At 70.4% G+C, this 55,979-nt stretch carries 50 protein-coding genes and 1 riboswitch (1 of these 51 cut by a window edge); of the genes, 25 read left to right on the forward strand and 25 right to left on the reverse strand.

Going from position 1 to position 55,979, the window contains the following annotated elements; genetic code table 11:
* Positions 1-151: 151 nt before the first annotated feature.
* A complete protein-coding gene (locus tag ACFXDJ_RS00525) occupies positions 152-1,612 on the forward strand; it encodes a glycosyltransferase family 87 protein (RefSeq protein WP_384847422.1) in 1,461 nt (486 codons plus the stop codon).
* Between the two features lies 1 nt (position 1,613).
* Here the strand turns inward: ACFXDJ_RS00525 and ACFXDJ_RS00530 are convergent, their stop codons facing one another.
* From ACFXDJ_RS00530 to ACFXDJ_RS00540, 3 genes are all read right to left on the reverse strand, one after another.
* On the reverse strand, positions 1,614-2,645 hold the full coding sequence (locus ACFXDJ_RS00530; RefSeq protein ID WP_384654705.1) for an alanine racemase: 1,032 nt from the start codon (positions 2,643-2,645) through the stop codon (positions 1,614-1,616).
* 69 nt (positions 2,646-2,714) lie between these two features.
* Positions 2,715-3,833: a peptidoglycan bridge formation glycyltransferase FemA/FemB family protein gene (locus tag ACFXDJ_RS00535; protein ID WP_330297423.1), complete on the reverse strand. Its 1,119-nt coding sequence runs from the start codon at positions 3,831-3,833 to the stop codon at positions 2,715-2,717.
* A gap of 131 nt (positions 3,834-3,964) precedes the next feature.
* The gene (locus tag ACFXDJ_RS00540; RefSeq protein ID WP_384654708.1) at positions 3,965-4,288 is read right to left on the reverse strand and encodes a hypothetical protein; all 324 of its coding nucleotides are present in this window, start codon (positions 4,286-4,288) and stop codon (positions 3,965-3,967) included.
* Between the two features lie 249 nt (positions 4,289-4,537).
* On the opposite strand from ACFXDJ_RS00540, the gene rpsF reads away from it, so the two are divergent.
* The 4 genes from rpsF to rplI all read left to right on the forward strand — a co-directional run bounded on the left by rpsF (position 4,538) and on the right by rplI (position 6,249).
* Positions 4,538-4,828, forward strand: a complete 291-nt coding sequence (gene rpsF, locus ACFXDJ_RS00545; RefSeq protein ID WP_004950685.1) for a 30S ribosomal protein S6 — start codon at positions 4,538-4,540, stop codon at positions 4,826-4,828.
* A gap of 73 nt (positions 4,829-4,901) precedes the next feature.
* Entirely contained in the window at positions 4,902-5,504 is a 603-nt protein-coding gene (locus tag ACFXDJ_RS00550) for a single-stranded DNA-binding protein (RefSeq protein ID WP_384654711.1), read from the forward strand.
* 43 nt (positions 5,505-5,547) lie between these two features.
* Entirely contained in the window at positions 5,548-5,784 is a 237-nt protein-coding gene (gene rpsR, locus ACFXDJ_RS00555; protein ID WP_005315025.1) for a 30S ribosomal protein S18, read from the forward strand.
* An 18-nt stretch (positions 5,785-5,802) separates the two neighbouring features.
* A complete protein-coding gene (gene rplI, locus ACFXDJ_RS00560) occupies positions 5,803-6,249 on the forward strand; it encodes a 50S ribosomal protein L9 (protein ID WP_330297420.1) in 447 nt (148 codons plus the stop codon).
* Positions 6,250-6,326: 77 nt separating this feature from the next.
* Here rplI and ACFXDJ_RS00565 read toward each other — a convergent pair whose 3' ends face one another.
* The gene (locus ACFXDJ_RS00565) at positions 6,327-7,664 is read right to left on the reverse strand and encodes an MATE family efflux transporter (RefSeq protein WP_384654715.1); all 1,338 of its coding nucleotides are present in this window, start codon (positions 7,662-7,664) and stop codon (positions 6,327-6,329) included.
* 452 nt (positions 7,665-8,116) lie between these two features.
* On the opposite strand from ACFXDJ_RS00565, the gene dnaB reads away from it, so the two are divergent.
* Positions 8,117-9,580, forward strand: coding sequence for a replicative DNA helicase (gene dnaB, locus ACFXDJ_RS00570; RefSeq protein ID WP_384654742.1), 1,464 nt, complete (start codon positions 8,117-8,119; stop codon positions 9,578-9,580).
* 10 nt (positions 9,581-9,590) lie between these two features.
* Positions 9,591-10,976, forward strand: a complete 1,386-nt coding sequence (locus tag ACFXDJ_RS00575; protein WP_384654718.1) for a serine hydrolase domain-containing protein — start codon at positions 9,591-9,593, stop codon at positions 10,974-10,976.
* A gap of 58 nt (positions 10,977-11,034) precedes the next feature.
* Here the strand turns inward: ACFXDJ_RS00575 and ACFXDJ_RS00580 are convergent, their stop codons facing one another.
* A complete protein-coding gene (locus ACFXDJ_RS00580; protein WP_384654721.1) occupies positions 11,035-11,511 on the reverse strand; it encodes a GNAT family N-acetyltransferase in 477 nt (158 codons plus the stop codon).
* A gap of 17 nt (positions 11,512-11,528) precedes the next feature.
* On the reverse strand, positions 11,529-12,425 hold the full coding sequence (locus ACFXDJ_RS00585; protein ID WP_384654724.1) for a GNAT family N-acetyltransferase: 897 nt from the start codon (positions 12,423-12,425) through the stop codon (positions 11,529-11,531).
* Positions 12,426-12,577: 152 nt separating this feature from the next.
* Between ACFXDJ_RS00585 and ACFXDJ_RS00590 the strand changes: the two genes are divergently transcribed.
* Both ACFXDJ_RS00590 and ACFXDJ_RS00595 read left to right on the forward strand, forming a co-directional pair.
* Entirely contained in the window at positions 12,578-13,228 is a 651-nt protein-coding gene (locus ACFXDJ_RS00590; RefSeq protein ID WP_384654745.1) for an HAD family hydrolase, read from the forward strand.
* Positions 13,215-14,573: a globin domain-containing protein gene (locus ACFXDJ_RS00595; protein ID WP_384654727.1), complete on the forward strand. Its 1,359-nt coding sequence runs from the start codon at positions 13,215-13,217 to the stop codon at positions 14,571-14,573. The genes ACFXDJ_RS00590 and ACFXDJ_RS00595 overlap by 14 nt, the downstream gene beginning before the upstream one ends.
* A 32-nt stretch (positions 14,574-14,605) precedes the next feature.
* Here ACFXDJ_RS00595 and ACFXDJ_RS00600 read toward each other — a convergent pair whose 3' ends face one another.
* The 4 genes from ACFXDJ_RS00600 to ACFXDJ_RS00615 all read right to left on the reverse strand — a co-directional run bounded on the left by ACFXDJ_RS00600 (position 14,606) and on the right by ACFXDJ_RS00615 (position 17,248).
* Entirely contained in the window at positions 14,606-15,085 is a 480-nt protein-coding gene (locus ACFXDJ_RS00600; protein ID WP_214947426.1) for an NUDIX domain-containing protein, read from the reverse strand.
* 119 nt (positions 15,086-15,204) lie between these two features.
* Positions 15,205-16,368: a cystathionine gamma-lyase gene (locus ACFXDJ_RS00605; RefSeq protein ID WP_384654730.1), complete on the reverse strand. Its 1,164-nt coding sequence runs from the start codon at positions 16,366-16,368 to the stop codon at positions 15,205-15,207.
* The gene (locus ACFXDJ_RS00610) at positions 16,365-16,856 is read right to left on the reverse strand and encodes a low molecular weight protein-tyrosine-phosphatase (RefSeq protein WP_384654733.1); all 492 of its coding nucleotides are present in this window, start codon (positions 16,854-16,856) and stop codon (positions 16,365-16,367) included. The genes ACFXDJ_RS00605 and ACFXDJ_RS00610 overlap by 4 nt, the downstream gene beginning before the upstream one ends.
* Before the next feature lie 11 nt (positions 16,857-16,867).
* Entirely contained in the window at positions 16,868-17,248 is a 381-nt protein-coding gene (locus ACFXDJ_RS00615; protein WP_384654735.1) for a phage holin family protein, read from the reverse strand.
* Positions 17,249-17,338: 90 nt separating this feature from the next.
* On the opposite strand from ACFXDJ_RS00615, the gene ACFXDJ_RS00620 reads away from it, so the two are divergent.
* The 4 genes from ACFXDJ_RS00620 (at position 17,339) to ACFXDJ_RS00635 (ending at position 19,602) form a co-directional block, all read left to right on the forward strand.
* On the forward strand, positions 17,339-17,656 hold the full coding sequence (locus ACFXDJ_RS00620; RefSeq protein WP_384654748.1) for a cupin domain-containing protein: 318 nt from the start codon (positions 17,339-17,341) through the stop codon (positions 17,654-17,656).
* A gap of 152 nt (positions 17,657-17,808) precedes the next feature.
* The gene (locus ACFXDJ_RS00625) at positions 17,809-18,027 is read left to right on the forward strand and encodes a DUF5326 family protein (RefSeq protein ID WP_384654751.1); all 219 of its coding nucleotides are present in this window, start codon (positions 17,809-17,811) and stop codon (positions 18,025-18,027) included.
* Between the two features lie 290 nt (positions 18,028-18,317).
* Positions 18,318-19,055 (forward strand): IclR family transcriptional regulator, encoded by a 738-nt coding sequence (locus tag ACFXDJ_RS00630; protein ID WP_384654753.1) that lies wholly within the window; start codon positions 18,318-18,320, stop codon positions 19,053-19,055.
* Between the two features lie 97 nt (positions 19,056-19,152).
* Complete coding sequence (locus tag ACFXDJ_RS00635) at positions 19,153-19,602, forward strand: SsgA family sporulation/cell division regulator (RefSeq protein ID WP_330297406.1); 450 nt, start codon at positions 19,153-19,155, stop codon at positions 19,600-19,602.
* Positions 19,603-19,787: 185 nt separating this feature from the next.
* Here ACFXDJ_RS00635 and ACFXDJ_RS00640 read toward each other — a convergent pair whose 3' ends face one another.
* Entirely contained in the window at positions 19,788-21,215 is a 1,428-nt protein-coding gene (locus tag ACFXDJ_RS00640; RefSeq protein ID WP_384654738.1) for a YibE/F family protein, read from the reverse strand.
* Between the two features lie 72 nt (positions 21,216-21,287).
* Positions 21,288-21,432, forward strand: a riboswitch (TPP riboswitch).
* On the opposite strand from ACFXDJ_RS00640, the gene thiC reads away from it, so the two are divergent.
* Positions 21,427-23,214: a phosphomethylpyrimidine synthase ThiC gene (gene thiC, locus ACFXDJ_RS00645; RefSeq protein ID WP_384654740.1), complete on the forward strand. Its 1,788-nt coding sequence runs from the start codon at positions 21,427-21,429 to the stop codon at positions 23,212-23,214. Its footprint overlaps the riboswitch before it by 6 nt.
* 92 nt (positions 23,215-23,306) lie before the next feature.
* Here thiC and ACFXDJ_RS00650 read toward each other — a convergent pair whose 3' ends face one another.
* The gene (locus tag ACFXDJ_RS00650) at positions 23,307-24,185 is read right to left on the reverse strand and encodes an FkbM family methyltransferase (protein WP_384651100.1); all 879 of its coding nucleotides are present in this window, start codon (positions 24,183-24,185) and stop codon (positions 23,307-23,309) included.
* 19 nt (positions 24,186-24,204) lie between these two features.
* Positions 24,205-25,317, reverse strand: coding sequence for a glycosyltransferase (locus ACFXDJ_RS00655; RefSeq protein ID WP_384651098.1), 1,113 nt, complete (start codon positions 25,315-25,317; stop codon positions 24,205-24,207).
* A gap of 399 nt (positions 25,318-25,716) precedes the next feature.
* On the opposite strand from ACFXDJ_RS00655, the gene ACFXDJ_RS00660 reads away from it, so the two are divergent.
* Complete coding sequence (locus tag ACFXDJ_RS00660; RefSeq protein ID WP_384651096.1) at positions 25,717-26,742, forward strand: hypothetical protein; 1,026 nt, start codon at positions 25,717-25,719, stop codon at positions 26,740-26,742.
* 15 nt (positions 26,743-26,757) lie between these two features.
* Here the strand turns inward: ACFXDJ_RS00660 and ACFXDJ_RS00665 are convergent, their stop codons facing one another.
* The 3 genes from ACFXDJ_RS00665 to ACFXDJ_RS00675 all read right to left on the reverse strand — a co-directional run bounded on the left by ACFXDJ_RS00665 (position 26,758) and on the right by ACFXDJ_RS00675 (position 30,319).
* Complete coding sequence (locus tag ACFXDJ_RS00665; RefSeq protein ID WP_384651094.1) at positions 26,758-27,576, reverse strand: hypothetical protein; 819 nt, start codon at positions 27,574-27,576, stop codon at positions 26,758-26,760.
* 148 nt (positions 27,577-27,724) lie between these two features.
* Complete coding sequence (locus ACFXDJ_RS00670; protein ID WP_384651102.1) at positions 27,725-28,987, reverse strand: metallophosphoesterase; 1,263 nt, start codon at positions 28,985-28,987, stop codon at positions 27,725-27,727.
* Between the two features lie 216 nt (positions 28,988-29,203).
* Entirely contained in the window at positions 29,204-30,319 is a 1,116-nt protein-coding gene (locus ACFXDJ_RS00675; RefSeq protein WP_215021268.1) for a LacI family DNA-binding transcriptional regulator, read from the reverse strand.
* Between the two features lie 362 nt (positions 30,320-30,681).
* On the opposite strand from ACFXDJ_RS00675, the gene hisC reads away from it, so the two are divergent.
* Positions 30,682-31,764 (forward strand): histidinol-phosphate transaminase, encoded by a 1,083-nt coding sequence (hisC, locus tag ACFXDJ_RS00680; RefSeq protein WP_384651092.1) that lies wholly within the window; start codon positions 30,682-30,684, stop codon positions 31,762-31,764.
* Positions 31,765-31,787: 23 nt separating this feature from the next.
* Here hisC and ACFXDJ_RS00685 read toward each other — a convergent pair whose 3' ends face one another.
* A complete protein-coding gene (locus tag ACFXDJ_RS00685; protein ID WP_384651090.1) occupies positions 31,788-32,156 on the reverse strand; it encodes a cyclophilin-like fold protein in 369 nt (122 codons plus the stop codon).
* Between the two features lie 190 nt (positions 32,157-32,346).
* Here ACFXDJ_RS00685 and ACFXDJ_RS00690 point away from each other — a divergent pair, with 190 nt between their 5' ends.
* From ACFXDJ_RS00690 to ACFXDJ_RS00705, 4 genes are all read left to right on the forward strand, one after another.
* Positions 32,347-33,852 (forward strand): cytochrome ubiquinol oxidase subunit I, encoded by a 1,506-nt coding sequence (locus tag ACFXDJ_RS00690; RefSeq protein ID WP_384651088.1) that lies wholly within the window; start codon positions 32,347-32,349, stop codon positions 33,850-33,852.
* A gap of 18 nt (positions 33,853-33,870) precedes the next feature.
* On the forward strand, positions 33,871-34,872 hold the full coding sequence (gene cydB / locus ACFXDJ_RS00695; RefSeq protein WP_384651086.1) for a cytochrome d ubiquinol oxidase subunit II: 1,002 nt from the start codon (positions 33,871-33,873) through the stop codon (positions 34,870-34,872).
* Positions 34,873-34,953: 81 nt separating this feature from the next.
* A complete protein-coding gene (gene cydD, locus ACFXDJ_RS00700) occupies positions 34,954-38,580 on the forward strand; it encodes a thiol reductant ABC exporter subunit CydD (protein ID WP_384847426.1) in 3,627 nt (1,208 codons plus the stop codon).
* Between the two features lie 14 nt (positions 38,581-38,594).
* Positions 38,595-40,355, forward strand: a complete 1,761-nt coding sequence (locus ACFXDJ_RS00705) for a GAF domain-containing sensor histidine kinase (protein ID WP_384847429.1) — start codon at positions 38,595-38,597, stop codon at positions 40,353-40,355.
* Between the two features lie 22 nt (positions 40,356-40,377).
* Here ACFXDJ_RS00705 and ACFXDJ_RS00710 read toward each other — a convergent pair whose 3' ends face one another.
* A complete protein-coding gene (locus ACFXDJ_RS00710; RefSeq protein WP_384651080.1) occupies positions 40,378-41,304 on the reverse strand; it encodes a Cof-type HAD-IIB family hydrolase in 927 nt (308 codons plus the stop codon).
* 204 nt (positions 41,305-41,508) lie between these two features.
* Here ACFXDJ_RS00710 and ACFXDJ_RS00715 point away from each other — a divergent pair, with 204 nt between their 5' ends.
* Both ACFXDJ_RS00715 and ACFXDJ_RS00720 read left to right on the forward strand, forming a co-directional pair.
* Positions 41,509-41,958: a DUF6083 domain-containing protein gene (locus ACFXDJ_RS00715; protein WP_384651078.1), complete on the forward strand. Its 450-nt coding sequence runs from the start codon at positions 41,509-41,511 to the stop codon at positions 41,956-41,958.
* A gap of 40 nt (positions 41,959-41,998) precedes the next feature.
* Entirely contained in the window at positions 41,999-42,901 is a 903-nt protein-coding gene (locus ACFXDJ_RS00720) for an LLM class flavin-dependent oxidoreductase (protein WP_384651076.1), read from the forward strand.
* A 99-nt stretch (positions 42,902-43,000) separates the two neighbouring features.
* On the opposite strand, the gene ACFXDJ_RS00725 is transcribed toward ACFXDJ_RS00720, so the two are convergent.
* The 3 genes from ACFXDJ_RS00725 to ACFXDJ_RS00735 form a co-directional block, all read right to left on the reverse strand.
* On the reverse strand, positions 43,001-46,021 hold the full coding sequence (locus ACFXDJ_RS00725) for a tetratricopeptide repeat protein (RefSeq protein WP_384651074.1): 3,021 nt from the start codon (positions 46,019-46,021) through the stop codon (positions 43,001-43,003).
* Positions 46,018-47,892 carry an HSP90 family protein gene (locus tag ACFXDJ_RS00730; protein WP_384651072.1) on the reverse strand — a complete coding sequence of 625 codons (1,875 nt, stop codon included), beginning with the start codon at positions 47,890-47,892 and terminating at the stop codon, positions 46,018-46,020. The genes ACFXDJ_RS00725 and ACFXDJ_RS00730 overlap by 4 nt, the downstream gene beginning before the upstream one ends.
* Positions 47,893-48,042: 150 nt before the next feature.
* Positions 48,043-48,582, reverse strand: coding sequence for an RNA 2'-phosphotransferase (locus tag ACFXDJ_RS00735; protein WP_384651070.1), 540 nt, complete (start codon positions 48,580-48,582; stop codon positions 48,043-48,045).
* Positions 48,583-48,717: 135 nt separating this feature from the next.
* Here ACFXDJ_RS00735 and ACFXDJ_RS00740 point away from each other — a divergent pair, with 135 nt between their 5' ends.
* Entirely contained in the window at positions 48,718-49,569 is an 852-nt protein-coding gene (locus tag ACFXDJ_RS00740) for an aquaporin (protein WP_384651068.1), read from the forward strand.
* 104 nt (positions 49,570-49,673) lie between these two features.
* On the opposite strand, the gene ACFXDJ_RS00745 is transcribed toward ACFXDJ_RS00740, so the two are convergent.
* From ACFXDJ_RS00745 to ACFXDJ_RS00760, 4 genes are read right to left on the reverse strand one after another with little or no spacing between them, the layout of a single operon-like run.
* Positions 49,674-50,588 (reverse strand): MerR family transcriptional regulator, encoded by a 915-nt coding sequence (locus ACFXDJ_RS00745; protein WP_384651066.1) that lies wholly within the window; start codon positions 50,586-50,588, stop codon positions 49,674-49,676.
* A gap of 10 nt (positions 50,589-50,598) precedes the next feature.
* Positions 50,599-51,504, reverse strand: a complete 906-nt coding sequence (locus ACFXDJ_RS00750; RefSeq protein WP_384651064.1) for a metal-dependent hydrolase — start codon at positions 51,502-51,504, stop codon at positions 50,599-50,601.
* Positions 51,501-53,297: an SDR family oxidoreductase gene (locus ACFXDJ_RS00755; protein ID WP_384651062.1), complete on the reverse strand. Its 1,797-nt coding sequence runs from the start codon at positions 53,295-53,297 to the stop codon at positions 51,501-51,503. The genes ACFXDJ_RS00750 and ACFXDJ_RS00755 overlap by 4 nt, the downstream gene beginning before the upstream one ends.
* Positions 53,294-54,151, reverse strand: a complete 858-nt coding sequence (locus ACFXDJ_RS00760; RefSeq protein WP_384651060.1) for a M24 family metallopeptidase — start codon at positions 54,149-54,151, stop codon at positions 53,294-53,296. The genes ACFXDJ_RS00755 and ACFXDJ_RS00760 overlap by 4 nt, the downstream gene beginning before the upstream one ends.
* Positions 54,152-54,378: 227 nt before the next feature.
* Between ACFXDJ_RS00760 and ACFXDJ_RS00765 the strand changes: the two genes are divergently transcribed.
* The gene (locus tag ACFXDJ_RS00765) at positions 54,379-55,422 is read left to right on the forward strand and encodes an ABC transporter ATP-binding protein (RefSeq protein ID WP_384651058.1); all 1,044 of its coding nucleotides are present in this window, start codon (positions 54,379-54,381) and stop codon (positions 55,420-55,422) included.
* On the forward strand, positions 55,412-55,979 hold the 5' portion of the coding sequence (locus ACFXDJ_RS00770; RefSeq protein WP_384651056.1) for an ABC transporter permease subunit. Its footprint extends 320 nt past the window's final position; only the first 568 of its 888 coding nucleotides appear in the window; its start codon is at positions 55,412-55,414; its stop codon lies off the right edge, out of view. Before ACFXDJ_RS00765 ends, ACFXDJ_RS00770 begins: the two co-directional genes overlap by 11 nt.

Consider the following 55,979-nt stretch of genomic DNA (forward strand, 5'->3'; position numbering starts at 1 on the left):
GCTGCGCCGGGGGCACGGGGGGGGCGGGGGGGGCGGGGGGCGCGCGGGGGGCGCGCCCCCCCCCCCCCCCCCGCCCCCCGCGGGGCGGGGGCGGCCCCCGCGGCCCCCCCCCCCCTCTCCCATGTCCGGCGCCGTACGGCAGGATGTGCGCATGACGAAGGTGCACGAGGACAGCCCCGTACTGCCCACCCAGCAGGACGAGGTGGCCGCCGCCGGGAGCGAGCTGATCGGCGGTCCGCTGGGCCGCTACGCCCGGCTGGGCGGCCATTGGCTGACCCCGGTGCGCGTCGTGGTGCTCGTGGCCCTGGGGATGTTCGCGCTGGGCATGGTGCAGAAGCTGCCCTGCTACGACTGGGCGTGGTTCCGCGGGGCCGGGTCCCAGTACACCCACGCCTGCTACTCGGACATCCCGCACCTCTACGTCGTACGCGGCTTCGCCGACGGGCTCACGCCGTACTTCGACCGGCTCCCCGGCGACATGCAGTTCCTGGAGTACCCGGTGCTGACCGGGGTCTTCATGGAGGTCGCCTCCTGGCTGACCCCGGGCAGCGGCTCGATGCAGCACCGGGAGCAGATGTACTGGATGGCCAACGCGGGCATGCTGATGGCCTGCGCCGCCGTGATCGCCGTATGCGTGGCCCGCACCCACCGCCGGCGGCCGTGGGACGCCCTGCTCTTCGCCCTCGCGCCCGCCTTCGCGCTCACCGCGACCATCAACTGGGACCTGCTGGCCATCGCCCTGACGGCGGCCGCGATGCTCATGTGGTCGCGGGGCCGGTCACTGGCCTTCGGCATCCTGATCGGACTGGCCACCGCGGCCAAGCTCTACCCCGTACTGCTGCTCGGGGCCGTGTTCGTGCTCTGCTGGCGGGCCGGGAAATGGCGCGCGTTCGGTGCGGCGGTCGGCGGCGCGGTCGCCTCGTGGCTCGTGGTGAACCTGCCCGTCATGCTCTTCGCGTGGGAAGGCTGGACGAAGTTCTACACCTTCAGCCAGGAGCGGCCCATCGACTTCGGCTCAGTGTGGCTGCTGATCTCCCAGCGCTCCGGGAACCCGCTGACGGACGCCAACACCTACGCGACGGGCCTGACGCTGCTGCTGTGCGCGGGCATCGGCCTGCTCACGCTGACCGCACCCCGCCGCCCCCGGTTCGCACAGCTGGCCTTCCTGCTCGTCGCCGCCTTCATCCTGGTCAACAAGGTCTACTCGCCGCAGTACGTGCTGTGGCTGATCCCGCTCGCAGCGCTGGCCAGGCCGCGCTGGCGGGACTTCCTCGTCTGGCAGGCCGGCGAGGTCGTCTACTTCCTGGGGATCTGGTTCTACCTGGCCTACACGACCAGTGGTGAAAAGCACCAGGGCCTGCCCCTGGAGGGCTACCAGCTGGCGATCGCGGCCCATTTGCTGTGCACGCTCTACCTCTGTGCCGTCGTCGTGCGCGACATCCTGATGCCCGAGCGCGACGTGGTGCGGCGCGACGGTTCGGACGACCCTTCCGGCGGCGTCCTGGACGGCGCGGAGGACGTGTTCACCCTGTCGCAAACGGCGAAGGCGCCGCAGTACGCGGCGCCTTCGGACGGACGGCGGGTCGAATGGGGCGCGGGCCCCAAGGACTGACTCAGGCGTCGAGCACCCGGTCGAACTGCGTCGTGGTGTGACGCAGGTGCGCCACCAGTTCGTCGCCGACCTTCGGCTCGGGAGAGTCCGAGGGCACGAACAGGATGGACACCTGCATGTGCGGCGGCTCGGCGAACCAGCGCTGCTTGCCCGCCCACACGAACGGCGACAGGTTCCGGTTGACGGTGGCCAGCCCGGCCCGGGCCACGCCCTTGGCGCGCGGCATCACCCCGTGCAGGGCCTTGGGGGCCTCCAGGCCCACGCCGTGCGAGGTGCCGCCGGCGACCACGACCAGCCAGCCGTCGGAGGCGGCCTTCTGCTGGCGGTAGCCGAACCGGTCGCCCTTGGCGACGCGGGTGACGTCGAGGACCGCACCGCGGTACTCGGTCGCCTCGTGGTCGCCCAGCCACAGCCGGGTGCCGATCCGGGCCCGGAAGCGGGTCTGCGGGAACTGCTGCTGGAGGCGCGCCAGCTCCGCGGACTTCAGGTGGCTGACGAACATGGTGTGCAGCGGCAGCCGGGCCGCGCGCAGCCGGTCCATCCAGCCGATGACCTCCTCGACGGCGTCCGAGCCGTCCGGGCGGTCCAGCGGCAGGTGAAGGGCGAAGCCCTCCAGCCGGACGTCCTCGATCGCCGAGTGCAGCTGGCCGAGGTCCTGCTCGGAGATGCCGTGCCGGCGCATGGAGCTCATGCATTCGATGACCACGCGGGCGCCGACGAGACCCCGGACCCCGTCCAGCGAGGACACCGAGCGGATGACCCGGTCCGGCAGTGGCACCGGCTCCTCACCGCGCCGGAACGGGGTGAGGACGAGCAGGTCCCCGCCGAACCAGTCCTTGATGCTGGCGGCCTCGTACGTCGTCCCGACGGCCAGGACGTCGGCGCCCAGCCGAGTCGCTTCCTCGCAGAGCCGCTCGTGGCCGAAGCCGTAGCCGTTGCCCTTGCAGACCGGGATCATCCCGGGGAACTGGTCCTGGATCTGCTTCTGGTGCGCACGCCAGCGCGCGGTGTCGACGTAGAGCGTGAGCGCCATGCCCGTCCGGAGCCTCTCTCGAAAAGCTGCGTGGTGCAGCGGTGCGGTGTGTGGATGGGGCGGTGTGGATCAGCGGCGGGACATGTAGATGTCGAGCGCCTTGTGGAGCAGCTTGTTGAGCGGGAAGTCCCACTCGCCGACGTACTCGACGGCCTCGCCGCCCGTGCCGACCTTGAACTGGATCAGACCGAACAGGTGGTCGTTCTCGTCCAGGGTGTCACTGATGCCGCGCAGGTCGTAGACGCTTGCGCCGAGCGCGTACGAATCGCGCAGCATGCGCCACTGCATCGCGTTCGAGGGGCGGACCTCGCGCTTGTGGTTGGCGGAGGCGCCGTACGAGTACCAGACGTGCTGGCCGACGGTGAGCATCGTGGCGGCGGCCAGCGGCTCCCCCTCGTGCTTGGCGATGTACAGCCGCATGCGGTTGGGGTCCTCGGCGTTGAGGGCCTTCCACTGGCGCTGGAAGTAGACCAGCGGACGCGGGCGGAACTTGTCGCGCTCGGCCGTGATCTCGTACAGGTGCTGCCAGGTCGCCAGGTCCTCGTAGCCGCCCTGGACGACCTCGACACCGGCCTTCTCGGCCTTCTTGATGTTGCGGCGCCACAGCTGGTTGAAGCCCTTGAGGACGTCGTCCAGCGAACGGTTGGCCAGCGGCACCTGGAAGACGTAGCGGGGCTGGACGTCGCCGAAGCCGGCGCCGCCGTCCTCGCCCTGCTGCCAGCCCATGCGGCGCAGCTTGTCGGAGACCTCGAAGGCGCGGGGCTCGATGTGCGAAGCCTCCACGTCACGCAGGCGCTTGACCTCCGGGTCCTGGATTCCGGCCTTGATGGCGGCGGAGTTCCAGCGCCGGATGACGACGGGCGGGCCCATCTTCACGGTGAAGGCGCCCTGCTGCTTGAGGTGGGCCAGCATCGGCTGGAGCCACTCCTCCAGATTGGGGGCGTACCAGTTGATGACGGGGCCCTCGGGAAGGTACGCGAGGTACCGCTTCACCTTGGGGAGCTGGCGGTACAACACGAGGGCGGCGCCGACGAGTTCGCCGGACGAGTCGAACCATCCGAGGTTCTCGGAACGCCACTCGTTCTTCACGTCGGCCCACGCCGGGACCTGGCAGTGGCTAGCCGAGGGCAGACTCTGGAGGTACCCCAGATGCTGCTCTCGGCTGATGGTCCTCAGGGACAGGCTCATGCGGGGCGTCTCCTCCGGCGGCTTCGCTGGCTATGGCGCGAAGCCTACTGCGACAAGGGCACCACCCATCTGGGGGACAGGCCGGGCCTGGGCCGGTGGGAGGCCGGCGCCCCGTCGCGGAGGTACGCCGGTCAGCCCAGCCAGCCGCCGAAGAGCCCGCCGTGCGCCATGCCGAGGAAGAAGCCGATGGCCGACGCGCCAAGGCCGATGATCAGTGCGAAGCGCTCGCGTGTCGTCTCCGAGATGAACTGTCCGTAGGCGCCGGTGAGGATCCCGACCAGCCCGGTCCACGAGCTGAGCAGGTGCAGATTGTGGAAGAACGCCGTGATGAACGCCACGGCGCCGAGGATCAGAGTGACCGCCACCAGGGTGTCCTGGAGCGGATGGGGCTTCCCGTCCGTCGCGAAGAGCGAGATCGACGGGCGCGTGGACTGGGGTCGCATTGCCTGTGCCATCGGAAGGCACCTCCTGGCTGCAGCTGAGCGGTGCTGCGGGCCTGCTCCGGCAGGGGCCGGGGCATAGCACCGAGCACACCCGATGGATACAGATTGTGGCCTCCTGGTGCCGGATTTCAACCGGAAGGAGTCGACCAGGTAGTCTGTACGGTCTGCGCGGTGTCTGCTTGCGGACGCCGTGCGTACGCATCACGACCCTCCTGCCACGGAACGACCGTGGCCGCTGAGTCCAAAGGAGGTGGGTTCCACATGCGTCACTACGAAGTGATGGTCATCCTCGACCCCGATCTCGAGGAGCGCGCTGTCTCCCCGCTGATCGAGAACTTCCTTTCTGTCGTCCGTGAGGGCAACGGAAAGGTCGAGAAGGTCGACACCTGGGGCCGTCGTCGTCTCGCTTACGAGATCAAGAAGAAGCCCGAGGGCATCTACTCGGTCATCGACCTTCAGGCCGAGCCTGCGGTCGTCAAGGAGCTTGACCGACAGATGAACCTGAACGAGTCGGTTCTCCGGACCAAGGTCCTTCGCCCCGAGACCCACTGAACTTCGGTTCAGCGGTAATCGGGACCGAGTAGCAACAGCAGCCCAGCAGCAATCCCCGCCGAGAGGTTCATCCATGGCAGGCGAGACCGTCATCACGGTCGTCGGCAATCTCGTCGACGACCCCGAGCTGCGCTTCACCCCCTCGGGTGCGGCGGTCGCGAAGTTCCGTGTCGCGTCCACTCCCCGCACCTTCGACAAGCAGACCAATGAGTGGAAGGACGGCGAGAGCCTGTTCCTGACCTGCTCGGTCTGGCGGCAGGCGGCTGAGAACGTCGCCGAGTCTCTTCAGCGAGGCATGCGCGTCATCGTGCAGGGCCGGCTGAAGCAGCGGTCGTACGAAGACCGTGAGGGTGTCAAGCGCACGGTCTACGAGCTGGACGTCGAGGAAGTCGGCCCCAGCCTGAAGAACGCCACGGCCAAGGTCGCCAAGACCACCGGTCGCGGCGGTCAGGGTGGATACGGCGGCGGCGGTCAGCAGCAGGGTGGCGGCGGTGGCAACTGGGGCGGAGCCCCCAGTGGCGGCGGTCCCCAGGGCGGCGGAGCTCCCTCCGACGACCCGTGGGCGTCCAGCGCGCCTGCCGGCGGCTCGCAGCAGGGTGGCGGCGGTGGCTGGGGCGGAAGCTCTGGCAACACCGGCGGCTCCGGCGGCGGCTACTCGGACGAGCCTCCCTTCTAGGGCAGCTCGAACCCCCACTTCTTGATTTCACAGGAGAGACACAATGGCGAAGCCGCCTGTGCGCAAGCCTAAGAAGAAGGTCTGCGCGTTCTGCAAGGACAAGACCGCGTACGTGGACTACAAGGACACGAACATGCTGCGGAAGTTCATTTCCGACCGTGGCAAGATCCGTGCCCGCCGCGTCACCGGCAACTGCACGCAGCACCAGCGTGACGTCGCCACGGCTGTCAAGAACAGCCGTGAGATGGCGCTGCTGCCCTACACGTCCACCGCGCGATAAGGAAAGGGTGACCGAATAATGAAGATCATCCTGACCCACGAGGTCTCTGGCCTCGGCACCGCCGGCGATGTCGTCGACGTCAAGGACGGTTACGCTCGCAACTACCTGGTCCCGCGTGGTTTCGCGATCCGCTGGACCAAGGGTGGCGAGAAGGACGTGGCGCAGATCCGCCGCGCCCGCAAGATCCACGAGATCGCGACCATCGAGCAGGCCAACGAGTTCAAGGCCAAGCTTGAGGCCGTGAAGGTCCGTCTGGCCACCCGTGCGGGTGACGCCGGCCGTCTCTTCGGTTCCGTCACGCCGGCCGACATCGCCACGGCGGTCGAGGCTTCCGGTGGCCCGAAGGTCGACAAGCGTCGCGTCGAGCTGGGCTCCCCGATCAAGACCCTCGGTTCCTACCAGGTCTCCGTGCGTCTGCACGCCGACGTGGTCGCGAACGTGGGCGTCGAGGTCGTCGCCGCCTAAGGGCTGCGCATGAAGGGCCGCACCCCCACGGGGGTGCGGCCCTTCGTCGTTCTCGCGATGTTTCACGTGAAACATCGCTAGCGAGTCGCCCCCGCGATCAGCCAGCGGCCCGAGCGGGTGCGCAGCTGGAGGGTGACCATCCGGACCAGCATCATCAGGGTCATGGCGCACCAGAGGGCCGTCAGGCCCCCTCCCAGGGCCGGTACGAGCAGGGCGGCCGGGGTGAACACGGCGAGGGTCAGCAGCATGGCCCAGGCCAGGTAGCGGCCGTCGCCGGCGCCCATGAGGACCCCGTCGAGGATGAAGACGATGCCGGAGACGGGCTGGGAGAGGGCCACCACGAGCAGGGCGGGCAGCAGGGCGTCCTCGACGGCGGGGTCGCTGGTGAAGAGCGGGATGAACACCGGACGGGCCGCGATCACCAGGACGCCCAGGACGATGCCGGAGACGATCCCCCACTGCACCATCCGGCGGCAGGCGGCCTTGGCCCCCTCGGTGTCCCCCGCGCCGAGGTAGCGGCCGATGATGGCCTGCCCGGCGATCGCGATCGCGTCGAGGGCGAAGGCGAGCAGGCTCCACAGGGAGAGCAGGATCTGGTGGGCGGCGATGTCGGCGTCGCCGAGGCGCGCGGCGACGGCGGTGGCGATCAGCAGGACGGCGCGCAGGGACAGCGTCCGGACCAGCAGCGGGACACCGGCCTGGGCGCAGGCCCGGATCCCCGCGGCATCGGGGCGCAGGGAGGCGCCGTGCCGGCGGGCGCCGCGGACGACCACGGTCAGGTAGGCGGCGGCCATGGCGCACTGGGCGATCACAGTGCCCCAGGCGGAGCCGGCGATGCCGAGGCCCGCGCCGTAGACGAGGGCGGCGTTCAGGCCCGCGTTGAGGGTGAAGCCGCCGATGGCGACGTAGAGCGGGGTCCGGGTGTCCTGGAGGCCGCGGATGACTCCGGTGGCGGCGAGCACCATGAGCATCGCCGGAATGCCGAGGGCGGAGATCCGCAGATAGGTGATGGCGTACGGGGCGACGGTGTCGGAGGCGCCGAAGAAGGAGATCAGGGAGGGCGCCGTGGGCAGCACCACGGCGATGACGGCCGCGCCGAGCAGGAGGGCGAGCCAGATGCCGTCCATGCCCTGGCGGATGGCGGCCTGGAGGTCGCCGGCGCCGACGCGGCGGGCCACGGCCGCGGTGGTGGCGTAGGCGAGGAAGACGAAGACGCTCACGGCGGTGGTGAGCAGGGCCGCCGCGATGCCGAGACCGGCCAGCTGGGGGGTGCCGAGGTGCCCCACGATGGCGCTGTCGGCCATCACGAAGAGGGGTTCGGCGACGAGCGCGCCGAAGGCGGGGAGGGCGAGCGCGAAGATCTCGCGGTCGTGCCGCCCGGGGGCAGCCTTCGGTGCTGTGGGGGCCTGTCTCATGTGCTCAACCTAATCTTCCACAGGTAATGGATGCAACCCTCTTTGGATCCTTACCGTTGCGTCGATTCGCGCACTCGTCGCGCCTCATTGGAGGCGATCTTGAAACAGTGGCGAAGAATTTTCTCACCCACAGTCAGTGGAAGGAGAAATTGCAGGTCAGGTGGGATGGCAGGGTGGGTCTGGTGATTTTGTCCACAGCGCCGTCCCCCGGTCCGTGCACAGCTTCGGGGGAGTTACCCACAGCATTGGCGCCGTCATCCACATCTCATCCACACAGCCTGTGGATAACAAGATTGGCTGACGCCGCTCTCGGCCCTACCGTGGTTCGATGTCCGACTCGCCGACAGCCGATTCGGGTGCCCCAAATGTCAGAGCCGTGTCGTAGAAAGAGTGGCACGGCAATGTCCGCCTTGCGGACGGGAGGAGGTGGCCCGGTGAGCATGCCCGAGCCCATGGACGACCCCTGGGCCGACAGCGGTCCAGGTGACCGTCTGCCCGCCCGTTCGCGCCGTAACGGCGAAGGCCGCGGCCGCGGGGACGAAGAGCAGGGCCGAGGCCGCGAGGGAGGCTCCTGGGACGGTGGAGGCGGCGGCTTCGAGCGCGTCCCGCCACAGGACCTCGACGCCGAGCAGTCCGTCCTGGGCGGCATGCTGCTGTCCAAGGACGCCATCGCCGATGTGGTCGAGGTGCTCAAGGGCCACGACTTCTACCGCCCGTCGCACGAGACGATCTACCAGGCCATCCTCGACCTGTACGCCAAGGGCGAGCCGGCCGACCCGATCACCGTCAGCGCCGAACTGACCCGGCGCGGTGAGATCAGCAAGGTCGGCGGGGCTCCGTACCTGCACACGCTGGTGCAGTCCGTCCCGACGGCGGCGAACGCCGAGTACTACGCCGAGATCGTCCACGAGCGGGCCGTCCTGCGAAGGCTGGTCGCGGCCGGTACGAAGATCACGCAGATGGGCTACGCCGCCGACGGAGACGTCGACGAGATCGTCAACAGTGCCCAGGCCGAGATCTACGCCGTCACCGAGCAGCGGACCTCCGAGGACTACCTGCCGCTGGGCGACATCATGGAAGGCGCCCTCGACGAGATCGAGGCGATCGGCTCGCGCAGCGGCCAGATGTCGGGCGTTCCGACCGGCTTCACGGACCTGGACTCGCTGACCAACGGTCTGCACCCCGGTCAGATGATCGTCATCGCGGCCCGTCCCGCCATGGGCAAGTCCACCCTCGCGCTGGACTTCGCCCGTGCCTGCTCCATCAAGGCCAACCTGCCCAGCGTGATCTTCTCCCTCGAAATGGGGCGCAACGAGATCGCGATGCGCCTGCTTTCGGCGGAGGCCCGGGTGGCCCTGCACCACATGCGCTCGGGCACCATGACGGACGACGACTGGACCCGGCTGGCCCGTCGGATGCCGGACGTCTCCGCGGCCCCCCTCTACATCGACGACTCCCCGAACCTGTCGATGATGGAGATCCGCGCCAAGTGCCGCCGGCTCAAGCAGCGCAACGACCTCTCGCTCGTCGTCATCGACTACCTCCAGCTGATGCAGTCGGGCGGCTCGCGCCGCCCCGAGAGCCGTCAGCAGGAGGTTTCGGACATGTCCCGAAACCTCAAGCTGCTGGCCAAGGAGCTGGAGGTGCCGGTGATCGCGCTGTCCCAGCTGAACCGTGGTCCCGAACAGCGCACCGACAAGAAGCCGATGGTCTCCGACCTGCGTGAATCCGGCTCGATCGAGCAGGACGCCGACATGGTGATCCTGCTGCACCGCGAGGACGCGTACGAGAAGGAGTCCCCCCGCGCGGGCGAGGCGGACCTGATCGTGGCGAAGCACCGTAACGGTCCGACGGCGACCATCACCGTGGCCTTCCAGGGTCACTATTCGCGGTTCGTGGACATGGCCAACACGTAGCATCCGCCCCATGGATGCCACATCTGAAGATCTTGTCCTCCTCCCCGAGACCCGGCGTGCGCTCCTGCGCCGGATCGCCGTCGCGCAGCGCGAAGGCCGGGCGCCGTCCCTGGTGGCGGCAGTGGTGCGGGGCGCGGAAGTGGTCTGGGAGGGTGCCCGGACCATGGTCCCGGGGCACGGACCCGACGGGAACGTCCAGTACCGGATCGGGTCGATCACCAAGACGTTCACCGCCGTTCTGGTGATGCGCCTGCGCGACGAGGGGCTGCTGGCGCTCGGTGATCCGGTGGAGAAGTTCCTGCCGGGCACGGGCGTCGGAGAGGTGACCATCGGCCAGCTGCTCTCCCACACCGGCGGGTTGGCGGCGGAGACGCCCGGCGAGTGGTGGGAGCGGACGCCGGGCGCGACGCGGCCGGAGCTCTCGGACGTGCTGGGCGAGCAGCCCTTCCGTTCCGAGCCGGGCCGGCGCCACCACTACTCCAACCCGGGCTACACGCTTCTGGGTTCGGTCGTCGAAGCGGTGCGCGGCAAGTCGTGGGAAGAGGTGCTCCGGGCCGAGGTGCTGGAACCGCTGGGGCTGGCGCGCACGACGGCGCGGCCGCAGGCACCCGCGGCGGGCGGCTGGGCGGTGCACCCGTGGGCGGACGTGATGATGCCCGAACCGGCAGAAGACCTGGGGCTCATGGCCCCGGCCGGTCAGCTGTGGTCCACCACCGGTGACCTGGCGCGGTTCGCGGCCTTCCTCGTACGGGGCGACGCGCGCGTGCTGAGCGCCGAGTCGGTCCGGGAGATGCGGACGTCGGCCACTCCCCCGGAGCCGGGTCTCGCCGACCTCGGCTACGGGCTCGGGATGCAGCTGACGCAGCACGGCGAGCACAAGCTCGCGGGGCACACCGGCTCCCTCCCGGGCTTCGTGGCCTGCCTGTGGCTGAGCGAGGCCCAGGACGTGGCCGCGGTGGTGCTGGCCAACTGCACCTCGGGGTTGCCCGTCTCCACGCTGGCCGCCGATCTGGTGGCGATCGTCGCGGAGGCCGAGCCGCGCATTCCCGAGCCGTGGCGGCCGCTCCGGGAGGCCGATCCGGTCGCGCTGGAGCTGTGCGGCCCTTGGTACTGGGGCACGTCGGCGCAGGCCGTGCGGCTGACCTACGACGGGTTCCTGGAGCTCGGCCCGGTAGGAGCCAACGGGCGCTCCGCGCGCTTCCGGGCGGAGCCGGACGGCAGTTGGACGGGGCTGAACGGCTACTACGCGGGCGAGTCGCTGCGGGCCGTGCGGCGGCCGGACGGGTCGGTGAGCCACCTCGACCTCGGCTCGTTCGTGTTCACCCGCGAGCCGTACGACACACAGGCTCCGGTCCCCGGCGGGGTCGACCCGCAGGGCTGGCGGGGCATCGGCTAGCGCGCCCGGGGCCGGCAGGCCGGGCCGCCTACGCGGGCCCGGCCTACGCGGCTCGGTTTCAGAGCTGGAGCTTGAACCCGAGATGGGAGCCGGTGAAGCCGAGTCGTTCGTAGAAGCGGTGGGCGTCGGTGCGGGCCATGTCCGAGGTGAGCTGGACGAGGTGGCAGTTCTCGGCACGGGACTTTTCGATCGCCCATTCGATGAACCGGGTGCCGAGGCCGCTGCCGCGCTCGTCCGCATGGACGCGTACGCCTTCGATGATCGAACGCGTGGCCCCCTTGCGGGAGAGTCCGGGGACGATGGTCAGCTGGAGGGTGCCGACGACACGGCCCGCTCGGACGGCGACGACCACGTGCTGGTGCGGGTCGCCCGCCAGCCGCTCGAACGCCGCCACGTAGGGCGAGAGGTCGTCCGGGGACTCCCGGGTCATGCCGAGCGGATCGTCGGCGAGCATCGCGACGATCGCGGGCAGATCCTCCTCGAAGGCCGGGCGAATGATCAGGTCGGAGTGTTCTTCGGAGTGTTCTCCGGTCATGGCTTGGCGCTCCTCGCTCACCCTGCCGCCACGGTGAGCGGGGCCCATCGGCGGGTCCAGTCACCGGGCAGGCCGGGGATGTTCCGGGTCATGACGGCATTGAAGGCTACGGAGGCGAGGCCCCGGTCCTTGAGCCAGCCGAGCAGCTCCTCGTGGCGGACGTCGACATCGGTGCGCAGGGGCCGGTCGGTGGCGGCGGCGAGTGCGGTGACCAGAGCCTGGGCCGTGGCGGTGTCCCGGGCCACCAGCGGCCCGATGACATGGGTCTCCATGTTCGGCCAGATGGCGCCGTAGCCGATCAGCTCGCCGGCGGGGTCCTCGGCGACGAGCAGCCGGTCCGTGAAGGCGGGCAGCCGGAGGATCAGATGCGTCCGGTCGGTGCCGAAGACCTCGCCGTCCAGCCGCAGGATCCGCTGGATGTCCTCGGCGGTGGCCGGCCGGACCGGGACGCTGCCCGGCGCGGGCACGCCGGCATCCGGGCGGAAAGCGCCCCGGAGCATCTCGGCACGCCCCGTGGTGTCGAAGCCGAGCTCCTCGTAGAGGGGGCGGCCGTACGGGGTGGCGTGCAGGGTGAGAGGAACACCCTTGAGGACGTCGTCACAGACGTAGGTCATCAGGTGTCTGCCCAGACCCCGGCGGGCATAGCGGTCGGCGACGAGGACCATGCCGATGGCGGCGAGTTCGGGATTTCCCTGGTCGGGGCCGTACCGGGTGACCACGCAGACCGCGGCGAGCCCCCGGCCGTCCGGGGCTTCGATGCCGTAGCCGTGGCCGGAGGCGAGCAGGAGCCCCCACTTGTGATCCTCGCGGGGCCAGCCGCGGTCTTCGGAGAGATCGGCGCAGTGGCGGAGGTCGTCCACGGTCAGTGCGCGGATCGGCAGGGAGGCGAGATGCGTGAGATGGGGTGGTGTCACAGCCCCAGACTGGTTCATCGACTGGGGCTCGGTCCAGGGGATTTGGGCTGGATGTTTCACGTGAAACATCCAGGTGGGGGCGGTGGAACCGGCCGATGTTTCACGTGAAACACGCTGTTTCACGTGAAACGGAGCCACTAGCCTCGATGACTATGACCCTCCTGCACCTCTTCGACCTCGACGGAACGCTGATGTACGGATCGGCGGCACCCGTCGAGATCTCCCGTCAGCTCGGGCTGACCGACGAGATCGGCCGGCTGGAGCGGGCCTTCGCGGCGCAGGAGATCGGACCGCACGAGTTCTCGTTGGCCGCCCAGAAGCTCTGGAAGGACCTGACCCCGGCACACGTCCGGGCCGCGTTCGACGGGGCGCCCTGGATATCGGGCATCCGTGAGGTGTGGCAGGAGATCCGGGAACGCGGGGACTACTGCGCGGTGATCTCGCTGTCGCCCTCGTTCTTCGTGGAGCTCCTGCTGGAGTGGGGCGCGCACGCCGCGCACGGTTCGGTCTTCCCGGAGGTTCCGTTCACGCGGCCGGTGGACATGGCCGGAATCCTGACGCCGGAGGGCAAGGTGACCGTCGCCGACCGGCTGTGCGCGCGGTTCGGGGTGGAGCGGAGCGACTGCGTCGCGTACGGGGACTCCGGTACCGACGTGGCGCTCTTCGAGGCCGTCCCGCGCTCGGTCGCGGTCAACGCCCGGCCGTATCTCGCGGAGAAGGCCACGCACGTCTACGAAGGCCGCGATCTGCGGGAGGCATACCAGCTGGCAGGGGTGGAGCGCACGGGAGTTGAGGCATCTTAAGGGGAAAGTGGGTTCGAAACGCGGATTTCCCGCATTTCCCCGCAAGCTCTGGGGCGGACTGGCACGCTGTGAAACCCGGAACCACGGATTCGAAGGCCGTGGCGTGTGCAGACCTACCGAGATGCTCGAAGCGAGGCACCGCATGGACGCTCCGCCCACCGGATCGGCAAGACGGAGGACCGCCCGGATACCGTCCGGGGGCAGTGCGCCAGAGGCCTCTCCCGCACCCTCCCCCGATGCCGTGCTCATCCGCCGGACCCTTGAGGAAATCGCACCCGTCGCCGACAAGGTGACTTCTTATTTCTACGCCCTGGTGTTCACGGCCCACCCGGACCTGCGGGGGATGTTCCCCGCCGCCATGGATGCCCAGCGGGACCGGCTGCTCAAGGCGCTGCTGACCGCCGCCGAGCACATCGACCATCCCGAGGTGCTCACCGCGTACCTGAGCCGGCTCGGCAGCGGGCACCGCAAGTACGGCACCCAGCCCGGCCACTATCCGCCGGTGGGCGAGGCCCTGATCGGGGCACTGGCCCGGTACGCCCAGGACACCTGGGGGCCGGAGACGGAAGCCGCCTGGGCGCGGGCGTACACCGCGATCTCCCAGATCATGATCGACGCGGCGGCCGAGGCCGGGACCAAGGCGCCGCCGTGGTGGCACGCCGAAGTGGTCTCCCACGATCTGCGCACCTCGGACATCGCGGTGCTCACCGTCCGCCCCGACCAGCCGTACCCGTTTCTCGCGGGCCAGTACACGAGCCTGGAGACACCGTGGTGGCCACGGGTCTGGCGGCACTACTCCTTCGCCTCGGCCCCCCGTGCGGACGGGCTGCTGTCCTTCCACGTCAAGGCGGTCCCGGCGGGATGGGTCTCCAACGCGCTGGTGCGGCACGCCCGGCCCGGCGACGTACTGCGGCTCGGACCGCCGGCCGGTTCCATGGTGGTCGACCACAGCACCGACAACGGCATGCTGTGCCTGGGCGGCGGCACGGGCATAGCCCCGATCAAGGCGCTGATCGAGGACGTCGCCGAGCACGGGGAGCGGCGCCCGGTAGAAGTGTTCTTCGGAGCGCGCAGCGACAACGACCTCTACGACAAGGACACCCTGCTGGGCCTGCAGCGCTCGCATCCGTGGCTGTCGGTGCGCCCGGTGGTGTGCGCGGACGGACTGGCGGGGCAGCTGCCGGAGGCCGTCGGTGCGCACGGGCCCTGGAGTTCGTACGACGCGTTCGTCTCGGGACCGGCCGCGATGATCCGCAGCGGGGTGGACGAACTGAAGAGGATCGGGATTCCCATGGAGCGCATCCGCCACGACGAGGTGGAGGAACTGGCGGGCGTCGCCGGCTGATTCCGGCCGGCGCCCGCCATCGGTCCGGAAGGTCAGCCCAGGTCGGGGGCGTGCATCGCGCGCACGCCCTCGATGTTGCCGTCGAGGTAGTGGCGCAGGGACAGCGGGACGAGGTGGACGGCGGCGATGCCGACGCGGCTGAAGGGCACGCGGACGATCTCGTACTCGCCCTCCGGCTCGTCGATCTCGGGTCCGTGGCGCTGGCTGGGATCCATGGATTCGAGGTGGCAGACGAAGAAGTGCTGCACCTTGACGCCGGTCACTCCCCGGTCGGCGATGTGCTCCACGGTGTCGACGAAGCAGGGCACCACATCGGTGATCTTCGCGCCGAGTTCCTCGTGGAGCTCTCGGTGGAGGGCGTCGACGACGGTCAGGTCCGAGGGCTCCACTCCCCCGCCGGGGGTGAGCCAGTACGGGTCGACGCCGGGCTTGGTGCGCTTGATGAGGATCAGGTCGTCACCGTCGAGCAGGATCGCGCGGGCGGTGCGTTTGACCACGGGACGTTCGGTCATGGGAGAAGAGTGGCCCAGACTTCCGCTTCTGAAACGCATGCCGGGGAAATGCGCCGGGGCGCGAGCCGGGCGGTCCGGGTCACCGGGCGGGAGACCCGGACCGCCTCGCGGAAGGCCGCTCAGGCCGTGGAGCCCGCCACGTCGAGGGCCCGCAGCACGTCCGCGACCAGGTCCGCGGTGTCCTCGGCACCGGCGGAGAAGCGGATGAACCCCTCCGGCACGGCGTCGCCGCCCCACCGCCCCCGCCGCTCCGCGGTGGACCGCACCCCGCCGAAACTCGTGGCGTCCTCGACGAGGCGCAGGGCGGCCATGAACCGTTCCGCATGCGCGCGGTCGGCCAGGGTGAAGGAGACCACCGATCCGAAGCCCCGCATCTGGCCCGCGGCCGTCTTGTGGGACGGATCCGAGGCCAGGCCCGGGTAGCGCAGCCCCGAGACGTCCGCGCGGCCGGAGAGGGCCTCGGCTACGGCGAGCGCGTTGGCCCACTGGCGGTCGGTGCGCAACTGGATGGTGGACAGGGAGCGGTGGGCGAGCCAGGCCTCCATGGGGCCCGGGATCGCGCCGATCACCTTGCGCCAGCGGCGGATGCCCGCGGCGAGTCCGGCGTCGCGGCAGACGACGTAGCCGAGCAGCAGGTCGCCGTGGCCGGTGAGGCCCTTGGTACCGCTGGCCACCGAGAAGTCGGCGCCGAGCTCCAGGGGGCGCTGGCCGAGCGGGGTCGCGAGGGTGTTGTCCACGGCGACCAGGGTGCCGCCCGCGTGCGCCGCGTCCACGAGGCGCCGGACGTCACAGACGTCGAGCCCGGGGTTGGAGGGGGTCTCCAGCCACAGCAGCCGGGCTCCGTCGAGGACAGCGAGCTGGCCGTCCCCGCCGGTGGGGGCGGTGCGCACGTGGACCCCGTACGCCTCCAGCTGCTCCCGTACGAGGGGCAGGGCCTGGTAGCCGTCGTCGGGCAGGACCACGGTGTCGCCGGTGCGTGCCTGGGAGAGCAGGACGGCGGAGACCGCGGCCATGCCGGAGGCGAAGACGACGGTGTCCACACCGTCCTGGCCGGGGGCTTCCAGTTCCCCGATGGCCCGCTCCAGCAGGGTCCAGGTGGGGTTGGTATCGCGCCCGTAGGTGTACGGGCCCTCGACGTCGCCGGGGAGGTGGAAGTGGGCGGCGAATACCGGTCCGGGCAGCGTCGGCTCGTTCTTGGCCGGCTCGGGCAGACCGGCGCGGACGGCGACGGTGCCGTCCCCGAGCCGCTCCGCCCGTGCGGGAACGCTGTCGGGTGTGCTCATCGAGTGGGCTCCTTCACGGCTTCGCGTACGGCGTCCAGCAGGCCGGGGCCGGCCGCCTCGACCAGTTCCAGGCACTCTTCGAATCCGGCGAAGGGCCCGTAGTAGGGATCGGGTACGTCGCCCCCCGAGGCTGTGGCCGCGGGGTCGTAGGAGCGCAGCAGCCGGACCTTGGCGGCATCCTCCGGCGTGGGAGCGAGCGCCTTCAGGTCGCGCAGGTGCCCGGCGTCGAGTGCGATGACGAGGTCCAGGCCGGCGAACCAGGAGGCCCGGAACTGCCGGGCCCGGTGGGCCGACTCGTACCCGGCGGCCTCCAGGACGGCGACGGTGCGCGGATCGGCGCCGTCCCCCTCGTGCCAGCCGCCGGTGCCCGCGCTGTCGACCTCGACCAGGTCCGCGAGCCCGGCGTCGGCGACGAGGGAGCGGAAGACGGACTCGGCCATGGGCGAGCGGCAGATGTTGCCGGTGCAGACGAAGCACACGCGGTACATGGGCGCCCGCGTCAGTTCTTGTCGGGCAGGACCATGTTCACGGCCCAGGAGACGATGGAGATGATGAGGGCGCCGACGACCGCGGTCCAGAAGTTGTCGACGTGGAAGCTGAGGTCGAACTGCTTCGCCAGCCACGAGGTCAGCATCAGCATCAGCGCGTTCACCACGAGGGTGAACAGGCCGAGGGTGAGGATGAAGAGCGGCAGGGAGAACAGCTTCACCACCGGCTTGACGATGATGTTGACCACGCCGAAGATCAGCGCGACCAGGATCAGGGTGAGCGTGCGGCGGCCCATGCTGCTGCCGTCGTCGAGGGTGATGCCCGTGAGGAGCCAGATGGCGACGGCGAGGGCCGCGGCGTTGGCCACTGTCTTGACTACGAAATTCGTCATGTGTCTGATCGTTGCAGAGATGATCCCCGTGGAACATCAGCTGATCTGCGGATGGTCACGGCACGAGAGAACACAAGGGGTACGAAGACGATGAAGGCCTTCCGGCTGACCGAGCTCGAGGCCGAGCGGGCCGCGAATGAGGGTGCCTATCTGCAGTTCCTGCGCGAGCGGAACATGTCGGTGGGGCTCTACGCGCTGGACGCCGGTGCGAGCGACCCGCAGCAGCCGCACAACCAGGACGAGGTGTACTTCGTCGTGAGCGGCCGGGCCTCGATCACCGTCGGGGAGGAGACGACGACGGTGGCGAACGGAAGCGTGGTCTACGTGCCGGCAGGAGTGCCGCACAAGTTCCACCACATCACCGAGAACCTCAAGGTGATGGTGGTCTTCTCTCCGCCGGAAGGGTGATCGGACCCCGGGACTGAGGGTCGCGAGCCCGATCCCCCTAGGGGGCGGATCAGGGGACTCCGAGGGCTCGCGGGCCCCCGCCGGGAGCCGTGGCCTCCTAGCATCGAGAGCAGGAAGTCACGGACAAGAAAGAGGTTGGGGACATGGAAGGCATCCGAGGGATATTCGAGGGCATGCCCTGGTGGGTCAAGTGGGTCGCCGTTCCGCTGCTGGTGCTGTTCGTCTTCGGCGGTGTGATCACCACGGTGCTGGGCGCGCTGATCAGCTTCGTGTTCAAGGCGCTCCTCCTCGCGGCCCTCGTCGGAGGCCTGATCTTCATCGTCAAGAAGTTCACCGGCAGCGGGACGAAGTCCTCCTCCGGAGACTGGTAGAACTTGGGCAACCCGGGCGGCAGCGGGATTAACCCAGGTGAGGGAACGTGAAGGGCTAAACCGCTCACAGCCCGGGAATCGGCGGATAGAGTGGCAATCTGTGCCGTTCCCTGGGCACCGAAAGCCGGTACTGCCGCTCTGACCTGCGGTTCTTTCAACAGCCGCCGAGCACGACCCCCAGGAGTCACGGCACCCGCGGGGGCGGCCCCCGCAGGGCGGGCCCCCCACGGCTCGCCGCCACGCCTGGGGGTGAGCTTTTGTCTTCGGTTCACAACGCCGGTGTGCCGACTCTGATCGGTTCGGTGCAGAGGGCGCTGAGGCTGCTCGAGGCGGTGGGTTCCCATAGTGAGGGAGCCCCGGCGAAACAACTGGCGCGTGAGGCCGGGCTCCCGCTTCCCACCGCGTACCACTTGCTGCGCACCCTGACGCACGAGGGCTATCTGCGCCGGGAGAGCGGGGTCTTCGTCCTGGGTGATGCCGCCGGCCGACTGGCCGGTGGCGGGCTCCAGCAGAAACGTCGCAGCATGATCCTCGACTCCCTCGCGCACTTCCGCGACGCGGTCGGGGCCCCCGTCTACTTCGCGGTCTACCGCGAGGGTGAAATCGAGGTCGTGGGTGTATCGGACACCCCGGCCAACCCGGCCTGCGAGGAGTGGGCCGATTTCCGCGAGACCGGCCACGCGCACGCCATCGGGCAGTGCCTGCTCGCCCAGCTCGACGAGAAGACGCGCAAGGACTACTACGACCGGCACCCGGTCGAGGCCATCACCCCTTACACCGTGGCCGACTTGCGGGCCCTGGAGCAGCGGATCGGCTCCATGGAGCGGATGCAGCCGGTGACCGAGCGGCAGGAATACGCCCTGGGCACGGTGTGCGCGGCCATCCCCATCACCGCCGGAGACACCGCGGCGACCATGGCGATTTCTCTCCCTCTGCACCAGGAAAATCGATTGCTGTATGCGGTCGATCGGCTACGGAGTGAAGTAGGCGCGCTGTTGAGCACCCTCTCGTTCTCTATCAGTATCTGAAAACTCACTCCTTGTGATCTGCTAGCGCTTCCACCACTCTTGTCAAGAGGGCCTTGGGGGATCATTCCTGGCCACTTCCACTACAGCGGGGTAGGCAATGCGCGAGTCGGTACAAGCAGAGGTCATGATGAGTTTCCTCGTTTCCGAGGAGCTCTCGTTCCGGATCCCGGTGGAACTCCGGTACGAGGCTCGTGACCCCTACGCAGTCCGCCTGACCTTCCACCTTCCCGGAGACGCGCCCGTGACCTGGGCGTTCGGCCGGGAGCTGCTTCTCGACGGGATCAACAAGCCGTGCGGTGACGGGGATGTCCACATCGCCCCCACCGACCCGGAGGAACTGTCCGACGTCCACATCCGGCTCCAGGTGGGCGCGGACCGGGCTCTCTTCCGTGCGAGCGCGGCGCCGCTCGTCGCGTTCCTCGACCGCACCGACCGGATCGTCCCGCTCGGACAGGAGCGCAACCTCGGCGACTTCGAGGAGAACCTGGACGAGGCGCTCGACAAGATCCTGGCCGAGTCGCGGCAGAACGAGCAGAACGCCGGCTGACCGGCCGGCCGCAACGCGGGCTGGCCAGAGCCTGCCGACCGACCGGAACGCTGGCCACGTACCACCGCACGTAAGGACCAGGGCTCAGCGTGCCGACGCGCTGAGCACACCACCTTGCCGTTCACCCTGACCGGCCGCGCGCGACCTGACCAGCCGCGCCCGCCGGTTGCTTGTCCGTTTGCCCGTCAGCGCTTGCGGCGCCGGCCCCGGCCGCCGCGCAGCGGCCCCGATGCCGCCGGGGCAGCCGTGCCCGCAGGGGATTCCGCGCGGTCGGCGGAGACCACCAGTGCGGCCAGTGCGGTCGTCACGGGTACCGAGGCGACCAGTCCGATCGAGCCCACGAGGGTCCGTACGATCTCTTCCGCGACGAGCTCGCTGTTGGCCACCGAACCCATGCTGCTGTTCGCGATCGAGAACAGCAGGAGCAGCGGCAACGCGGCGCCCGCGTAGGCCAGTACGAGGGTGTTGACCACCGAGGCGATGTGGTCCCGCCCGATCCGGATACCTGCCCGGTACAGCTCGCGCGGGCCCATCGAGGAGTCTGCCTGGTGGAGTTCCCAGACGGCTGACGTCTGGGTGACCGTCACGTCGTCGAGTACGCCGAGCGATCCGATGATGACACCCGCAAGCAGCAAACCGCTCATGTCGATGTGCGGATAGAGCCCGTGGATCAGCCCGGTGTTGTCGTCGGTGTTGCCGCTCAGGAACGCCCAGCCGATGAACAGCGAGCCCAGCAGGCCGATCAGCACCAGCGACACGATGGTGCCGAGGACCGCGACCGAGGTACGGGCCGTCAGGCCGTGGCACATGTAGAGCGCGATCAGCATGATGGCGCTGGCCCCGACCACCGCCACGAGCAGGGGGTTCGAGCCCTGGAGGATCGCGGGGAGGATGAACAGGGTCAGTACGCCGAAGCTGACGACGAGGGCGATGAGCGCGTACACCCCGCGCATCCGCCCGACGACGACCACCGCGAGGGCGAAGATGCCCGCCAGCAGGGCCATCGGGAACTTGCGGTTCACGTCGACCACGGAGTACTGGAGGTCGCGGGGCGCGTCCGGCGCGTAGGCGACCACCACCTCCTGGCCGTTCGCCAACTGTCTTGGTGCGCCCGGCTGGACGATCTCGAAGAACTCGCGGCCCTTGTCCGGGCCGGTGCCGACCTGGACGGTCGCCTTCTTGCACTGGCCGCTCTGCTCGGCGACCGCCTCGCGGCCCGACGGGGTGGAGGTGTCACCGGTGGCCGGCACCTGTGCGGCGTTCACTGATTTGCAGTCGACCTGCTGGAGCGCGACGACCTTCCCCTGCTGGGTCTGGCGGTCGAAACCGACCCCGGAACGTTCGTGCGCGGGGGCGCCGCCCGGCCAGAGCACGACCATGCCGACCACGACGGCGGCGGCGAAGGGGATCAGCACGGCGGCGATCACCTTGCGCAGGTGCTTCGAGACGGGGGCCGCCGGACCGTGGCTGTGGGAGTGGCCGTGGGAATGCCCGGACGAGTGCCCGGGCGCGTGTCCCGGCGAGTGCTCGGGCTCCGCATGCGCGTGGCCGGCGTGGTCGGTGCGACCAGCGGGGTCAGTGGGCTCGATGGGGGGCTGCGGCGAGGACGTCACTGGCAGATCATCGCAACAGATGAGGGGGCCCACTGTTCAGCACGCCACACATGACGCTAGCGTGGGGGCTACTTTGCACAACGCGGGAGCTCGGAGCACCGGGCTGAGAGGGCGCTGATCACCGTTCGCATTCGAAGATGCGTACGGGAGGAGGCTGCGTCGACCGCCGAACCTGTTACCGGGTAATGCCGGCGTAGGGAGATTAGGTCTCATGACCATTCAGGACGCACGCACGCCTGCCGTCAGCCAGGACGCCGACGGCCAGACCGAGCGCCAGCCTGGCTGGCACAAGGGGTACGTGGCGGGCTCCCGCCCCGACATCCGGGTGCCGGTCCGCCAGGTCCACCTCACCAACGGCAAGGACGTGACGCTGTACGACACGTCCGGTCCGTACACCGACCCGCAGATCGAGACCGATGTCCGCCGGGGTCTGGCGCCCCTGCGCGAGAACTGGATCATCGGCCGCGGTGACACCGAGGAGTACGCGGGCCGTCCCGTGCGCCCCGAGGACGACGGCATCAAGCACACCTCGCCGCGCGGTGGTCTCAAGAACCTCGACGCGGTCTTCCCGGGCCGTCCGCGCACGCCCCGCCGGGGCCGTGGCGGCGCCGCCGTCACGCAGCTCGCGTACGCCCGCCGGGGCGAGATCACCCCGGAGATGGAGTACGTCGCGATCCGCGAGAACGTCTCCCCCGAGGTCGTCCGCGAGGAGATCGCCGCAGGTCGTGCGGTCATGCCGGTGAACGTGAACCACCCCGAGATCGAGCCGATGATCATCGGCAAGCGCTTCCTGGTGAAGGTCAACGCCAACATCGGAAACTCCGCGGTCACCTCCTCGATCGAGGAGGAGGTCGACAAGATGACCTGGGCGACCAAGTGGGGCGCCGACACGGTCATGGACCTCTCGACCGGCCGCAACATCCACACCACCCGCGAATGGGTGCTGCGCAACTCCCCCGTGCCGATCGGCACCGTGCCGCTGTACCAGGCGCTGGAGAAGGTCGACGGCCGTGCCGAGGACCTGACCTGGGAGATCTACAAGGACACGGTCATCGAGCAGGCCGAGCAGGGCGTCGACTACATGACGGTGCACGCCGGCGTGCTGCTGTCGTACGTCCCGCTGACCGCGCGCCGCAAGACCGGCATCGTCTCGCGTGGTGGCTCGATCATGGCCGCGTGGTGCCTGGCGCACCACAAGGAGAACTTCCTCTACACGAACTTCGAGGAGCTCTGCGAGATCCTCGCGACGTACGACGTCACGTACTCGCTGGGTGACGGCCTGCGCCCGGGTTCCATCGCGGACGCCAACGACGCGGCGCAGTTCGCGGAGCTGAAGACGCTGGGCGAGCTGAACACCATCGCCAAGCGGTACAACGTGCAGACGATGATCGAGGGCCCCGGGCACGTCCCGATGCACAAGATCAAGGAGAACATCGACCTCCAGCAGGAGATCTGCGAAGAGGCGCCGTTCTACACCCTCGGCCCGCTGACCACGGACGTAGCGCCCGCCTACGACCACATCACCTCGGGCATCGGCGCCGCGATGATCGCCTGGTGGGGCACCGCGATGCTCTGCTACGTCACGCCCAAGGAGCACCTGGGCCTGCCGAACCGCGACGACGTGAAGACCGGCGTCATCACGTACAAGATCGCCGCTCACGCGGCGGACCTGGCCAAGGGCCACCCGGGCGCCCAGGAGTGGGACGACGCCCTGTCGGACGCGCGGTTCGAGTTCCGCTGGGAGGACCAGTTCAACCTGGCCCTCGACCCGGACACGGCCCGTTCGTTCCACGACGAGACCCTCCCGGCCGAGCCGGCCAAGACCGCACACTTCTGTTCCATGTGCGGTCCGAAGTTCTGCTCGATGAAGATCTCCCAGGACATCCGCCGTGAGCACGGGGGCGATCTGAAGGCCGAGGAGATCGAGGCGGGCATGGCGGAGAAGTCCGCTGAGTTCGCGGCTGCGGGCAACCGCGTGTACCTGCCGCTGGCCGACTGAAGCACGGCTGACTGAAGCACGGCGGACCGTCACCGAACGGGGGCGGCCCCGCGACCCATGGGGGGAGTCGCGGGGCCGCCCCCGGCCGTGCGTCAGCCCAGTGCGCTGAGGTAGCGCCCTGGCGCGTCGGGGGCGACGACGTTCCGCGTGCCCAGAACGCTCAGGCAGCGGTAGGCGAGGTCGGTGGAGCCGTAGACGTGGTGGGCGACCATGGCCAGCTGCTTGAGCTGCTCGTCGGTCATGGATTCGGGATGCCCGAAGTCGCGGACGTACACGACGTCGGCTTCGAGGAGCTGGTGCTGGGCCTGGCGGAAGTCACCGCCGAAGACCACGGGGGCGATCGGCCAGCGCTTGACCGCCGTGAAGGCGTGCGGGATGAAGCCCTGACGACGGAGCTCCCGGTCCACGTCCCCGAACACGGGCTGGTCCTCGTAGAGCGGAACGAAAGAGACCTCGGTGTGGATCGCCACGGCTTCGGCCAGCTTCTGCCGGGCGCTCTGGAACACCATCAGCTCGGCACCCTGGATGTCGATCTTCAGGAGATCGAAGGCGCCGACCTCCGCCACGTCGTCCAGCCGTCGGGTGTCGACGGGGATCTCCTCGCGGATCCTGCCCCACTCGGTGAAACCGTTGAAGAGCCCGAGCCGGTTCGGGTCGGGCTTGTAGAGGCTGGTCATCCCGGAGGCTTCGGCGACGTGGAGGGTGTGGGTGGCGCCGTCGCCGATGGCGTCGGGCAGGTAGGTCTCGTACGGGCCCTTGCGGCGCCGGAGCTCGTCGAGGGCGTCGGGCTGGGGCTCGAACCCGGTCACCCGGCACAGGCCGGACCGCAGCATGTCCTGGTACGGCGGGTCCCCGTCGATCGGGTTGGCGCCGATGTCGACGACGTGGGTCTGGCGAACCGGCTCCACGAGCGCGAGCACGGGTGATGCGGTGGTGGTCGGGGCGGTGGTGGTTGATGTGGTGACCGTCATGACGCTCTCATCCTCACGATCAGGCGACGACTCGGTATGCCGCGCCCAGCTTGTTCCGGGCGAAATCGAGGTTTCCGGAGACCCGTTCGCGCTGCCCGTCGGGCAGCTTGCCCTCGCTCAGGAGTTGCTCGCAGCACTCCAGTGACTGCTGGTACTCCCCGACCCAGTAAGCGGCGATGGCGAGTTCGTCGAGCGCGCGCCACTCGTGCCACGAGAACTCGACGAAGAGGATGTCCTCCGGGTAAGGGATGCGCACCGCCTCCCGGGCGAACATGTAGGCGAGGGGCCAGCGGCTTTCGAGGCGGCAGAGGCGGGCGAGGTCGCCGATCGCCTCGGCGCGTGAGGGCCGGCTCTCGTGTGCGCGGAGGTAGCGGTCCATCACCTCGGCCGACGGCCTCTTGAGGGTGTCCGCAAGCCGTGCGGCGTAGAGCTGGGAGCAGTAGATCTCCTCGGCCCAGCCGCCCATGGCCGCCCGGTGGTCGTAGGCGGCGAGGGACTTCTCCGGTTCTTCCGCGTCGCGCCAGCTCTGAGCGAGGTAGAACGCGTACCGCGTGTTGTCGGGTTCCTTCGCGAGGCCTTCGGTCAGGACTTCCGCGTCGCGCAGGTACTTCGCCCGCTGGCCGACTTCCCGGAGGCGGCCCCCGCCGCCGACGGAGAGGATGTTGAAGCCCTCGATCACGCCGCGGCTGTGCTCGGTGTCGCATTCGATGTACTCGTGGAGTACGCCCACGTACCGCCAGGGCAGTCGGGTGGAGACCAGCGCCGGCCGCCAGTGGATGATCGGGCCGTCGTGCAGCGCGACCTGGTACGCGTCGAGCGTCAGATCCGGCATGCGGAACCCGGGCTGTACCTGCATCTCGTCGTCGCCGTCGATGAACAGCAGATAGTCGGCGCTGGAGCGCGCGAGTTCGATCGCCTCCGTGCGGCTGCCGTCGAAACCCTTCCACGGCCGGTCGTACAGAGCGCCGGGCAGGTCACTGAAGCAGTCCCGGATGACGTCCTGGGTGCCGTCTGTAGATCCCGTGTCCACGATCACCCAGGTGTCGATCAGGGGGCGCACCGACTCCAGGCACTTCCGGATGGTCGGCGCCTCGTTCTTGACGATCATGTTCAGGCAGATGGTCGGCCTCACCGCAACACCCTCTCGTCGGACGGATCGCGGGCGACGTTAGGGAGTGCGGCCGCCCATGGGCTGGCGGCACGCCGGTGACGCCACCGCAGGGGAGTCGTCGACGCGTCCGTTAGTGGCGGTCTGATAGCCCGAGCGGGCCCATGGGCATGGGATGCCGAATTGCGGGCGATCCGATGTTTCACGTGAAACATGGACGGTGTCTCACGTGAAACCGGTGCGCGGACCCGAGTGGCGGCGCGGCGGACCGCCAAGTGGCCCTGCGCACTGCGCCGTTCCGCTGACAGACGGGCGCGCCGGTGCGCTTCGCGAGGGCTGGGTCTTCAGGATGACCCCGCGAAGACCGGTCATATTTCCGGACTTCGCAGATCCGATCGATCCGGTGTGTGCGAGGAGCGGTAGATGAGTTCTGAGAACAAGACCCGTACCTACCTGGGGCCGCTGCCCCGTCGGGCCGGCTGGTTGAGGGGAGGCACGCTCGCCTCGGTGGCGCTGGTGCTCGCGGGCATGGCGTCCCCGGCGGTCGCGCTGGCCGCGGCGCCGGGGAACCCGGACCACTGCCGGTCCGAGCACCACAGACCGGACGCCCGGAGCCACGGGACGGCAAACGGGGTCGTAAAGCCGTCCCACGGCAACGACGACGAGTGCAAGGTGGGCCCGACGGGCCCGCGGGGCCCGCGCGGACCCAAGGGCGACACAGGCCCGACTGGTCCCACCGGGCCGCGTGGAGCTACGGGCGCTACCGGCGCTACGGGTGCTACGGGTGCGACCGGCGCTACGGGTCACACCGGCGCTACGGGTGCGACCGGTGCCACGGGTGCGACTGGTGCTACGGGTCACACCGGAGCCACGGGCGCGACCGGTGCCACAGGCGCTACGGGTGGGACCGGCGCGACGGGCGCGACGGGCGCGACGGGTGCCACAGGCGCCACAGGCGCTACGGGTGGGACCGGCGCTACGGGCGCCACAGGCGCTACGGGCGCAACCGGTGCTACCGGTGCCACGGGCCCGACCGGTCCCGCCGGGCCGTGCAGCGACGTCGACGCCTACAACCCCAACGGTGACAGCGAGGTCAAGGCCGTCCTCACCGGCGGCAAGGCCTACGCCGGCATCCGCACCGTCCGGCCCACCATCTCCCCGTACCTCTGGTACGACCTGACCAACGGCGGCACGCCGACCGGCACGTTCCCGGCCAACGCCTGTGCCATCTCGATCGGTGCGCAGGACAACCTCGTGACCATCGAGGTCCTGACCACGACCAACCTGCTGTTCGAGACCACGTGCAACCCGGGCGTGACCATGGGTGTCCGGGTCCTGGCCTGCACCAAGACGTGGCAGCAGGTCAACTCCCTCAGCACCGCCACTCTCCGCGGCAAGTTCGCCCATGCCCAGTCCCTCGACCCGCGTCAGCCCAGGAACATCAAGTAACCGCAAGGAACGGCATCACTCCGGCTCGGTCTCCGGGCCGCCGAAGTCCGGGCTGGTGAAGTCCGGAGACGTGTAACCGGGTCGGGGCCCCTGTGCGGGGGCTCCCGGGCTGGTGAAGTCGGGCCGGGTGTATCCCAGGTTGGGGATGCGCCCGGCCCCCGGCTTTCGGGCGGTCGGAAGCCCGGCACCCGCGCTGGGATCGGCCAGGGCGTCCCGTAGGAACGGCATGATGCCGCGCTCCAGCAGGGCGTTGCGCCAGGCCTCCCGGGCCCGTGACACCTCGTCGGGTATCGCCTCGGTCTCGTCCGCCGCCACCTCGGTGGAACTGTTGCGGACGGCCGTCACCAGCAGCCCGATCACGGCGAAGAGCAGCGCGGCGACCGTGAGCCCGCCGAAGAGCCAACCCGCCGTCAGCATGGTTTCTGCGAAGGCCGGTTCGGGTTCGATGGTCTTCAGGATATAGCCCACCATCAGGAAGATCAGCATGGCGGTCCCGGCCAGGACCGGGGCGAGGACCGCGACCACGGCGCCTGCTCCCGCGCCGCCGCCGGCGCCCTGTCCGCCGTTCTCCTGGGCCGTAGTGCCGGGAGTGGACAGGATCTCGTCCTGCCGCTCCTTGCGGACCTTCACGTAGTGGTCGTACTCGGCTGCCGCCGCGGCCGTCAGCAGTGCACTGGCTCCCATGGCCATGGTGCGCAGCTGTTCGGCGTTCAGCCGTTCGCCGAGAGTGGCGAGCTCGGGCCGGTCGTTCGCGGTGCGCAGCGCCTCGTCGAGGAGCCGATCGAACTCAGGTCGGTCTTCGGTGAGCAGGTGCGGAGCGCTGGTCATGTGCATCCCCCGATGCTCCGTAGAGGCCGGTATGCCCGCGTAGACCCGGGCACCGGCACAAACGGAGGAGAGCCTGCTGCGGATAGAGCGATGGTAGAGCGCCCATGCCGTGCGTTGACAGGGGCTTTCCGGAAATACCCAGCTCCGGGAAGCCTCAGTCGTTCAGCGGGAGTTGTACGACGAGCAGCTTGCCCGCCATCGTCACGCCGCCGTCCATCGCGATGGCCAGCCCGTCCGCGTACACGTGGGGACCGACCACGGCCTCGGGGCCGCGCGGCTCTTCGCCGTCCTCGGTGCCCACCTCGCCCAGCAGGTACGGGATGGGGCTGTGGCCGTGCACGACGCGACTGCCGCCGTAGGCGCCGAGGAGCTCGCGGACGGCCTGCGGGCCCGTGCCCTCGTCGCGGAAGGCGAAGCGCTTGGTGAACTTGCGGAACAGGTCCCAGGTGATGTCCGCGTCGTTGCGGTTGAGCAGCTCGTGGATGGTGTCGTTGACGTCTTCGACGGAGTCGCCGTAGTCGCGGTAGGCGGTGGTGTCGGAGTGCAGGAGCAGGTGGTCTTCCACCAGGACGGCCGCGTCCAGCCGGGACATCCACTGGAGGTGGACGTCTTGCAGGCGCTCCATGTCGGTGCGCTGGCCGCCGTTGAGGAGCCAGGCGGCCTGGAAGGTGGCGGTGCCGGCGCCGGAGACGATGGGGGTGTCGCCGAACCGCTTGGCGCCGATGAGCAGGAGCTCGTGGTTGCCCATGAGGGCCTTGCAGTAGCCGCCGGCGGCGGCGGCCTCGGCGGAGAGGCGCATGACGAGGTCGATGACCCCGATGCCGTCGGGTCCGCGGTCGGTGAAGTCACCGAGGAACCAGAGCCGGGCGTTTCCGGCGGACCAGTTGTGGTCGGCGTCGATGAGGCCCTGGACCTGGAGCTCGGAGACGAGCTCGGCGAGGTAGCCGTGGACGTCGCCGACCACGTAGAGCGGGCCGGGACCGTCGGCCGCGAGGTCCTGGGGGACGTACTGGACCTGGACGGTGTCGCCGGGACCGCCGGGGGCGCCGCGGCCGATGACCGGGAGGTCGCGCTGCGTCGGGGTGTAGTCCTCGAAGTCGCCGTCCTCGGAGCCGTCTTCCGGGGCGTCGCCGCCCTCGGGGGCGTGGCTCGCGGCGTACGGGGTTTCGTACGGGGCTTCGTGCCCGTAGCCGTGCTGCGCGGGTACGGGTACGGGCGCCGGTGCCGGGCTCTCGTCGTAGTACGCGGGGTACTCCCCGTACACGGGGGCGTCTCCGGGCAGCCCGGCGGGCACGGTGACCCCGGCGGGCACGGCATGGGGGGCGGGTTCGGCCACAGGCACCCGGAAGTCCCGCAGCGTGTCCGTCCGCACCGCGGGTCCCTGACCGGCCCCCTGCGTCATCGACCCCTCCACCACCGTCGCACTGCCGTACACCTGCGGACCCTCCCGCCTTCGGGGCGGAGGGTCCGTGATGTCGTGCGCCCATCATAGGAATGCAGCTCGCGCTCTGTGACGCACCAGGGGTGGTGAATCCTGGTCGGAGCTACTCGTTCCTACCGGTTTCTCCCGATATCGGTGCTGCCGAAAATCCTGAGCGGGGCCGACGGCTCCGCTCAGGACCGGCGTGGTCGGTCAGTCCTGTGCCGGAGAGCGGGGCGGGCTGACGGTCGTACGGGGCTGCCTGCGCTGGGAGGAAGTGCGGATGATCAGCTCGGTCGGGATGACCTGTTCGACGGGTCGCCCGGTGTCCACGCCCTCGATGGCGTCGATGAGCAGCTGTACGACGGCGGTGCCGATGCGGCGCGGTTTGAGGGACAGGGTCGTGATGGGCGGTTCGGTGTTGGCGTACACGGTGGATTCGCTGCAGCACACGAGCAGCAGGTCCTCGGGAACGCGCAGGCCGTAGCGCCGGGCGGCGGCGAGCAGATCGGTGCCGTTGGGGTCGAAGAGCCCGTACACGGCGTCGGGCCGGTCGGGGCGGGCGAGCAGCCGGTCGGCGGCGACGGCGCCGGCGCACGGGTCGTGGGCGGGGTAGGACTCGTAGACGGGGTCCTGGCCCACGCGCTCGCACCAGCGGAGGTACGCGGTCGTGGAGAGCCGGGTGTAGGTGTCGGTGGTGGTGCCGGTCAGCAGCCCGATGCGGCGGGCGCCGGCGGCTGCGAGGTGGTCCAGGAGGCCCAGTACGGCGGCCTCGTGGTCGTTGTCCACCCAGGCGGTGACGGGGAGTGAGCCTGCCGGGCGGCCGTCGGAGACCACGGGCAGTCCCTGGCGGACCAGTTCGGTGACGACGGGATCGTGGTCGGAGGGGTCGATGACGACGGTGCCGTCGAGGGCCACGTTGGACCAGACGTCGTGTCGGGAGGTGGCGGGGAGGATGACGAGGGCGTAGCCGCGGGCGAGCGCGGCCGAGGTGGCGGCCCTGGCCATCTCGGCGAAGTACGCGAATTCGGTGAAGGTGAAAGGTTCATCCCCGTATGTCGTCACGGTCAGACCGATGAGGCCCGACTTGCCGGTACGGAGGGTGCGGGCCGCCGCGGACGGGCGATAGCCCAGTCGGTCGGCGACCTCGCGAACGTGGCGGCGGGTGGCGTCCGGCAGCCGCCCCTTGCCATTGAGCGCGTCGGAGACGGTCGTGATCGAGACGCCCGCCGCAGCGGCCACGTCCCTGATGCCGGCCCGGCTTTGTCGGCCGGCGGCCCGCCGGGTGGTCTCGGTCCGGCTCACCTGGTGCTTCCCTGCTGCTGTCATGGCGAGCCGATAGTAGGGCTCGGGGGGCCGGGTGGTCCGGATGCATATGCACGCGTTGACAGGCACGATTCTGCACGGTTCGCCACCCCCAGTGACCTTGGAAACCAAGGCTTTTTGCTGCCACGGGGGCAAGGGGAGCTTGTCGTCGGGTCCGGGCATGCCAAAACGGTGCGGTCTCGGGTCGGTTTCAACTCACCTGTACGAGGGACGCGCGCCACGGCGCAGGCCACCGGCGCGCGCATATATGCGTGCGCTCTCCCGCATTCCTGGCGCCCGCCGTTCTCGGATGGGCGGAATCCTCATAAGGTGAGGAGTATTGAGTCGACGGCGACGTCGTACGGGATGGTCGAGGAGGACCTGCGGTGAGCGAGAAGAGCCCGAAGCTGCGCGCCGAGCTGGACGGCATCCCCACCTACAAGCCCGGGAAGCCCGCAGCGGCGGGCGGTCCCGTGGCGTTCAAACTGTCCTCGAACGAGAACCCGTACCCCCCGCTGCCTGGGGTGCTGGAGACCGCGGTCGCCGCGGCCGGACACTTCAACCGCTACCCCGACATGGCGTGCACGGGTCTGGTGAACGAGCTCGCCGACCGGTTCGGGGTTCCGGTGGAGCACATCGCCACGGGCACCGGCTCGGTCGGGGTCGCGCAGTCGCTGATCCAGTCCACGGCGGGGCCGGGCGACGAGGTCATCTATGCCTGGCGGTCCTTTGAGGCTTACCCGATCATCACCCAAATCTCGGGTGCGACCTCGGTCCAGGTCCCGCTGACCGACGGGGACGTCCACGACCTGGACGCGATGTTCGAGGCGATCACCGAACGGACCCGGTTGATCTTCGTCTGCAACCCCAACAACCCCACGGGCACCGCCGTGCGCCGGGCCGAGCTGGAGCGGTTCCTCGACCGGGTGCCCTCCGACATCCTCATCGTCCTCGACGAGGCGTACAAGGAGTTCGTCCGCGACGTGGAGGTGCCGGACGGCATCGAGCTCTACCGCAGCCGCCCGAACGTCGCCGTGCTGCGTACGTTCTCCAAGGCGTACGGGCTCGCGGGCCTGCGCGTCGGATTCGCGGTCGCACACGAGCCGGTGGCCGCGGCGCTGCGCAAGACGGCGGTGCCCTTCGGCGTCAGCCAGCTGGCCCAGGACGCGGCGGTCGCCTCGCTGCGCGCCGAGGACGAGCTGATGGGCCGTGTCGGGTCGCTGGTCGGCGAGCGGACGCGGGTCCACGGGACGCTGCTGGCCCAGGGCTGGACGGTGGTTCCCGAGACGCAGGCCAACTTCGTGTGGATGCGCCTCGGTGAGCGGACCGTCGATTTCGCGGCGGCCTGCGAGAAGGCCGGTGTGGTGGTCCGGCCCTTCGCGGGCGAGGGCCTGCGGGTCACGATCGGCGAGCCCGAGGCGAACGACATCTTCCTGCACACGGCAGAGGCGTTCTTCAAGGAGATGTAGCCACCCGCTTCAAGCGGGTGTGGTTACGCGAGTTCCACGCGGATGGAGTCGCCGTCGCGGACGGTGGCCAGCAGGCGGGGGTCGCCGTCGAACGAGCCGAGCACGTTGCACGGGCTCGCCAGGCGGCTCTCGCCCCCGCGGGAGATCGGCGTCGGACCGTAGGGCAGCGCGAGCGCGTCGCCCTCGGTCCAGAACGCGACCGTGCCGGGGTCGACGACCTGCTGGGCGTCGTGCTCCAGGGCCACGGAGACGCCGGTGTCGAAGTAGACCTCCTCGCCCCACGTGTTGGCTGTGGCGGAAATCGGGAGGGCTTCGGCGAGCGCCTTGGCGGTGGGGGTCTCGTCGAGGGTCGCGGTGAGGTGGCCGGCGGGCCAGAGGATCCGAATCTTCATGGGTCGCATTCAACAATCTGTTGAATGTATTCGCTAGGGGGGACCCCCCTGAAAGATGCCGACACCCGGTACGACATAATGCTTGTGAATGTGAACGCGTTCACAAGCGTGTCCTGCTTCCTCCCGGATTGAGTGGGATGCAAGGGGCAAACTGCGGCTGTGACCACGGCGAAACGAAGGAGACGACGACGTGGACCTAGCTTTGGCGCCAGAGACCCTGGCGCGATGGCAGTTCGGCATTACCACCGTCTATCACTTCCTCTTCGTTCCCTTGACGATCTCCCTGGCCGCGCTCGTCGCGATCTTGCAGACCGCCTGGGTGCGTTCGGAAAAGGAGAAGTACCTCAAGGCCACCAAGTTCTGGGGCAAGCTCTTCCTGATCAACATCGCGATGGGTGTCGTCACCGGCATCGTCCAGGAGTTCCAGTTCGGCATGAACTGGTCCGACTACTCGCGGTTCGTCGGTGACATCTTCGGAGCCCCGCTGGCCTTCGAGGCCCTCATCGCCTTCTTCTTCGAGTCGACCTTCATCGGCCTGTGGATCTTCGGCTGGGACAAGCTGCCCAAGAAGATCCACCTGGCCTGCATCTGGATGGTCTCGATCGGCACCATCCTGTCCGCGTACTTCATCCTCGCGGCGAACTCCTTCATGCAGCACCCCGTCGGGTACCGGATCAACGAGGAGCGGGGCCGGGCCGAACTCACCGACTTCTGGCACGTCCTCACCCAGAACACCGCGCTGACCCAGTTCTTCCACACCATGACGGCGGCCTTCCTTGTCGGCGGCGCGTTCATGGTCGGCATCGCCGCCTTCCACCTCGCCCGCAAGAAGCACATCCCCGTCATGCGGACCTCGCTGCGGCTCGGCCTGGTCGTCATGATCATCGCCGGGCTGGGCACGGCCATCAGCGGTGACCTGCTGGGCAAGGTGATGTTCAAGCAGCAGCCGATGAAGATGGCCGCCGCCGAGGCGCTCTGGGACGGTGAGGCGCCGGCGCCCTTCTCCGTCTTCGCGTACGGAGACGTGGAGAAGGGCCACAACACGGTCGCCATAGAGATCCCGGGTCTGCTGTCGTTCCTGGCCAACGACGACTTCAGCTCGTTCGTCCCGGGCATCAACGACGTGAACAAGTCCGAGCAGGAGAAGTTCGGACCCGGCGACTACCGGCCCAACATCCCGGTCGCCTACTGGGGCTTTCGCTGGATGATCGGTTTCGGCATGGCCTCCCTCGGAGTCGGGATCCTGGGACTCTGGCTGACCCGCAAGAAGTTCATGCTGCCGCCGGGGCTGCGCACCGGTGAGAACGAGGTCCCGCACCTGGTCCTCTTCAAGAAGGCGCTGAGCCCCAAGTTCACCCACCTGTACTGGGTGATCGCGCTCTGGACCATGGGCTTCCCGCTGATCGCCAACTCCTGGGGCTGGATCTTCACCGAGATGGGCCGCCAGCCCTGGGTGGTCTACGGAGTCCTGCGCACCCGTGACGCGGTCTCGCCGAACGTCTCCCAGGGCGAGGTGCTCACCTCGATGATCGGCTTCACGCTCCTCTACGCCGTGCTCGCGGTCATCGAGGTCAAGCTGCTCGTGAAGTACGTCAAGGCCGGCCCGCCCGAGCTCACCGAGGCCGACCTCAACCCGCCCACCAAGATCGGCGGGGACGACAAGAACCCCGACCGGCCGATGGCCTTCTCGTACTGAGGCTGGGGAGACCACACCATGCAACTACACGACGTCTGGTTCGTGCTCATCGCCGTCCTGTGGATCGGCTACTTCTTCCTGGAGGGCTTCGACTTCGGGGTCGGCGTACTGACCAAGCTGCTGGCCCGCGACCGCAAGGAGAAGCGGGTCCTGATCAACACGATCGGGCCCGTCTGGGACGGCAATGAGGTCTGGCTGCTCTCGGCGGGCGGTGCGACCTTCGCCGCCTTCCCCGAGTGGTACGCCACCCTCTTCTCGGGCTTCTACCTGCCGCTGCTGATCATCCTGATCTGCCTCATCATCCGGGGCGTCTCCTTCGAGTACCGCCACAAGCGTCCCGAGGACAAGTGGCAGACCAACTGGGAACACGCGATCTTCTGGACCTCGCTGATCCCCGCGTTCCTGTGGGGCGTGGCGTTCGCCAACATCGTGCGCGGTGTGAAGATCGACCAGCACAAGGAGTACGTCGGCACCTTCCTCGACCTGCTCAACGTCTACTCGATCCTCGGCGGCCTGGTCACCCTGACCCTCTTCACCTTCCACGGCGCGGTGTTCACCTCGCTCAAGACGGTCGGTGACATCCGGGACCGCTCGCGCAAGCTGGCCATGCGGCTCGGGGTGGTGACCGCCGTGCTGGCGCTCGCCTTCCTGATCTGGACCCAGGTCTCGCACGGCGACGGCTGGAGCCTCGTCGCGATGGCCGTCGCGGTCCTGTCCCTGGTCGGAGCCCTCGGTTTCAACCTCGCCGGCCGGGAGGGCTGGGCGTTCGCCCTGTCGGGGGTCACCATCGCGGCCGCCGTCACGATGCTGTTCCTGACGCTCTTCCCGAACGTCATGCCATCCTCGCTGAACGACGCCTGGAACCTCACGGTCACCAACGCTTCGTCCAGCCCGTACACCTTGAAGATCATGACCTGGTGCGCGGCGGTGGCGACCCCGGTCGTCCTGCTCTACCAGGCGTGGACGTACTGGGTGTTCCGCAAGCGCATCGGCACGCAGCACATCGCCGACGCGCACTGAGTTCCGGCCGGCCGGCCGGTCCCGTACGGACCGGCCGGGCCCCGTCCGGCCCCGTCTGACCCTGCCTGGGGGATGTTTCACGTGAAACCGATCGACCCGCGCCTGCTCCGGTACGCCCGTTCAACCCGCCTCTTCCTGGGGGCGGTGGTGGCCCTCGGGCTCGCCGGGGCGGGACTGGTCGTCGGCCAGGCGATGCTGATCGCCGAAATCGTGGTCGGTGCCTTCGAGGACGGACTGGACGGAGCGGCGCTCCGGACGCCGTTGCTGCTGCTCGCGGCGGTGGCGCTCGGCCGGGGCCTGGTCGCGTGGCTGACGGAGCTGGCCGCGCACCGGGCGAGCGCGGCGGTCAAGTCGGAGCTGCGGGGCCGGCTGCTGGACCGGGCCGCGGACCTGGGGCCCGGCTGGCTGAGCGGACAGAGGACGGGCTCCCTGGTGGCGCTGGCCACCCGGGGCGTGGACGCGCTCGACGACTACTTCTCGCGGTACCTGCCCCAGTTGGGGCTCGCGATCGTGGTCCCCGTGGCGGTGCTCGCCCGGATCGTCACCGAGGACTGGGTGTCGGCGGCCATCATCGTGGTCACACTGCCGCTGATCCCGGTCTTCATGATTCTGATCGGCATGGCCACCCAGTCCCGGATGGACCGCCAGTGGCGGCTGCTGTCCCGCCTGTCGGGGCACTTCCTGGACGTGGTGGCCGGACTCCCGACCCTCAAGGTCTTCGGCCGGGCGAAGGCCCAGGCCGAGTCCATCCGCAAGATCACCGATGACTACCGGCAGGCCACGATGCGCACGCTGCGCATCGCGTTCCTGTCGTCCTTCGCGCTCGAACTGCTGGCGACCCTCTCGGTGGCGCTGGTGGCCGTCACCATCGGCATGCGGCTCGTGAACGGGGACCTGGACCTGTACACCGGGCTGGTCATCCTGGTCCTGGCACCCGAGGCGTACCTGCCCCTGCGCCAGGTCGGCGCGCAGTACCACGCGGCGGCGGAGGGGCTGGCCGCCGCGGAGGAGATCTTCGACGTACTGGAAACCCCGGTCCCGGCGGCGGGCGGCACGGCCGCGGTACCCGGAGCGGGGCTGCGGATCGAACTGGACGGGGTCGCCGTCCGGTACGAGGGCCGGGGCGAGGACTCCCCCGGGCCGGTCTCGCTGACCGTGGGGCCGGGCGAATGCGTGGCCCTCACCGGACCGAGCGGCGCGGGCAAGTCCACGCTGCTCCAGGTGCTGCTGGGATTCGTGACTCCGAGCGCGGGCCGGGTGCGGGTCGGCGGGACGGACCTCGCGGAGCTCTCGGACCTCGCGGAGTTCTCGCAGGAGCAGTGGCGGGAGCGGATCGCGTGGGTGCCGCAGCGGCCGCACCTGTTCGCCGGGACCATCGCGGAGAACGTACGGCTGGCGAGGCCGGAAGCCGGGGACGAGGCCGTCGCCGATGCTCTGAAGGACGCCGGGGCCTGGGAGTTCGTGGCCGGGCTGCCGCGAGGTGCGGACACGCTGCTCGGCGAGGGCGGTGTCGGTCTGTCCGCGGGGCAGCGCCAGCGCCTCGCGCTGGCGCGGGCGTTCCTGGCGGACCGGCCGGTGCTGTTGCTGGACGAGCCGACGGCCGCGCTGGACGGCGAGACCGAGGCGGGTGTCGTGGAGGCGGTACGCAGGCTCGCGGTCGGGCGGACCGTGCTGCTGGTGGTGCACCGGCCGGCCCTGCTCGCACTCGCGGACCGGGTGGTGCGCGTAGGGGCGGGCCCCGCGGGGCTGCCTCCCCACCCCGCCCCTGCCAGGACCGGGGCTCCGCCCCGGACCCCCGAGGTCTTCGGCGCGCAGGCGGCGGGTCCTGACGGAGTGAGCGATCCCGGGGAGTGGATCCTCGGGAGCGCGCCCGAGCGTGTGGCGAAGACGGCCGGAGCCGATACGGGCGGGCGGGATCCGCTGCGGCGGGTCAGGGCCGTGGCCAAGGCGTGGCAGGGCCGGTTCCGGCTCGGGCTGCTGCTCGGGGCACTGGCCGTCGGGTGCAGCGTGGGGCTGATGGCCGTCTCCGGGTGGCTGATCTCGCGGGCCTCCGAACAGCCGCCCGTGCTGTACCTGATGGTGGCCGTCACCGCCACGAGGGCCTTCGGCATGGGCCGGGCCGTCTTCCGGTACGCGGAACGGCTCGTGTCCCACGACGCCGTGCTGCGCATGCTGGCCGACCTGCGCGTCTCCGTGTACCGGGGGCTGGAGCGGATCGCCCCCGCCGGGCTGCGCGCGCAGCGGCGGGGGGACCTGCTGACCCGGCTGGTGGCCGACGCCGACGCCTTGCAGGACTACTGGCTGCGCTGGCTGCTGCCCGTCGGCACCGCGGTGCTCGTCGGGACCGGGTCGGTGGCGTTCACCGCCTGGCTGCTGCCCGAGGCCGGGGCCGTGCTCGCGGCCGGGCTGATCGGCGCCGGTGTCGGGGTGCCGCTCGTCAGCGCGCTCTGCGCCCGCCGTACGGAGCGCCGGCTCGCGCCCGCCCGGGGCGAGCTCGCCACCCGGGTGGCCGATCTACTCACCGGGACCGCGGAGCTGACCGTCGCCGGAGCGCTCGGCGGGCGGAAGACCGCCGCGAAGGAGAGCGACCGTACGCTGACCGGGATCGCCGCCCGCACGGCCGCCGTCACCGGGCTCGGTAGCGGGCTGTCCGCCCTGCTGTGCGGGCTGACCGTGGTGTGCGCCGCCGCCGTCGGCGCGAGCGCCGTCGCCGGGGGCCGGCTGTCCGGGGTCGCCATGGCCGTGGTCGTGCTGACTCCGCTCGCCGCGTTCGAGGCCGTCACCGGGCTTCCGCAGGCCGTCCAGTACCGCCAGCGGGTCCGCCGCAGCGCCGAGCGGGTCTACGAGGTCATCGACTCCCCCGTCCCGGTCACCGAGCCGGAGCGTCCCGAGGCGCTGCCCGCCTCTCCCTTCCCGCTGCGGCTGACGGGGCTCGCCGCCCGCCACCCCGGGCAGGAGAACGACGCCCTGCGCGGGCTCGATCTGACCCTGGAGGCGGGCCGCCGGGTGGCGGTCGTCGGCCCCTCGGGAGCGGGCAAGACCACGCTGGCGCAGGTTCTGCTGCGCTTCCTGGACCAGCACGAAGGCTCGTACACCCTGGGCGGGACCGATGCGCGTGCGGTCGACGGGGACGACGTGCGCCGGGTGGTGGGCCTGTGCGCCCAGGACGCCCACATCTTCGACAGCTCGGTACGGGAGAACCTGCGCCTGGCCCGCACGGGGGCGAGCGAGGAGCAGTTGCGGGACGCGCTCGCCGCGGCCCGGCTGCTGGAGTGGGCCGACGGGCTTCCGGAGGGGCTGGACACGCTGGTCGGCGAACACGGCGAGCGGATCTCCGGCGGTCAGCGCCAGCGCCTCGCGCTGGCGCGGGCCCTGCTCGCGGACTTCCCCGTCCTCGTCCTGGACGAGCCGGCCGAGCACCTGGACCTGGCGACCGCGGACGCGCTGACCGCGGACCTGCTGGTCGCGACCGAGGGCCGCACCACCGTGCTGATCACGCACCGGCTGGCCGGTCTGGAAGCGGTGGACGAGGTGCTCGTACTGGACCGCGGGGCGGTGGTCCAGCGCGGGGCGTACGCGGAACTGGCCGCTGTCGAGGGGCCGCTGCGGAGGCTTCTGGAGCGGGAAAGGGCCGCGGACCACACAGCGGCCGATTATGGCCGGGCTCGACTTTCCTCACACTCGACTTTCCTCACTAAAGGGGACTAACTAGTCTCAAGGGCATGTCAGCGCAGGAGTCCCAGCAATCGCCCGAGTCATCGCCGGAGCCGTCACCGGAGCCGTCACCGGGAAAGCCCGACTCGCTGGAGGCCGCGACCGCTGCCACCCGGAGTCTCCAGGGGCTGTCCACCGAGCTCACGGCCCGGGTGCCGCAGCTCCTGGAAGCCATGCGGTCGGTGGGTACCGGCCTTGAACTGCACTCCACGCTGGACCGGATCTGCGAGACGGCGGCCGAGCTCGCCGACGCCCGCTACGCCGCCATCGGCGTCGTCGACACCGAGGGCCGCGGGCTCTCGGACTTCGTCACCTTCGGCATCAGCGACAAGCTGGCCAAGAAGATCGGGCACCGCCCGGACGGGAAGCACGGGCTGCTCGGAGCGCTGATCTCACACCCCGACACGGTGCACCTCGCCGATCTGACCAAGGACCCGCGCTCGGCGGGATTCCCCGCGCACCACCCGCCCATGAAGACCTTCCTCGGCGTCCCGATCCGGGTGCAGGGCGAGATCTTCGGCAACCTCTACCTCGCCGAGAAGAACGGCGGCGGCGAGTTCAACGACTACGACGTCCACATGGTCCGGGTACTGGCCACCGAGGCGGGCATCGCCATCGGCAACGCCCGGCTCTACGAGGCCGCCACCCAGCGCGAGCGCTGGATCGACGGCTCGGTCGCCGTCACCACCGCCCTGCTGTCGGGCGGGGACGCGGACGACGCGCTCGCGGTCGTCGCCGAACAGGCCCGTCGGCTCGCCGATTCGGCCGCCGGGATCGTGATGCTGCCCGCCGAGGACGGCGGGATGGAGATCGTCGCGGTCTCCGCCGAGAACCCGGCCACCTCGCTCGGCGTGGTGATCCCGGCCGAGAGCCCGGTGGTGGCCAGGCTCCTGGAGGGCGAGCCGGTCTTCGTGGAGGACGCGGCCTCGGATCCGCGCATGATCAGCAGGCTGACCAGCCAGTACGGGGCCTGCATGATGCTCCCGCTGCACAGCGGCGGCCGGGTGCTGGGAGCGCTCGTCACCCCCCGGGCCCGCGGCAAGCGGCCGTTCACCGAGGCCGAGCGGACCCTGGCCACACAGTTCGCCTCACAGGCGGCGCTCGCGCTGATGATGGCCGAGGCGCAGCGCGACCGGGAACGGCTGGCGGTCTTCGAGGACCGCGACCGGATCGCCCGCGATCTGCACGACCTGGTCATCCAGCGGCTCTTCGCCACCGGCATGATGCTGGAGGGTGCCCAGCGCCGTTCCGTCGTGCCCGAGGTGCGCGACGGGGTCGGCAAGGCCGTGGACGAGCTCGACGTGACGATCCAGGAGATCCGCACCGCGATCTTCGCGCTCCAGCAGGGTCCGGCGGAAGTCCCCTCGGGTCTGCGCACCAGGGTGCTGCGGGAGATCAACATGGCCGCCGTGCCGCTGGGCTTCAAGCCCGCACACCGCTTCCTCGGTCCGATCGACGCGGTCGTCGGCGAACTCGTCGGCAAGAACCTGATCGCTGCCCTGCGCGAGGCCCTGTCGAACGCGTTCCGGCACGCGGAGGCCTCCCGCATCGAGGTGGTGCTCGACGCCACCGTCACCCTGGCCGACGGAAGGCCGGGGGTCCGGCTGGAGGTGGCCGACGACGGCGTGGGCATCCCGGAGGGCGGGCGGCGCAGTGGGCTGCGGAACCTGCGCCGCCGGGCCGAGTCGCTCGGCGGCTCCAGCTCGTACGGGCCCGGCCTCGACGAGGACGGCGGCGGGACCACCCTGGTGTGGGAGGCCCCGCTCTAGGCCGACCCTTCCGGCCGCCTCGCTACGACTGGGCGCGGGCGGCCCGTTCTGCCCGTTCGGCCAGGATGCGCTCGATGACGAGGGCGACACCGTCCTCGTTGTTGGCGACCGTACGGCCTGATGCGGCCGCGATCACGTCCGGATGGGCGTTGCCCATCGCGTACGAGGTGCCCGCCCAGCCGAGCATCTCCACGTCGTTCGGCATGTCCCCGAAGGCGACCACCTCGGCCGCCGAGATACCGCGCTCCTCGCAGCACAGGGCCAGGGTGCTGGCCTTAGAGACACCCGGTCCGCTGATCTCCAGCAGGGAGGTCGGGCTGGAGCGGGTGATCGAGGCGTACGCGCCGGCGGTGGCCCGGGCCAGCTCCAGGAACTCGTCAGGAGCCAGCTCGCCGTGGTGCGCGAGCACCTTGAGGACGGGCGCCGAATCGTCGTCCGTGGCCTCGTTGAGCAGCTTCTCGGCGGTGGCGACATTGCCGCCCGCGTCCTGGAAGAAAGGCGGGTACGTGGGCTCGTAGTTGATGCCGGTGGTCAGTTCGACGGCGAACGAGGTGCCCGGGGCGGCGGCCCGCAGGGCCTCCACCACCTTGAGCGCGGCGAGTCGGGGCAGCGCCCTGACGTGTACGAACTCCCGGCCCGTGGGCGAGCCGTTGGCCTGCGGATCGACCGCGTGGAGATCGACTACGGCAGCGCCGTTGGCACAGATCGCCAGGCCGTGGCCATGGACGTGGTCGCTGACCACGCCCATCCAGCGCGCCGGGCGTCCGGTCACGAAGAACACCTCGATGCCGGCCTCCTCGGCGGCGGCGAGTGCGTCGACGGTGCGCTGCGAGACGGATTTGTCGTCGCGCAGCAGGGTGCCGTCGAGATCGGTGGCGATGAGCCGGGGTGTGGGGGTTGGCCCGTCCGGGCACTGGGGAGCCGAGGTCACGGATCCATCTTCGCCCATGAGCCCCGGTCGCCGGGCCGGGCCCCTGCCGGGGCCGGGGCCGATGGCGATGTTTCACGTGAAACATCCCCACATGGTTGTCAGTAGTGGGTGGAAGGATCTCCTCGCCGGTTTCGATGACGTCATACGGGGGGCGACGTGCTCATCCCTTCAACCCGGAAGTCGGACTGCGATGCCTGCGGCGGCCCGTACGCCAGACGGGTCATGAGCCTGGGGATGTCGCTCTGTACGCACTGCGAGCGGGTGGGGTCCGCTCGCCCGGACCGCGAACCGGTCCTGGTCGGCGAGATCCTGGCCGGCACCGCGGGCGTCCTGGACCACGCCGTCCGTGCCGCCCGCTCCGCGACGCGGGCCCGGGCCGTCCAGGCCCCGCGCGGGACGGTCTGCCGCACCTGCGGCGCCGCCGCCGAGTGGCACCGCACGGTGCGAGGCCGCTGGCTGATGGTCGAGCCCGGTTCATGGCCGGCCGACTCCGTCCCGGCCGGCCAACGCTGGCACATCACGGACAACGGCACCGTCGTCGCCCTGAGCGCCGCCTCGGTCTCCGGCAGATGCCGGATCAGTCACTTCGACGTCTGCTCCCGGGCTCCGGCTCCCACCGGCTCGCCCCTGCTGCTCGGGCTCTGGCGCAAGAACGTCCAGCGCGGGGCGTGAGGGGCGCCGGGCGTCGGGTGACGGTCGTAGGCTCAGGGGTATGACGTTGCGCCTGAGCACTGTGATCCTTCCCGTCCACCGCTGGCACGAAGGGGGGCGCGAGCGCTGGCAGCGGGCAGAGGCGCTGGGGTTCCACGCCGCCTACACCTACGACCACCTGTCCTGGCGGACCTTCCGCAACGGTCCGTGGTTCGGTGCGCTGCCGACGCTCACGGCCGCCGCCACGGCGACGGAGCGGATGCGCCTGGGCACGCTCGTCACCTCGCCCAACTTCCGCCACCCGGTGACGCTCGCCAAGGACCTGATCTCCCTGGACGACATCTCCGGCGGCCGGATCACGCTCGGCATCGGAGCCGGCGGCAACGGCTTCGACGCCACCGTGCTCGGCCAGGAGGCGTGGACCCCGAAGGAGCGGGCCGACCGTTTCGGGGAGTTCCTGCCGCTGCTCGACCGACTGCTCACGGAGGACTCCGTCTCGCAGCGGGGAACGTTCTACTCGGCCGAGGAAGCCTTCAACATCCCCGGCTGCGCCCAGCGGCCCCGGCTGCCGTTCGCCGTCGCCGCGACCGGACCCCGTGGTCTGAAGCTCGCCGCGCGGTACGGGCAGGCGTGGGTGACGACCGGCGATCCGAAGATCTTCGAGGAGGGCACCCCGGAGCAGTCGGTGGAGGCCATCCGGGGCCAGGTCGACAAGCTGGCCAAGGCGTGTGTGGAGACCGGCCGGGACATGGCGGAGCTGGACAAGGTCCTGCTCACGGGCTTCACCCCGGACCGGGGGCGCCCGCTGGAGTCTGTGGACGCCTTCGTCGACTTCGCGGGCCGCCACCAGGAGCTCGGATTCACCGAGCTGGTGATCCACTGGCCGATCCCCGATTCCGACTTCGCCGCCGACCAGGACGTGTTCGAGCGGATCGCGACCGAGGGGCTCGCCCAGCTCGGCTGAGCCGGACGGCGCCACGCTGTCGCCCCGTCGCCCCGTCGCCCCGTCGCCCCGTCGCCCCGTCGCCCCGTCGGCCCGGGAGGGCAACGGGGCGACAGCCCGTCAGGCCGAGGCGCGCAACAGGTGTTTCACCGTGCGCTCGGCGCTCTCCAGCAGCCATTCGGGCGCCGTGCCCTCGGGCAGCGCGCGGACCTCGGCGGCGAACGCCGTCACCCGGGCGGCGCCGGCTTCGGGCCGGCCCAGCTCGTTCTCGGTCCAGGCGGCGTTGGTCACGCACTGGAACCGGGACTCCAGCTCGTCCGGTCCGAGCTCGGCGAGCAGACCGGCGGCCCGTTCCCAGAGCGCGATCTCCTCCAGCCGGAGTGCTTCCAGCTCCGCCTCGCTCAACGACTCGGCGGCGGCGTCTTCGCCATCCCCGTCCGCGTCCTCGCCCTCGTCTTCCTCATATGAGGAGACACGCCGGTCGAGGACCTGGGCCAGCTGGTTCCAGGTCTCGGCGAGCTCGGCCCGCAGCTCCGAGGATTCCGGAGCGGCGGCCGACGCGGCGGCCAGGACCTCGGCCGCCTCCTCCAGCCTGGTCCGCGCCCGTGCCACCGTCGCGTTGGTGACCTCGTCGCGCAGCCCGAGCCAGGCCAGTGACCGCAGGATCCGTACTTCGGCGATCGGTGCGTCCTTCGAGCGCCGGTGAAGCTCCAGGGCCCGTTCGTACGCGGCCACCGCCTCCGGCACCAGCCGTGCCTCGGAGAGCTGGTCGGCCGCGGCCTGGGCGAAGTTCGCCTGCGGACGCGGGTCCTCCCAGTCCTTGGCCACCTCCGCCGCACACAGGTACTGCTCCGCCGCGCCCCGGGAGTCCTTGAGCTCGCGCAGCAGATCGCCCAGGAATTCCCGTACGGACGCGGCCTGGCCTTCGCCGTGCTCCAGCAGGTCCGGCAGCGTCGACTGAAGTACCTCGGCCGCCTCGGCGGCGCGGCCGTCGCGGGCGTGGCACCGGGCGAGCATCAGCCGGGCCTGGGCCCCGCCGTGCGCGGTGAGTCCGGCCTGGTCGAACCAGTGCGCCGCCTCAAGGGCGTACCCGGCGGCCTCCGCATCCGCTTCGCTCCGCCGCAGCAGGATGTCGGCCAGGGTGAGCCGTACGACGCCCTGGGTCTCGGGGGCGGTCACCTCGGCGGCGTGCGTCAGCGCCGCCCGCGCCGCTTCCTCGGCTTCCCCCGGACGGTCCAGCGACACCAGTACGCCGGCCCGCAGCACCAGCGGGTCCACGGCGAGCCACGGCAGGCCCGCCGCGACCGACCGGCCGGCGGAGTCGGCGAGCAGCGCCACGGCACGCTCCGGGTCCCCCTCCGAGAGCGCGAGCCGGCCCAGCGTCTCCTCGGCCTCCGCGATCACGTCGGGCAGGGCGGACGCCTCGTAGGCATCGATGAAGGCCCCGAGCTCGGCGACCAGTTCACCGTGCCGGTGCCCGTGGTCATGACCGGTGTGATCAGCTTGGCCGTCGGTCTCTTCGAGCGAGCGGAGGTACGACTCCACCCGGATCGAGGTCAGCTCCGCGAGCGCGATCCGCCGGGTCCGCAACGGCTCCCCCGCGTCCAGTGCTTCGGCGGCCCGCAACGCCACGGCCAGCAGCCCGCGCAGCTCCTCCGCCCCGGTCCCGGACTGCGCGGCCACGGTCGCCAGCCGCAGCTCGGCCAGGGCCGCGCGCTCCGGCTGCCCGAGCGCCCGGTAGCCGTCGCGTACGCCGGTCAGCAGCTCCGCGGCCCCGTCGGCCCCGGCCCGTGCGGCCGCCAGGGCCCGGTGGTCCGCCACGTCGGCGGCGACCAGCGGGTCCGCCCCGGCCTCGGGGTGCACCGCCACCTGGTCCCACAACGCGTCCGACCCCGGGTGTCCGAGATCCCGGGCCGTCCGGGCCCGCTCCACCAGATCGGCGAAGCCCCGGTCCCGGTCCGGGTCCGCGTCATGGCCGGATGCGGGAGCCGGCGCCTGGACGGGGACCGGCCGCGGGAGCGCGGCCAGCGCGGAGCTCCGTACGCCCAGCGGCAGGACCGCGGCCAGCGGGGCCCGGCCGATCCGTTCGAGGAACCGCTCCGAGACCCGGGTGGAGCCGTTGCGCGCGTCGAACCGCCGGGCGGTGTCGAGCGAGCCCGCGCGCAGCACCTCGTACAGCTCGGACACGGTGTGCGGGACACCCTCGTAGGGGACGGCCGGGCTCTGTCCGTGCCCCAGTTCCTTCAGACGGCGCAGCAGGACGAGTACGCCGCCGTGGAACGCCAGCAGGTCGGAGAGGTTGGCGAGCGGGCCCACGTGCGCGGCGTGTTCGGCGAGGATCTCCAGGCCGCGCGACTCGTTGCCGGTGAGCGCGCAGAACTCGATGTGGCGGCCGAGCGAGGGCAGCAGGCTTTCGTTGCCCCGGGCCAGGCGGTATCCGCGCAGGTGGGCGGAGCGTGCCTCGTCGAGCCGGCCGAGCCGCACCAGCGGCAGCAGCGAGGTGGCCAGCACCCGGTGGGGCTCCTCGGCGCAGGTCAGCCCGCCGGACAGCACCGGCTGCCAGACCTTCAGGGCCTCGGCGTCGTCGCCGCGCATCATCGCGTACTGGCCCTGGCCGTTGAGCTCGCAGGCATGGCAGTCGCTCATGTTGTCGCGCTCGGCGGCCTGCCAGCGGACGTACGCCTGCCCGGCGCGCTCGTCGTCGCCGGTCGCGTCGGCGAGCCACAGCTCGGACTCGCGTACGGGGCGCTCGCTGTAGCCGGCGATCCGGTAGCGGCGCTCCATCTCGTCCAGCCAGCCGGTGGCGGAGTCCAGGGGGACCTCGGGCGAGTCGCTGATGGCGGTGGCGATCCACTTGAACTGCCAGAACAGCGCGTGGGCGTCCCATTCGGAGAAGGCGCCGGGGTCCTTGTCGTACTCCTGGAGCAGCCGGGCGAAGGGCACGAGCATCTTCGGAGACTCGGAGCTGTACAGGTAGGCGTTGATCTGGCTGTCCAGGGCCTCGCGGAACAGCGCGCGGTCCCCGCTCGCCTCCGCGGCGGCGGACAGCGCCTCGGCGTGCGCGTTGCGGGCGGTACCGCCCGGGGACCGGCGGTTCTCGGCCAGCCCTCGCTCGATCTCCTCGCGCGTCATCGTGCTCACTTCTCGTCCTCACGGGGGTCGGCGGGGTGCGTGGCCCATTCCAGGAGTCCGAGGAAGGCCCGGTTGAGCAGGGTGGTGTCGGCCGGACGCAGCGGCCGCTGGGACATCAGCAGGGCCTGCCCGTACAGCGATTCGACGGCGGTGGCGGTCAGCGCCTCGTCGGGGAGGGCGGCTATCCGGCGGATCAGCGGGTTGTTGTGGTTGAGGACCAGCCGGGCGCGCGGGGCGGAGCCGCGCAGTGCGCCGAGGATGCCGCTCCACAGCGAGTCCGCGCTGTCCAGGGCGGCGGTGCGGTCGCGTTCCTGACGGGCCTGGCGGTCGTCGAGGTAGAGCGCGGGCACGGCCACGGGCTGGAAGGCGCGCAGGACGACATCGCAGCTCTGGGGTTCCAGCCGGGTGCGGGCGGTGGCCAGGAAGGGGGCCAGGGCCAGCTCGGCGGAGGTCGGGACCGGGTCGAGGCGCTCGGTGACGGCTCCGGCATCGAGCTCGGCGACCTTGAGCTCCGGCCGGACCGTGGGCAGCAGGGCCAACAGGTCGGCGTCGTAGGTGTAGCCGGCGTTGATGACTCCGAGGCCGTGGGCCGCCGCGATCGGGGCGATCTGGCGGAACTCCTCCACGGTGCGCGTGAAGTGGATGTCGGTGTGCGCGGCGGCGAACTCCTCCAGGCTCATCGAGCCGTCGCTGGTCTCGAAGGGCAGCCAGGGCAGCATCAGGCCGAGCAGCTCGGGGTCGTGCCGGGCCAGCGATTTCACCCCGAGGTGGTGGACGCTCAGGAAGGCGGCCAGCCGCTCCGGTTCGCTCGCGGCGAGCTCGCCGAGCCAGGTGCGGATGCGGGCGCCGAGGGCCTCGCGCACGGCGGCCAGGGTCTCGTCGTCGTACAGGTTCTCGCGCGAGGCGGTGGGCCGCAGGGTGTCGGTGTCGAGGACCGCGCGGACGAAGAACGCCCAGTCGGGCAGCAGGTTGTCGGCCTTGTCGGTCAGCAGCATGCCCTTGAGGTGGACGCGGTGTCCGGACCGGTGGGCGGGGCTGGTCGGCTCGGGCAGGACGTACGCGACCCCGCGCACTCCGGCGACCGGCAGGTCGAGGTCGATGCTGTCGAGCGGGGTGAAACCGAAGAGCTGCGCGCAGTGCCCGGCGAGTGCGACGCGGCGGGCCGCCGGGGTGGGGAAGGCGCGGTCCCACACGGCGGGCCGGTCGGTGATCGGGCGGGGCGCGGAGCCGGGGCCTTCGTCGAAGGTGATGTCGTAGGGGAGGAGGGAGCCGTAGTCGCGGGCCAGCTGTTCGATCTTGGCGGGGAGGAGCCACTCCTCGGCGCCGGGGCGGGCCTCCAGTACGACGGTCGTACCGGGCTCCGTGCGGGCGTCGGCGGGCAGTTCGCGGACGGTGTACGAGCCGTCGTCCGTGGCCAGCCATTCGACGGGCGCGGCCCGGGGGTCGCGGGCGGAGCGGGTGACGACGCGGATCTGGCGGGCGACGACGAAGCAGGCGAGCAGGCCTATGCCGAACTGCCCGAGGAACTCCTGGCGGGTGGTTTCCAGCCCGTGCGCACCTCCGCGCTTGGAGCTGCGGCCGATGGTGGCGAGGAGGGAGTGGGCCTCGGTGGCGGTAAGGCCGATGCCGCTGTCCTCGATGGTCACCCGGTTTCCGGCGGCGGACAGGCGGATGCGGATCTCGGCCCCGGGGTCCAGGGCGCGGCGGGCGGTGACCGCGTCGACGGCGTTCTGGAGCAGCTCGCGGACGTAGACGCGCGGGCTGGAGTAGAGGTGGTGGGAGAGCAGGTCGACCAGGCCGCGCAGATCGACCTGGAACGTGTTCGCCGAGGGGTCGGAGTCGGCCGGTTCGGCGATCGGGGCCGGTTGTGCGGACGTCATGGTGCGTCACCTCGCGTGCTGGTGTGGGCGGTTCGGCGACCGCGAGGTCCCCCCTCACAGATCCCGGAGTGAGGAACAGCGTAGAGGGCTGGTCTGACAATCTCTCCGTGAATTCCGCTGAGGTGAAGCAGGGGGAACCAGCAGGGGGAACTAGGGGAAGCGGATGAATTCCGGGGGCACGGAATCCGCCAGCCACACCCCGTTGGCGCTGATCCGGAAGACGTGTCCGGCGGTGCGCATCGCCCCCGCGTCCACGCTGAGCACGATCGGGCGGCCGCGTCGTGCGCCCACGCGGGTCGCGGTCTCCCGGTCGGGAGACAGGTGCACGTGGTGGCGGGCCATCGGGCGCAGCCCCTCGGCGCGGATCGCGTCCAGGGCGGCGGCGACGGTGCCGTGGTAGAGGTACGCGGGCGGTTCGGCCTCCGGCAGGCCCAGGTCCACGCGGACGGTGTGGCCTTGGCTGGCCCGGATCCGGGTGCCGTCGACGGCGAAGCGCTGCTTGTCGTTGGCGGCGACGACGTGGTCGAGTTCGGCCCGGCTGATGCGGAAACCGTGCGCGGCCGCGGCGGCGAGGAGATCGTCGATCTCCACCCAACCCTGTGGATCGAGCACCAGTCCGATGCGTTCCGGCTGATGCCGCAGGTGTTTCGAGACGTATTTGGACACCTTGACGGTGCGTCTGTCATCCATTCGCCCAGCGTGCCGGGTCAGTGGGGTCCGCCGCAGCGATTTTCCGCCGGTGCGTCGAACCTGGACCCCCTCTGTCGCGTTTCCAAGATACGGAATACATTTTCCGCTGAACTGCCACTAAAGGGGAAAGTAACTATGACAAATGGTGCGTCTCTGTCGCGTCGCGCGGCCGCCGAACTCATCGGCACGGCGGCTCTGCTCCTAGTGGTCATCGGATCCGGAATCCAGGCCGCCGCCCTCTCCGCCGACACGGGTGTCGCGCTCGTCGCCAACTCGCTCGCCTCCGCCATAGGCCTCGGGCTGATCATCACCCTCTTCGGCCCGCTCTCCGGAGCCCACCTCAACCCGGTGGTCACCCTCTCGTCCTGGTGGGGCGGGCGCAGGGGCGGCGACGGGCTCGGCGGGCGCGAGGCCCTCGTCTACACGGCGGCCCAGACCGCCGGGGCCATCGGCGGAGCCGTCCTCGCCGAGGTGATGTTCGGCCGGACCCCGGGCACTTTCTCCACCCAGGTCCGCGGCGGCGGCCACCTGCTCCTCGGGGAGGTCGTCGCCACGGCCGGACTGGTCCTCGTGATCCAGGGCCTCGGCCGGATGGGTCGCCCGAAGCTCATCCCCGTCGCGGTCGCCGGGTACATCGCCGCCGCGATCTGGTTCACCTCCTCCGGGTCCTTCGCGAACCCGGCCGGCACCATCGGGCGCACCTTCAGCGACTCCTTCACCGGCATCGCCCCGCAGTCGCTGCCGGGCTTCATCGCCGCGCAACTGCTCGGCGGGATCCTCGGCCTGGCCCTCGCGGCGCTGCTCTACGGGAACGGCCGCCCGGCCCCGAAGGACCTGGCGGCCGAGGCGGCTGAAACGGCTGAGGTGCCGGGGGTGACGGGGGTGGCCGAGGCGCTTGAGGCTGCCGCGTCGCACGGCGCTGCCGAAACCGCCCGCCCGGTGGCCGGAATTAGTGCCACCGGCCCGGCGTACCAGACCGTGAGCTAACCCTCGGGCGCAGTTCCCCACAGGGACGCCGGAGTTGTCCACAGCCCTTTGTGCCGGTTTCGGCGACAAAAGAGCGATCCGACCTGTGGACTACTGATCGAGTACTACCGGCCGCCCCGACTCGCCAGTTCGTTCATCGTCCGGGCCTGCAGCTCCCGTTCCGTGGCAGCCCGGACGAACTCCGCCACGTGGTCGGCGCCCACCAGGTCCTGAACCGCCCGCACCGTCTCGGCGGGCAGCGCCACCGGGGTCGGACCCGAAGGCTGCGGGGAGCCGGCGGCACCGAGGTGGCGCTGCAGATGCCGGGTCGCGAAGAGCCGCATCGCCCGGGCCAGTTCCGCGTCGACCGTCTGCTGCGCCAGTGGCCGCAGTCTGCGTACCATCGTCGCCGCCTCGGCGGCGTCCGAGTCCGTCGGTGGGACGGCCCCCAGGTAGCGCGCGAAGACGTGCTCCGTGGTGAACTCCAGGAAGCGCGAGGCGATGTGCTCCACCTGGCCGCGCAGCTCCCGTAGGTGACCGGTGATCGCGGGAAGCGGGACGCCGGCCGCGTACAGCTCGGCGGCCACCGCCAACTCCTGCGGGGACGGCACCCGGAACTGGTCCGGCCGCCCCGGGATCCGCTCCAGTACGCCCAGCTCGCACGCCTCGCCCACCGCGTCGTCGTCGGGCTTGCCGCCGAACCGGTCGTTGAGCTCGTCCCGGCTTATCCGGGCCGCTTCCTCGTCCGTCCACGGTCCGTGCACCTCGGCGACCAGCCCGAGGACACCGCCGAGCCCGCGTCCCGCGTCCCAGGCCTCCAGCAGCTCTTTGATGGAGGCCAAGGTGTAGCCGCGGTCCAGCAGGTCGGCGATCTGGCGCAGCCGCGCCAGATGCGTGTCCCGGTAGACATTGGAACGGCCCCGCCGCTCCGGCTTCGGCAGCAGACCGCGGTCCTGGTACGCCCGGATCGTGCGTACGGTCGCACCGCTGTGGTGCGCCAGATCCTCGATCCGGTACTCGGCTACTGCCTGATCGGACAATCCCGGCTCCCTACGACATGGCGGCTCGGCCGACCGCGCCTGCCGCGGTCCGTGCGGCAGGCGAAGCCGCGAGGTACTCGACCGCCCTGCGCAGCGAGCCCTCCTGCGAGGGATGGTACGACCGCCGCAGGTAGCGGGGTATGGCCATGCCAAGCTCTCTCCAGGTGGGCAGCAGTCCCTTGGCCACCGCACGGTTGTGCTCGCGCAGCGAATAGCGCGGCCGGCCCGGCAGTTCCGGGTCGTTGCGCAGGAGGTACGAGGTCCCCCACACCCACAGCCAGGCCAGCACCGGGGCCACCACGACCATGCCCTCGATGCGGCGCGCGTAGCGCGGCAGGCCCGCGCCGCCGCAGTGCTGGTACATGTCGAAGGCGACGGAGCGGTGCTCCACCTCCTCCGCGCCGTGCCAGCGCAGCAGGTCGAGCATGACCTCGTCCGCGCCGGCCCGGTCCAGTCCTTCGGCGCTGAGCACCCAGTCCCCGAGGACCGCCGTGAACTGCTCGATCGCGGCGACCAGGGAGAGCCGGAAGCGCAGCCACTCCTGCGCGGTGATGGGCGCGCCGAACGGGGGAGTCTCCCCCAGCAGCTTCTCGAACAGGAGGTCCACGTACTTCGTGTACGCCTCGGTGGGCAGCCGCTGTTCGGCGAGGTGGTCCAGGACGTAGGAGTGCTGCACGCTGTGCGTGGCCTCCTGGCCCATGAACCCCTTCACCTCCTTGCGCAGCTCGGGGTCGGTGACCAGGGGCAGGCCTTCTTTGAAGACCTTCACGAACCACCGCTCGCCGGCGGGCAGAAGCAGGTGCAGCACGTTGATGACGTGGGTGGCGGTGGGCTCGTCCGGTATCCAGTGGAGCGGGGTGGTCCTCCAGTCGAAGGCCACGCGTCGCGGGGCGATCGTGTACGAGGACCGGCTCACAGCTTGGGCTCCAGCTTCGCGAACCGCCGCAGGGTGCCCGGCGCGAACCGGGACATCCATAGGGCGCCCTTGGACTCGGGAGTCACCGGAACCACGGCCTGGTTCTTCACCACCGCCAGCAGGATCGCGTCGGCGACCTTCTCCGGGGGGAAGTTGCGCAGCCCGTAGAGCCGGGAGGACTTCTGCTGGCGGCGCTTCTCCTCGGCCTCGTCCACCCCGGCGAACCGGGAAGTGGCGGTGATGTTGGTGTTGACGATGCCGGGGCAGATCGCCGAGACCCCGATGGACTTCGACGCCAGCTCCGCGCGCAGGCACTCGCTGAGCATCAGCACCGCGGCCTTGGAGGTGCTGTAGGCGGGCAGGGTCTTCGAGGGCAGATAGGCCGCGGCGGAAGCGGTGTTGACGATGTGCCCGCCCTGGCCGCGCTCGGCCATCTGCTTGCCGAAGATCCGGCAGCCGTGGATGACCCCCCACAGATTGACGTCGAGGACCTTCTTCCAGTCCTCGGAGCTCGTCTCCAGGAACGGCCCCGACAGGCCGATCCCGGCGTTGTTGACCAGGACGTCCACGATCCCGTACTCGGCGGCCACCTTCGCCGCGAGCTTCTCCATCGCCTGCTCGTCGCTGACGTCCACGCACTCGCCCCACGCCTGCGGCGAACCGACCAGGCGGGCCATGTCGGCGGTGCGCGCCGCTCCCTCGGCATCCCGGTCCACGCACACCACGCGGGCGCCGGCCTCGGCGAACGCGAAGGCGGTGGCCCGGCCGATGCCGCTGGCGGCTCCGGTGACCAGGACCAGCTGGCCGCCGAAGCGGTCCGCGTACTTGCCCGGTGCCTTCTGCTCGGGTGCCCTGGTGGCGGGCTCCTCCCGGGAGGTGACGAACTCGGTGATCCAGGCGGCCAGCTGGTCGGGCCGGGTCCGGGGCACCCAGTGCTTGGCCGGCAGGGTGCGCCGGACCAGATCGGGGGCCCACAGCTCCAGCTCGTCGTAGAGCCGCTCGGAGAGGAAGGCGTCTCCGGTGGGGGTGATCAGCTGGACCGGGGTGTGCGCGTACGCGTCGGGGCGCGGCCTGCGCATGCGCGCCCGGACGTTGTCCCGGTAGAGCCACGCGCCGTGCGCGGCGTCGTTGGGCAGCGAGGCCGTGGGGTACCCGTCGGCCGGGACCTTCTCCATCCGCTGGAGGATCTTCGGCCACTGCTTGCCGAGCGGCCCGCGCCAGGCGAGCTCCGGCAGCACCGGCGTGTGCAGCATGTAGACGTACCAGGACTTGGCGCCCTGGTTCAGCAGCTGGGCGGTCCGGCGCGGGGTGGGCCGAGCCATCCGCTTCTTGATCCAGTGCCCGAAGTGGTCGAGGGAGGGCCCCGACATGGAGGTGAAGGAGGCGATGCGTCCCTCGGTGCGGGCGACCGTCGCGAACTCCCAGCCCTGTACGGAGCCCCAGTCGTGGCCGACCAGGTGCACGGGGCGGTCCGGGCTGACCGCGTCGGCCACCGCGAGGAAGTCGTCGGTCAGCTTCTCCAGGGTGAAGCCCCCGCGCAGCGGCTGCGGAGCCGTGGAGCGCCCGTGGCCCCGTACGTCGTAGAGCACGACGTGGAAGCGGGAGGCCAGCCGCTCGGCGACCTCGGACCAGACCTCCTTGCTGTCCGGGTACCCGTGCACCAGGATCACGGTCGGCAGTTCCGGGTCGCCGAGCTCGACCACGCACAGCTCGACCCCGCCCGTGCTCACCCAGCGCTCGCGCGCCCCCGCGAAGGCCGTCCCGGAGGCCGCGCCGAATTCCGTGCCGCTCATGCCGTCTTCTCCTCAGCCCAGCGCCGCACGTGCGGCAGATCGTCGTCCAACCAGAACGCGCTCTCCTCGGGGTCCCGGGAGTCTGTGACGACCAGGATCTCCTCGAACTTCGCGCCGGTGCCCCGGAAGCCCAGGTGCGGCTCCACCGCCCACAGGCCGGGCCGCGGAGGGTGGTCGGAGAAGCGGTACGGGCTCCACAGCGGGGACCAGCCCTCCCGGTGTCCGTGCAGGGCGTCCGAGGCCAGCCCCTTCAGCGCCTGGGTGCCGAACCCGAACGCGGTCGGCGACCAGCTCCGCTCCTTGACCCGGTCTATTTTGTGCGCGATGACGCCGAAGGGATAGGCGCGGTGCCGGTTCGCGTACCCCTGGCTGATCATCAGCCGCTCGACGTCCTCGTAGATGTCGCGCAGGGAACGGCGCTCGCGCACCTGGTCCAGGATCAGCGCGCGGTGTGCCCTCAGGTCGGACATGAGCCGGTCCTGCACCGGATTGAGGCCGAGGCTGCCCGAATACCCGATGTCCGCGGTGTAGCCCTTGTAGACCGGGGCCATGTCGAGGATGAACGGCATCCCCGGCTCCAGGGCCCGGTTCGTCGGGAAGAACTGCAGCGGGATCTTGAAGTTGGTGAAGGCGGTACGGTCGCCGAACCACGCGAAGGGCATGTGGAACCAGTCCCGCACCCCGCGCTCACGCAGCCAGTCGCGCTGCATCCGCGCGGCCTCGCGCTCGGTCACGCCGGGGCGCAGCTGCGCCGCGACGGCCTCCGCGCACTCGTAGGAGAGGCGCTGCACTTCCTTGAACCCGCGCAGTTCGGCGGAGAGTTCTGTGGTGCGTTGCTTGGTGTCCCCAGCCATGCCAGCCGTCCGTCCGTGTAGCCGTACGCGCCCGTAACTTGACACTGATGAATGTGACAATGACCGGAGATCACGTCAAGGCCCGTGCACGGACCTGTGGACAAACTTGTCCGGTGCGCGTCAGCCTTGAGTCAGCCTTCCGTCAGGGTCCGTAGTCCTGAAGGCGGAGAAGAGATCGAGCTCCAGGTCTGACGATCCGCTCGCGCAGCGCCACTAACGTCGTTCACGTGACTGTCATCGCGACCGAAAGCCTGAGCAAGCGGTACCCCCGAGTGACCGCCCTCGACCGGCTCTCCCTGGACATCGGGCCCGGAGTAACCGGCCTCGTGGGCGCCAACGGAGCCGGCAAGTCCACGCTGATCAAGATTCTGCTTGGACTCTCCCCCGCCACCGAGGGCACCGCCGCGGTGCTCGGACTCGACGTAGCCACCCACGGCAGCGCCATCCGGGAACGCGTCGGATACATGCCCGAGCACGACTGCCTGCCCCCCGACGTCTCGGCCACCGAGTTCGTCGTGCACATGGCGCGCATGTCCGGGCTCCCGCCGACCGCCGCGCGCGAGCGCACCGCGGACACCCTGCGCCACGTGGGCCTGTACGAGGAGCGCTACCGCCCCATCGGCGGCTACTCCACGGGCATGAAGCAGCGCGTCAAGCTCGCCCAGGCACTGGTCCACGACCCACAGCTGGTCCTCCTCGACGAGCCCACCAACGGGCTCGACCCGGTCGGCCGCGACGAGATGCTCGGCCTGATCCGCCGCGTCTACACCGACTTCGGCATCTCGGTCCTGGTCACCTCCCATCTCCTCGGCGAGCTGGAGCGGACCTGCGACCACGTCGTGGTCGTCGACGGCGGCAAGCTGCTGCGCTCCAGCTCCACCAGCGACTTCACCCAGACCACCACGACCCTCGCGGTCGAGGTCACCGACTCCGACACCCACCCGGACGGCACCGCCGCCCTGCGCAAGGCGCTCGCCGAGGCGGGCGTCACCCTGCACGAGGGCGAGGAGGAGGGGCTGCCCGGAGCGGGCCACATCCTGCTCGTCGAGGCGACCGGCGACGCGACGTACGACGTGGTCCGCGACACCGTCGCCGACCTCGGCATCGGCCTGGTCCGCATGGAGCAGCGACGCCACCACATCGCAGAGGTCTTCCGCGACAGCGACCCGTCGGCCGCGCAGGCCACGGCACAGTCCGCCGCCTGGGCGGCCAACATGGCCAAGGCCCAGTCCGCCACCCAGCAGAAGGGAGCCGGTTCCGATGGCGCCTGACACCTCGACCCAGATCCACAACATCGGCTACCGGTCCTACGACGGCCCCCGGCTCGGCCGCGCCTACGCCCGCAAGTCGCTGTTCTCGCAATCCCTGCGCGGGGCCTACGGACTGGGCCGCTCGGCCAAGTCCAAGGTGCTCCCGATGCTGCTCTTCGCGGTGATGTGCGTTCCCGCACTGATCCTCGTCGCGGTCGCCATCGCCGTGCCCGGCACCACCAGTCTGCCGATCAAGTACACGACGTACGCCCTGACCACCCAGGTGATCATCGGCCTCTACCTCGCGTCGCAGGCGCCGCAGTCGGTCTCCCGGGACCTGCGCTTCAAGACCGTGCCGCTCTACTTCTCACGGCCGATCGAGCGCGTGGACTACGTGCTGGCGAAGTTCGCGGCCATGGCCTCGGCCCTCTTCATCCTCACCGCGTCCCCGCTGGTGATCATGTACATCGGCTCACTGCTCGCCAAGTTCGACTTCGGCGACCAGACCAAGGGATTCGGACAGGGACTGGTGTCGGTACTCCTGCTGTCGCTGCTCTTCTCCGGGCTCGGCCTGATCA

Origin of the sequence: Streptomyces sp. NPDC059443 (genome assembly GCF_042750105.1) — a bacterium.
In the GTDB taxonomy this organism is placed as follows: domain Bacteria; phylum Actinomycetota; class Actinomycetes; order Streptomycetales; family Streptomycetaceae; genus Streptomyces.

Coding starts and splice junctions, on each gene's coding strand:
- cydB (WP_384651086.1), top strand. CDS start 33,871: ATGCAACTACACGACGTCTGGTTCGTGCTCATCGCCGTCCTGTGGATC.
- ACFXDJ_RS00605 (WP_384654730.1), bottom strand. CDS start 16,368: ATGAGCACACCCGACAGCGTTCCCGCACGGGCGGAGCGGCTCGGGGAC.
- ACFXDJ_RS00550 (WP_384654711.1), top strand. CDS start 4,902: ATGGCAGGCGAGACCGTCATCACGGTCGTCGGCAATCTCGTCGACGAC.
- rplI (WP_330297420.1), top strand. CDS start 5,803: ATGAAGATCATCCTGACCCACGAGGTCTCTGGCCTCGGCACCGCCGGC.
- ACFXDJ_RS00735 (WP_384651070.1), bottom strand. CDS start 48,582: ATGGATGACAGACGCACCGTCAAGGTGTCCAAATACGTCTCGAAACAC.
- ACFXDJ_RS00760 (WP_384651060.1), bottom strand. CDS start 54,151: ATGGCTGGGGACACCAAGCAACGCACCACAGAACTCTCCGCCGAACTG.
- ACFXDJ_RS00740 (WP_384651068.1), top strand. CDS start 48,718: ATGACAAATGGTGCGTCTCTGTCGCGTCGCGCGGCCGCCGAACTCATC.
- rpsF (WP_004950685.1), top strand. CDS start 4,538: ATGCGTCACTACGAAGTGATGGTCATCCTCGACCCCGATCTCGAGGAG.
- ACFXDJ_RS00635 (WP_330297406.1), top strand. CDS start 19,153: ATGCGCGAGTCGGTACAAGCAGAGGTCATGATGAGTTTCCTCGTTTCC.
- ACFXDJ_RS00675 (WP_215021268.1), bottom strand. CDS start 30,319: ATGACAGCAGCAGGGAAGCACCAGGTGAGCCGGACCGAGACCACCCGG.
- thiC (WP_384654740.1), top strand. CDS start 21,427: ATGACCATTCAGGACGCACGCACGCCTGCCGTCAGCCAGGACGCCGAC.
- ACFXDJ_RS00615 (WP_384654735.1), bottom strand. CDS start 17,248: ATGACGAATTTCGTAGTCAAGACAGTGGCCAACGCCGCGGCCCTCGCC.
- ACFXDJ_RS00535 (WP_330297423.1), bottom strand. CDS start 3,833: ATGAGCCTGTCCCTGAGGACCATCAGCCGAGAGCAGCATCTGGGGTAC.
- ACFXDJ_RS00620 (WP_384654748.1), top strand. CDS start 17,339: ATGAAGGCCTTCCGGCTGACCGAGCTCGAGGCCGAGCGGGCCGCGAAT.
- ACFXDJ_RS00565 (WP_384654715.1), bottom strand. CDS start 7,664: ATGAGACAGGCCCCCACAGCACCGAAGGCTGCCCCCGGGCGGCACGAC.
- rpsR (WP_005315025.1), top strand. CDS start 5,548: ATGGCGAAGCCGCCTGTGCGCAAGCCTAAGAAGAAGGTCTGCGCGTTC.
- ACFXDJ_RS00610 (WP_384654733.1), bottom strand. CDS start 16,856: ATGTACCGCGTGTGCTTCGTCTGCACCGGCAACATCTGCCGCTCGCCC.
- ACFXDJ_RS00540 (WP_384654708.1), bottom strand. CDS start 4,288: ATGGCACAGGCAATGCGACCCCAGTCCACGCGCCCGTCGATCTCGCTC.
- ACFXDJ_RS00590 (WP_384654745.1), top strand. CDS start 12,578: ATGACCCTCCTGCACCTCTTCGACCTCGACGGAACGCTGATGTACGGA.
- ACFXDJ_RS00685 (WP_384651090.1), bottom strand. CDS start 32,156: ATGAAGATTCGGATCCTCTGGCCCGCCGGCCACCTCACCGCGACCCTC.
- ACFXDJ_RS00715 (WP_384651078.1), top strand. CDS start 41,509: ATGAGCCTGGGGATGTCGCTCTGTACGCACTGCGAGCGGGTGGGGTCC.
- ACFXDJ_RS00705 (WP_384847429.1), top strand. CDS start 38,595: ATGTCAGCGCAGGAGTCCCAGCAATCGCCCGAGTCATCGCCGGAGCCG.
- ACFXDJ_RS00665 (WP_384651094.1), bottom strand. CDS start 27,576: ATGCACATGACCAGCGCTCCGCACCTGCTCACCGAAGACCGACCTGAG.
- ACFXDJ_RS00580 (WP_384654721.1), bottom strand. CDS start 11,511: ATGACCGGAGAACACTCCGAAGAACACTCCGACCTGATCATTCGCCCG.
- ACFXDJ_RS00710 (WP_384651080.1), bottom strand. CDS start 41,304: ATGGGCGAAGATGGATCCGTGACCTCGGCTCCCCAGTGCCCGGACGGG.
- ACFXDJ_RS00650 (WP_384651100.1), bottom strand. CDS start 24,185: ATGACGGTCACCACATCAACCACCACCGCCCCGACCACCACCGCATCA.
- ACFXDJ_RS00755 (WP_384651062.1), bottom strand. CDS start 53,297: ATGAGCGGCACGGAATTCGGCGCGGCCTCCGGGACGGCCTTCGCGGGG.
- ACFXDJ_RS00720 (WP_384651076.1), top strand. CDS start 41,999: ATGACGTTGCGCCTGAGCACTGTGATCCTTCCCGTCCACCGCTGGCAC.
- ACFXDJ_RS00660 (WP_384651096.1), top strand. CDS start 25,717: ATGAGTTCTGAGAACAAGACCCGTACCTACCTGGGGCCGCTGCCCCGT.
- ACFXDJ_RS00600 (WP_214947426.1), bottom strand. CDS start 15,085: ATGACCGAACGTCCCGTGGTCAAACGCACCGCCCGCGCGATCCTGCTC.
- ACFXDJ_RS00525 (WP_384847422.1), top strand. CDS start 152: ATGACGAAGGTGCACGAGGACAGCCCCGTACTGCCCACCCAGCAGGAC.
- ACFXDJ_RS00730 (WP_384651072.1), bottom strand. CDS start 47,892: ATGACGTCCGCACAACCGGCCCCGATCGCCGAACCGGCCGACTCCGAC.
- ACFXDJ_RS00530 (WP_384654705.1), bottom strand. CDS start 2,645: ATGGCGCTCACGCTCTACGTCGACACCGCGCGCTGGCGTGCGCACCAG.
- ACFXDJ_RS00575 (WP_384654718.1), top strand. CDS start 9,591: ATGGATGCCACATCTGAAGATCTTGTCCTCCTCCCCGAGACCCGGCGT.
- dnaB (WP_384654742.1), top strand. CDS start 8,117: ATGGACGACCCCTGGGCCGACAGCGGTCCAGGTGACCGTCTGCCCGCC.